This is a genomic window from Enterococcus hulanensis, from assembly GCF_005405485.1.
Classification (GTDB): domain Bacteria; phylum Bacillota; class Bacilli; order Lactobacillales; family Enterococcaceae; genus Enterococcus_A; species Enterococcus_A hulanensis.
Genome location: NZ_BJED01000009.1, coordinates 1 through 57120, shown reverse-complemented (window position 1 = coordinate 57120; position 57120 = coordinate 1). Strand labels below are relative to the sequence as shown.

At 41.0% G+C, this 57120-nt stretch carries 61 protein-coding genes, 4 tRNA genes and 1 other annotated feature (1 of these 66 only partly in view); of the genes, 43 read left to right on the top strand and 22 right to left on the bottom strand.

Going from position 1 to position 57120, the window contains the following annotated elements:
• The 3 genes from thrB to FFR60_RS11335 form a co-directional block, all read left to right on the top strand.
• A protein-coding gene (thrB, locus tag FFR60_RS11345) for a homoserine kinase (RefSeq protein ID WP_088931818.1) crosses the window boundary here: on the top strand, window positions 1-503 show its 3' portion. Its footprint begins 361 nt before the window's first position; 503 of the gene's 864 nt are visible here — the last part of the coding sequence; the start codon falls outside the window, past its left edge; the stop codon is at window positions 501-503.
• Window positions 500-716, top strand: a binding site (T-box leader). Its footprint overlaps the gene before it by 4 nt.
• A 186-nt stretch (window positions 717-902) precedes the next feature.
• Complete coding sequence (locus FFR60_RS11340; protein ID WP_137664253.1) at window positions 903-2174, top strand: O-acetylhomoserine aminocarboxypropyltransferase/cysteine synthase family protein; 1272 nt, start codon at window positions 903-905, stop codon at window positions 2172-2174.
• A 3-nt stretch (window positions 2175-2177) separates the two neighbouring features.
• Entirely contained in the window at window positions 2178-3107 is a 930-nt protein-coding gene (locus FFR60_RS11335) for a homoserine O-succinyltransferase (RefSeq protein ID WP_137664252.1), read from the top strand.
• 2 nt (window positions 3108-3109) lie between these two features.
• Here FFR60_RS11335 and FFR60_RS11330 read toward each other — a convergent pair whose 3' ends face one another.
• Window positions 3110-3964 (bottom strand): pyruvate, water dikinase regulatory protein, encoded by an 855-nt coding sequence (locus FFR60_RS11330; RefSeq protein WP_088931821.1) that lies wholly within the window; start codon window positions 3962-3964, stop codon window positions 3110-3112.
• 86 nt (window positions 3965-4050) lie between these two features.
• Between FFR60_RS11330 and FFR60_RS11325 the strand changes: the two genes are divergently transcribed.
• The 9 genes from FFR60_RS11325 to recO all read left to right on the top strand — a co-directional run bounded on the left by FFR60_RS11325 (window position 4051) and on the right by recO (window position 11383).
• Window positions 4051-4488, top strand: coding sequence for a Fur family transcriptional regulator (locus tag FFR60_RS11325; RefSeq protein WP_088931822.1), 438 nt, complete (start codon window positions 4051-4053; stop codon window positions 4486-4488).
• A 138-nt stretch (window positions 4489-4626) separates the two neighbouring features.
• The gene (gene rpsU, locus FFR60_RS11320; RefSeq protein ID WP_002356740.1) at window positions 4627-4803 is read left to right on the top strand and encodes a 30S ribosomal protein S21; all 177 of its coding nucleotides are present in this window, start codon (window positions 4627-4629) and stop codon (window positions 4801-4803) included.
• A gap of 21 nt (window positions 4804-4824) precedes the next feature.
• Window positions 4825-5271 carry a GatB/YqeY domain-containing protein gene (locus FFR60_RS11315; protein ID WP_088931823.1) on the top strand — a complete coding sequence of 149 codons (447 nt, stop codon included), beginning with the start codon at window positions 4825-4827 and terminating at the stop codon, window positions 5269-5271.
• 214 nt (window positions 5272-5485) lie between these two features.
• Window positions 5486-6406, top strand: a complete 921-nt coding sequence (locus FFR60_RS11310; RefSeq protein WP_171004923.1) for a PhoH family protein — start codon at window positions 5486-5488, stop codon at window positions 6404-6406.
• Between the two features lie 15 nt (window positions 6407-6421).
• Window positions 6422-8626, top strand: a complete 2205-nt coding sequence (locus FFR60_RS11305) for an HD family phosphohydrolase (protein WP_088931824.1) — start codon at window positions 6422-6424, stop codon at window positions 8624-8626.
• Window positions 8626-9099: an rRNA maturation RNase YbeY gene (ybeY, locus tag FFR60_RS11300; protein ID WP_137664251.1), complete on the top strand. Its 474-nt coding sequence runs from the start codon at window positions 8626-8628 to the stop codon at window positions 9097-9099. Before FFR60_RS11305 ends, ybeY begins: the two co-directional genes overlap by 1 nt.
• Window positions 9077-9481 (top strand): diacylglycerol kinase family protein, encoded by a 405-nt coding sequence (locus tag FFR60_RS11295; RefSeq protein ID WP_088931826.1) that lies wholly within the window; start codon window positions 9077-9079, stop codon window positions 9479-9481. Before ybeY ends, FFR60_RS11295 begins: the two co-directional genes overlap by 23 nt.
• Before the next feature lie 28 nt (window positions 9482-9509).
• Window positions 9510-10409 (top strand): GTPase Era, encoded by a 900-nt coding sequence (gene era, locus FFR60_RS11290; RefSeq protein WP_088931827.1) that lies wholly within the window; start codon window positions 9510-9512, stop codon window positions 10407-10409.
• A 194-nt stretch (window positions 10410-10603) separates the two neighbouring features.
• Window positions 10604-11383 carry a DNA repair protein RecO gene (gene recO / locus FFR60_RS11285; protein WP_137664250.1) on the top strand — a complete coding sequence of 260 codons (780 nt, stop codon included), beginning with the start codon at window positions 10604-10606 and terminating at the stop codon, window positions 11381-11383.
• Between the two features lie 27 nt (window positions 11384-11410).
• Here the strand turns inward: recO and FFR60_RS11280 are convergent, their stop codons facing one another.
• Window positions 11411-11785 (bottom strand): hypothetical protein, encoded by a 375-nt coding sequence (locus FFR60_RS11280; RefSeq protein WP_137664249.1) that lies wholly within the window; start codon window positions 11783-11785, stop codon window positions 11411-11413.
• 2 nt (window positions 11786-11787) lie between these two features.
• Window positions 11788-12189, bottom strand: coding sequence for a hypothetical protein (locus FFR60_RS11275; protein WP_137664248.1), 402 nt, complete (start codon window positions 12187-12189; stop codon window positions 11788-11790).
• A 324-nt stretch (window positions 12190-12513) separates the two neighbouring features.
• Between FFR60_RS11275 and hisG the strand changes: the two genes are divergently transcribed.
• The 11 genes from hisG to glyS all read left to right on the top strand — a co-directional run bounded on the left by hisG (window position 12514) and on the right by glyS (window position 24968).
• Window positions 12514-14073: an ATP phosphoribosyltransferase gene (gene hisG, locus FFR60_RS11270; RefSeq protein ID WP_137664247.1), complete on the top strand. Its 1560-nt coding sequence runs from the start codon at window positions 12514-12516 to the stop codon at window positions 14071-14073.
• A complete protein-coding gene (hisD, locus tag FFR60_RS11265; protein WP_137664246.1) occupies window positions 14070-15350 on the top strand; it encodes a histidinol dehydrogenase in 1281 nt (426 codons plus the stop codon). The genes hisG and hisD overlap by 4 nt, the downstream gene beginning before the upstream one ends.
• Window positions 15347-16405, top strand: coding sequence for a histidinol-phosphate transaminase (hisC, locus tag FFR60_RS11260; RefSeq protein ID WP_137664245.1), 1059 nt, complete (start codon window positions 15347-15349; stop codon window positions 16403-16405). The genes hisD and hisC overlap by 4 nt, the downstream gene beginning before the upstream one ends.
• A complete protein-coding gene (gene hisB / locus FFR60_RS11255) occupies window positions 16402-16995 on the top strand; it encodes an imidazoleglycerol-phosphate dehydratase HisB (protein ID WP_137664244.1) in 594 nt (197 codons plus the stop codon). Before hisC ends, hisB begins: the two co-directional genes overlap by 4 nt.
• An 88-nt stretch (window positions 16996-17083) precedes the next feature.
• Window positions 17084-17710: an imidazole glycerol phosphate synthase subunit HisH gene (gene hisH, locus FFR60_RS11250; RefSeq protein WP_137664243.1), complete on the top strand. Its 627-nt coding sequence runs from the start codon at window positions 17084-17086 to the stop codon at window positions 17708-17710.
• A complete protein-coding gene (gene hisA / locus FFR60_RS11245; RefSeq protein ID WP_137664242.1) occupies window positions 17707-18426 on the top strand; it encodes a 1-(5-phosphoribosyl)-5-[(5-phosphoribosylamino)methylideneamino]imidazole-4-carboxamide isomerase in 720 nt (239 codons plus the stop codon). Before hisH ends, hisA begins: the two co-directional genes overlap by 4 nt.
• The gene (hisF, locus tag FFR60_RS11240) at window positions 18423-19181 is read left to right on the top strand and encodes an imidazole glycerol phosphate synthase subunit HisF (RefSeq protein ID WP_137664241.1); all 759 of its coding nucleotides are present in this window, start codon (window positions 18423-18425) and stop codon (window positions 19179-19181) included. The genes hisA and hisF overlap by 4 nt, the downstream gene beginning before the upstream one ends.
• 71 nt (window positions 19182-19252) lie before the next feature.
• Window positions 19253-19885, top strand: a complete 633-nt coding sequence (gene hisIE / locus FFR60_RS11235; protein ID WP_137664240.1) for a bifunctional phosphoribosyl-AMP cyclohydrolase/phosphoribosyl-ATP diphosphatase HisIE — start codon at window positions 19253-19255, stop codon at window positions 19883-19885.
• Window positions 19886-19945: 60 nt separating this feature from the next.
• A complete protein-coding gene (locus tag FFR60_RS11230; protein WP_137664239.1) occupies window positions 19946-20773 on the top strand; it encodes a histidinol-phosphatase in 828 nt (275 codons plus the stop codon).
• A 1227-nt stretch (window positions 20774-22000) separates the two neighbouring features.
• Window positions 22001-22888: a glycine--tRNA ligase subunit alpha gene (gene glyQ / locus FFR60_RS11225; RefSeq protein ID WP_088931839.1), complete on the top strand. Its 888-nt coding sequence runs from the start codon at window positions 22001-22003 to the stop codon at window positions 22886-22888.
• 1 nt (window position 22889) lies between these two features.
• Window positions 22890-24968: a glycine--tRNA ligase subunit beta gene (glyS, locus tag FFR60_RS11220; protein WP_137664238.1), complete on the top strand. Its 2079-nt coding sequence runs from the start codon at window positions 22890-22892 to the stop codon at window positions 24966-24968.
• 35 nt (window positions 24969-25003) lie between these two features.
• Here glyS and FFR60_RS11215 read toward each other — a convergent pair whose 3' ends face one another.
• The 4 genes from FFR60_RS11215 to FFR60_RS11200 form a co-directional block, all read right to left on the bottom strand.
• The gene (locus FFR60_RS11215) at window positions 25004-25945 is read right to left on the bottom strand and encodes an AEC family transporter (protein WP_137664237.1); all 942 of its coding nucleotides are present in this window, start codon (window positions 25943-25945) and stop codon (window positions 25004-25006) included.
• A 42-nt stretch (window positions 25946-25987) separates the two neighbouring features.
• A complete protein-coding gene (locus FFR60_RS11210; RefSeq protein ID WP_137664236.1) occupies window positions 25988-27940 on the bottom strand; it encodes a fructose-1,6-bisphosphatase in 1953 nt (650 codons plus the stop codon).
• Window positions 27941-28027: 87 nt separating this feature from the next.
• Entirely contained in the window at window positions 28028-28840 is an 813-nt protein-coding gene (locus FFR60_RS11205) for a pyruvate, water dikinase regulatory protein (RefSeq protein WP_088931843.1), read from the bottom strand.
• Window positions 28841-28851: 11 nt separating this feature from the next.
• Window positions 28852-29481 (bottom strand): CBS domain-containing protein, encoded by a 630-nt coding sequence (locus FFR60_RS11200; protein WP_088931844.1) that lies wholly within the window; start codon window positions 29479-29481, stop codon window positions 28852-28854.
• Window positions 29482-29721: 240 nt separating this feature from the next.
• On the opposite strand from FFR60_RS11200, the gene FFR60_RS11195 reads away from it, so the two are divergent.
• From FFR60_RS11195 to FFR60_RS11150, 10 genes are all read left to right on the top strand, one after another.
• Window positions 29722-29793, top strand: a tRNA-Glu gene (locus FFR60_RS11195).
• Window positions 29794-29937: 144 nt separating this feature from the next.
• A complete protein-coding gene (locus tag FFR60_RS11190; RefSeq protein ID WP_137664235.1) occupies window positions 29938-30990 on the top strand; it encodes a 1-aminocyclopropane-1-carboxylate deaminase/D-cysteine desulfhydrase in 1053 nt (350 codons plus the stop codon).
• 30 nt (window positions 30991-31020) lie between these two features.
• The gene (locus FFR60_RS11185) at window positions 31021-31818 is read left to right on the top strand and encodes a MerR family transcriptional regulator (RefSeq protein WP_137664234.1); all 798 of its coding nucleotides are present in this window, start codon (window positions 31021-31023) and stop codon (window positions 31816-31818) included.
• Window positions 31819-31886: 68 nt separating this feature from the next.
• Window positions 31887-32690, top strand: a complete 804-nt coding sequence (locus tag FFR60_RS11180) for a CPBP family intramembrane glutamic endopeptidase (protein WP_137664233.1) — start codon at window positions 31887-31889, stop codon at window positions 32688-32690.
• A gap of 339 nt (window positions 32691-33029) precedes the next feature.
• Complete coding sequence (locus FFR60_RS11175; RefSeq protein WP_137664232.1) at window positions 33030-33233, top strand: hypothetical protein; 204 nt, start codon at window positions 33030-33032, stop codon at window positions 33231-33233.
• Window positions 33234-33362: 129 nt separating this feature from the next.
• Window positions 33363-33740: a hypothetical protein gene (locus tag FFR60_RS11170; protein WP_137664231.1), complete on the top strand. Its 378-nt coding sequence runs from the start codon at window positions 33363-33365 to the stop codon at window positions 33738-33740.
• A 487-nt stretch (window positions 33741-34227) separates the two neighbouring features.
• The gene (locus FFR60_RS11165) at window positions 34228-34701 is read left to right on the top strand and encodes a hypothetical protein (protein ID WP_137664230.1); all 474 of its coding nucleotides are present in this window, start codon (window positions 34228-34230) and stop codon (window positions 34699-34701) included.
• A gap of 3 nt (window positions 34702-34704) precedes the next feature.
• Window positions 34705-35922, top strand: coding sequence for an efflux RND transporter periplasmic adaptor subunit (locus tag FFR60_RS11160; RefSeq protein ID WP_137664229.1), 1218 nt, complete (start codon window positions 34705-34707; stop codon window positions 35920-35922).
• Window positions 35923-36609: an ABC transporter ATP-binding protein gene (locus FFR60_RS11155; RefSeq protein ID WP_088931850.1), complete on the top strand. Its 687-nt coding sequence runs from the start codon at window positions 35923-35925 to the stop codon at window positions 36607-36609.
• The gene (locus FFR60_RS11150) at window positions 36606-37805 is read left to right on the top strand and encodes an ABC transporter permease (RefSeq protein WP_137664228.1); all 1200 of its coding nucleotides are present in this window, start codon (window positions 36606-36608) and stop codon (window positions 37803-37805) included. Before FFR60_RS11155 ends, FFR60_RS11150 begins: the two co-directional genes overlap by 4 nt.
• Before the next feature lie 103 nt (window positions 37806-37908).
• Here the strand turns inward: FFR60_RS11150 and FFR60_RS11145 are convergent, their stop codons facing one another.
• A complete protein-coding gene (locus tag FFR60_RS11145) occupies window positions 37909-38304 on the bottom strand; it encodes a type II toxin-antitoxin system HicB family antitoxin (protein WP_307723316.1) in 396 nt (131 codons plus the stop codon).
• A 964-nt stretch (window positions 38305-39268) separates the two neighbouring features.
• Between FFR60_RS11145 and FFR60_RS11140 the strand changes: the two genes are divergently transcribed.
• Window positions 39269-40759 carry a hypothetical protein gene (locus FFR60_RS11140; RefSeq protein WP_249354993.1) on the top strand — a complete coding sequence of 497 codons (1491 nt, stop codon included), beginning with the start codon at window positions 39269-39271 and terminating at the stop codon, window positions 40757-40759.
• 617 nt (window positions 40760-41376) lie between these two features.
• Here the strand turns inward: FFR60_RS11140 and yidC are convergent.
• Both yidC and FFR60_RS11130 read right to left on the bottom strand, forming a co-directional pair.
• Window positions 41377-42315 (bottom strand): membrane protein insertase YidC, encoded by a 939-nt coding sequence (gene yidC, locus FFR60_RS11135; protein ID WP_088931853.1) that lies wholly within the window; start codon window positions 42313-42315, stop codon window positions 41377-41379.
• Between the two features lie 105 nt (window positions 42316-42420).
• Window positions 42421-42693, bottom strand: coding sequence for an acylphosphatase (locus FFR60_RS11130; RefSeq protein WP_088931854.1), 273 nt, complete (start codon window positions 42691-42693; stop codon window positions 42421-42423).
• A gap of 134 nt (window positions 42694-42827) precedes the next feature.
• On the opposite strand from FFR60_RS11130, the gene FFR60_RS11125 reads away from it, so the two are divergent.
• The 4 genes from FFR60_RS11125 to efp all read left to right on the top strand — a co-directional run bounded on the left by FFR60_RS11125 (window position 42828) and on the right by efp (window position 45623).
• Window positions 42828-43589, top strand: coding sequence for a TrmH family RNA methyltransferase (locus FFR60_RS11125; protein ID WP_171004920.1), 762 nt, complete (start codon window positions 42828-42830; stop codon window positions 43587-43589).
• Between the two features lie 130 nt (window positions 43590-43719).
• Window positions 43720-44217, top strand: a complete 498-nt coding sequence (locus FFR60_RS11120; protein ID WP_088931856.1) for an HD domain-containing protein — start codon at window positions 43720-43722, stop codon at window positions 44215-44217.
• Window positions 44218-44253: 36 nt separating this feature from the next.
• Complete coding sequence (locus tag FFR60_RS11115; protein ID WP_137664224.1) at window positions 44254-44919, top strand: YczE/YyaS/YitT family protein; 666 nt, start codon at window positions 44254-44256, stop codon at window positions 44917-44919.
• A gap of 140 nt (window positions 44920-45059) precedes the next feature.
• Entirely contained in the window at window positions 45060-45623 is a 564-nt protein-coding gene (gene efp, locus FFR60_RS11110) for an elongation factor P (protein WP_088931858.1), read from the top strand.
• Here the strand turns inward: efp and FFR60_RS11105 are convergent, their stop codons facing one another.
• The 6 genes from FFR60_RS11105 to FFR60_RS11080 all read right to left on the bottom strand — a co-directional run bounded on the left by FFR60_RS11105 (window position 45624) and on the right by FFR60_RS11080 (window position 47619).
• The gene (locus tag FFR60_RS11105; protein WP_137664223.1) at window positions 45624-45812 is read right to left on the bottom strand and encodes a hypothetical protein; all 189 of its coding nucleotides are present in this window, start codon (window positions 45810-45812) and stop codon (window positions 45624-45626) included.
• Window positions 45813-45878: 66 nt separating this feature from the next.
• Entirely contained in the window at window positions 45879-46253 is a 375-nt protein-coding gene (locus FFR60_RS11100) for a DUF1801 domain-containing protein (protein WP_137664222.1), read from the bottom strand.
• Window positions 46254-46456: 203 nt separating this feature from the next.
• A complete protein-coding gene (locus tag FFR60_RS11095; protein WP_137664221.1) occupies window positions 46457-47230 on the bottom strand; it encodes a CPBP family intramembrane glutamic endopeptidase in 774 nt (257 codons plus the stop codon).
• Window positions 47231-47354: 124 nt separating this feature from the next.
• Window positions 47355-47442 (bottom strand) — tRNA-Ser (locus FFR60_RS11090).
• 3 nt (window positions 47443-47445) lie between these two features.
• Window positions 47446-47535 (bottom strand) — tRNA-Ser (locus FFR60_RS11085).
• A gap of 11 nt (window positions 47536-47546) precedes the next feature.
• A tRNA-Asp gene (locus tag FFR60_RS11080) sits at window positions 47547-47619 on the bottom strand.
• A gap of 472 nt (window positions 47620-48091) precedes the next feature.
• Between FFR60_RS11080 and FFR60_RS11075 the strand changes: the two genes are divergently transcribed.
• From FFR60_RS11075 to FFR60_RS11065, 3 genes are all read left to right on the top strand, one after another.
• Window positions 48092-49609, top strand: coding sequence for an AcpB/EbpR/MafR family transcriptional regulator (locus FFR60_RS11075; RefSeq protein ID WP_137664220.1), 1518 nt, complete (start codon window positions 48092-48094; stop codon window positions 49607-49609).
• A gap of 451 nt (window positions 49610-50060) precedes the next feature.
• Window positions 50061-50510, top strand: a complete 450-nt coding sequence (locus tag FFR60_RS11070; RefSeq protein ID WP_137664219.1) for a hypothetical protein — start codon at window positions 50061-50063, stop codon at window positions 50508-50510.
• A gap of 289 nt (window positions 50511-50799) precedes the next feature.
• Complete coding sequence (locus FFR60_RS11065) at window positions 50800-51444, top strand: PsbP-related protein (protein WP_137664218.1); 645 nt, start codon at window positions 50800-50802, stop codon at window positions 51442-51444.
• A gap of 302 nt (window positions 51445-51746) precedes the next feature.
• Here FFR60_RS11065 and FFR60_RS11060 read toward each other — a convergent pair whose 3' ends face one another.
• Window positions 51747-52139: a Spx/MgsR family RNA polymerase-binding regulatory protein gene (locus FFR60_RS11060; protein WP_171004919.1), complete on the bottom strand. Its 393-nt coding sequence runs from the start codon at window positions 52137-52139 to the stop codon at window positions 51747-51749.
• A 270-nt stretch (window positions 52140-52409) separates the two neighbouring features.
• Here FFR60_RS11060 and FFR60_RS11055 point away from each other — a divergent pair, with 270 nt between their 5' ends.
• A complete protein-coding gene (locus FFR60_RS11055) occupies window positions 52410-53012 on the top strand; it encodes a TetR/AcrR family transcriptional regulator (RefSeq protein WP_137664216.1) in 603 nt (200 codons plus the stop codon).
• 280 nt (window positions 53013-53292) lie between these two features.
• A complete protein-coding gene (locus tag FFR60_RS11050) occupies window positions 53293-54660 on the top strand; it encodes an ATP-binding protein (RefSeq protein ID WP_137664215.1) in 1368 nt (455 codons plus the stop codon).
• A 322-nt stretch (window positions 54661-54982) separates the two neighbouring features.
• Here FFR60_RS11050 and FFR60_RS23090 read toward each other — a convergent pair whose 3' ends face one another.
• The 5 genes from FFR60_RS23090 to FFR60_RS11025 all read right to left on the bottom strand — a co-directional run bounded on the left by FFR60_RS23090 (window position 54983) and on the right by FFR60_RS11025 (window position 56991).
• Window positions 54983-55075 (bottom strand): type I toxin-antitoxin system Fst family toxin, encoded by a 93-nt coding sequence (locus FFR60_RS23090; protein WP_137664214.1) that lies wholly within the window; start codon window positions 55073-55075, stop codon window positions 54983-54985.
• Window positions 55076-55154: 79 nt separating this feature from the next.
• On the bottom strand, window positions 55155-56003 hold the full coding sequence (locus FFR60_RS11040) for a DUF2922 family protein (protein ID WP_137664213.1): 849 nt from the start codon (window positions 56001-56003) through the stop codon (window positions 55155-55157).
• A 40-nt stretch (window positions 56004-56043) separates the two neighbouring features.
• Entirely contained in the window at window positions 56044-56469 is a 426-nt protein-coding gene (locus FFR60_RS11035) for a hypothetical protein (RefSeq protein ID WP_137664212.1), read from the bottom strand.
• 100 nt (window positions 56470-56569) lie between these two features.
• A complete protein-coding gene (locus FFR60_RS11030) occupies window positions 56570-56767 on the bottom strand; it encodes a DUF2922 family protein (RefSeq protein WP_137664211.1) in 198 nt (65 codons plus the stop codon).
• A gap of 20 nt (window positions 56768-56787) precedes the next feature.
• Complete coding sequence (locus FFR60_RS11025) at window positions 56788-56991, bottom strand: DUF1659 domain-containing protein (protein WP_137664210.1); 204 nt, start codon at window positions 56989-56991, stop codon at window positions 56788-56790.
• Between the last annotated feature and the right edge of the window lie 129 nt (window positions 56992-57120).

Here is a 57120-nt window from a genome sequence, read left to right as displayed (position 1 = left end):
ATCCAGACAATGTTGCGCCAGCAATTTGCGGCGACTTCGTGGTTGCGAGCTATAACAACAATGAAGTCAATTTTGTGAAGCATACATTTCCCGATTGTGATGTGATTGCTTTTATTCCCAATCATGAGCTATTGACGACAGAAAGCCGCGCTGTATTACCGAAGGAGCTGTCTTATCGCGATGCGGTCAAAGCCAGTTCAATTGGGAATGTGATGATTGCGGCAATTCTCAATGGTAATTTGCCTTTAGCTGGAAAAATGATGGAACGAGACATCCTGCATGAGAGTCACCGTCAGCATCTTGTTCCTCATTTGAAAAAAATTCGTGAGTTTTGTAAAGCTTATGGCGGCTACGGCAGCTTTTTAAGTGGTGCAGGACCGACTGTTTTAGTCTTAACACCGCCAGAAAATACAGAAAAGCTGGTCACAGCCTTGAAGGCTTTTGACCATGAAGCATTGATTGATGTGCTTTCAGTCGAAAAAGAAGGCGTACAAATATTTTAATTGCGTAGAAGAGAAGAGTAAGATTCATTAGACTCCACAGAGAGCTTCAGTAGCTGAAAAGAAGCAGCAGTGATGAATCAGAAGATGGTCTCAGAGCGATTGTCGTTTAGACACGGGAATGCCCGTTACAGCAGCTCGTAGCAATACGGCAAAAGATCAGTTCTGTGAAGGACTGATAAACTAAGGTGGTACCACGGAACTCCCGTCCTTTCAGATATGAAAAGACGGGAGTTTTTTGTCAGTTCTGCTTTTTTCAATGACCTTGGTTTGAGAGGCGATCATTGATTTCTATGGATAGATTAAACAAGTAATTTAGCAAAAGGATATGTGTAATAAAAATCATGTTCATTTTAAGCTTCATTTATTGACTATATTAATCAAAACTAGGAGGAAAAAAATATGGAATTTGAAACAAAATGTTTACATGCTGGTTATCAGCCGGAAAATGGAGGACCACGGGTATTGCCGATCGTTCAAAGTACGACCTATGCCTATGACTCAACAGATGAAATTGGAAAATTATTTGATTTGGAAGCGGCAGGCTATTTTTATACTCGTTTGGCAAATCCGACTACTGGTGCTGTAGAAGAAAAGATCGCGGCATTGGAAGGCGGTGTGGGGGCGTTATGCACGTCTTCAGGTCAAGCGGCAACTTTCTATGCTGTATTGAACATCTTAGAAGCGGGCGATCATCTGATTTCATCCAGCTATATTTATGGCGGGACGTATAATTTATTTGCTCATACTTTCAGAAAAATGGGGATCGAAGTAACCTTTATCGATCAAGATGCTGCAAAAGAAGAAATACTTAAAGCAGCAAAACCAAACACCAAAGCAATTTTCGGCGAAACAATCGCCAATCCAGCAGTAAAAGTATTGGACCAAGAAAAATTCTCAGCGGTAGCAAAAGAACTTGATATTCCATTTATCATTGATAACACCTTTGCCACACCCTATTTTTGTCGACCAATCGAATTCGGAGCGGACATTGTCGTTCACAGTACAACTAAGTATTTGGATGGGCATGCCGTTCAAACAGGCGGCGTAATCGTTGACTGCGGCACCTTTGATTGGAACAACGGGAAATTTCCGCAGCTTTCAGAGCCCGATGAAACGTATCATGGAATTGTTTATACCGAAAAATTCGGTCAAGCTGCTTATATCACCAAAGCTCGTGTTCAATTGATGCGCGATTTAGGAGCGACACCTTCACCGCAAAATTCTTTCTTGCTGAATCTTGGCATGGAGACACTGCCTGTTCGGATGGATCGCCATTATCAAAATGCGATGACGGTAGCGAAATTCTTAACAGAGCAAAAAGCGATCAAAAATGTTTATTATCCTGGTTTGGAAAATGATGAGAATTATGCGCTGGCACAAAAATATGTACCCAATGGCTTGTGTGGGGTAATTTCTGTTGAATTTGCAGATGGAAAAGAAACAGCCGCAAAATGGTTGGATGCTTTAGAGCTTGTTTCACTAGAGGTTCATGTGGCCGATATTCGGACGTGTGCGCTGCATCCTGCAACTTCGACTCATCGTCAATTGACCGACGAAGAATTGCAGCAGGCAGGAATCTCGCCAGGCCTTGTTCGTTTGTCGTGTGGGATTGAAAATGTGAAGGATATTCTGGCTGACCTGCAGCTAGCTTTTGACAAATTGGAGGGATAACTCATGCCGATTCGTTTAGAGCCTGATTTTCCGGCGAAATCCGTCTTGGAGTCCGAAGACATTTTTGCGATTGACAATTCTCGGGCAGAGCAACAAGATATTCGTCCATTAAAATTATTGATCTTAAATTTGATGCCGAATAAAATTGATACAGAGATTCATCTGCTGCGCTTGATCAGTCAAAGTCCGTTGCAGATTGATGTGGATTTTTTGAAGGTTGCTAGTCATGAGCATAAGAATACGAGTAAGAATCACTTAGATAAATTCTATTTGGATTTTTCACAGGTAAGAGATACTTGTTACGATGGGTTGATCATCACTGGGGCACCTGTAGAGCAGCTGGCCTTTGAAGAAGTCGATTATTGGCCGGAATTAGTAGAGATCATGGATTGGAGTCAGTCATCAGTTACCTCAGTTGTGCATATTTGTTGGGGAGCGCAAGCGGGCTTGTATCATCATTTTGGCATCGATAAGGTTCCATTCAAAGAAAAGCTGTTTGGAATCTACAAGCAGGATATCGAACATCATTTTCGACTGTTTAGAGGCTTCGATGATCGTTTTTGGATGCCTCAGTCTCGCTACACTGGAATTAATGAAGAACAGGTACGCCAGAAAAAAATCAAAGTGATTGCAAAAGATGAAAAGGAACGGTCTGCTATCTTAATCTCTGAGGATGAACATGATGTCTTTTTAATGGGACACTTTGAATATGCGACTGATACATTGGAAAAAGAATATTTGCGTGATCATGATCGGGGAATCGCTACGGCTAAACCGGAGAATTATTATGAAGACGGGAAAATCTATAATTATTGGCGGGCCCAAGCCCATCTGTTTTACCATAATTGGTTGAATGACGTTTATCAAATAACGCCTTATCGGTTAGAACGGATACGTGAATTGCAAAAAGAAAGAAGGCTGAGATCAATTTGATCTCAGCTTTCTTCTTCCATAAAGTAATAACTGTGGTCTTCCAGATCCAAAGCACTCATGATCATCGCAGCTGTTTCTTCGATTGACAGTGTTGCGACGTTGATGATCTCACAACCTAACTTATGATATAAGTCATTAGCAAATTTCAGTTCTGCTTGGATTTTATCACGGTCTGAATAGGCTGTTTCAGGATTTAATCCGTAGGCTCTCATCCGCTCTTTGCGGATACCGATCAAAACTTCTGGATCATTCGTCAAGCCGACGATTTTTTTAGGATCGATCTCAAATAATTGTTTCGGAATGTGTGCTTGTGGAATCAACGGCAAGTTGGCAACTTTTAAGTTCTTGTTGGCTAAGTATAAGCTCAATGGTGTTTTGGAGGTTCTGGAAACACCCAGCAAGACAATATCCGCCTCCAAGAAGCCGCGAGGATCTTTTCCATCGTCATACTTAACCGCAAATTCCATTGCTTTGATCCGTTTGAAATAATTCTCGTTTAAATGATGCAATGCACCACGTTCGCCTGTAGGTTCAAGATGTGCGCGTCTGCCAATCTCGCTAACGACAGGATTTAATAGGTCCATTGTGAACAGGTCTTCGTTGTCACAAAATTCTTTAGCGATTTTCGCTAACTTAGGGTTGATCAATGTATAAATGATCATGCCGTTTTCGCTCTTGGCGTCGTTTAAGGCTTTCATCAATAGTTCTTCCGTGTGTACGAAGGTCCGGCGGAAGAGACAGAATTCTACCGTAGGATACTGCGCCATCGAGGCTTGCGCCAATTTAGAAGCAGTTTCTCCAGCAGAATCGGAAATGATGAAAATAGTGACTAACTCATTCTGTTTTTCGCTATCCATAAAGTAAATCTCCCTTGCAATCAGTAATAATTTATTATACCATACTGTTTATTCGGAATCATTACACTTTGAAATGAGGGGATAACATGACGCAGACGACTTTATTAGAAAAAGCCTTGGCGAAAGTCAAAGAAAATGGCTTTAAATATACAAAAAAACGTGAAACGCTATTAGATTACTTGATCAAGTGCAATCGTTACGTTGCGGCCCGGGAAGTCTATAATTATTTAAATGACCAATTTCCTGGATTGAGCTACGACACTGTATACCGTAATCTGAGAGAATTTTGCGAAATTGGTTTGATTGAAGACACCGAACTGCAAGGAGAAATGAAATTCCGTTTTAGCTGCAGTGAGAATTTTGAACATCATCACCATTTTATTTGTACGGTTTGTGGAATGACGAAGGAAATCCATATGTGTCCAATGAACTTCTTTAAAGAACAACTGGATGGTTGTGAAATCGAGGGTCACCGTTTTGAATTGTACGGCCGCTGTGAGAAATGCCAAAAACTTCATGAATAAATTAAGAATTAAAATTCTTCAGTACCTTGACTCAAAATAGACCATTGGATATAATAACTTATGGACGGTCTTGTTGTTTGGAAGTACATTTCAATAACAAAAACGGTTACATTTCAAGCCCGGAGGGAGGGAATTTATATGTCAAAAACAGTGGTTCGTAAAAATGAATCTCTTGACGATGCTCTTCGTCGCTTCAAACGTTCCGTTTCAAAAGCAGGGACTCTGCAAGAATCTCGCAAACGTGAATTTTATGAGAAACCAAGTGTGAAACGTAAGAAAAAATCAGAAGCAGCTAGAAAACGTAAGAAATTCTAGTCTGTCAACGGAGTGATTCTATTGTCACTACTTACTACCTTGAATGAAGACATGAAGCAAGCGATGCGAGCAAAAGATAAAGAGACTTTGCAAGTGATCCGGATGCTTAAAGCTTCGATTCAAAATGAGCAGATTAAAAAAGGTCAGGATTTGAATGACGAAGAAGAATTGACTGTATTATCTCGCGAGATGAAACAACGTCGTGATTCTCTAACCGAGTTTGAAAAAGCTGATCGCACCGATTTGGCTGATAAGGTCAAAAAGGAAATCGTAATTGTCGAAAAATATTTGCCGGCTCAACTTTCCGAAGATGAGATCCGCGCAATCGTTACAGAAGCAATTGCAGCAACAGGAGCGACTTCACCAAAGGAATTTGGTAAAGTAATGGGCGCAGTGATGCCGAAAGTCAAAGGTAAAGCCGATGGCAATCAGGTCAATGCGGTCGTCAAAGAGCTTCTAAACAATTAAGCAATAACGAAAGCCGAGAGATTTTTCTCTCGGCTTTTTTTTGACTCAAATAAACTCTTTCTTATGTTCTTTTTATCTAAAGTTTAGACAATTTTTCTTTTATTTAGAGTGTGGTATTATAAGAAGGAATGATTTATGAAGGGATGAGCGCTTGTTGAACAGCAACGATTTTGAGTCGTTAGAAATAAAGCTTGATGGCAAAGATGACATCAGTATGCTTTTAGGTACCCACGATAAACATGTAAAATTTTTAGAAGAGAATACCGAGACGACAATCAATACTCGCGGTGAGACGATCCAGATCATTGGACCGAAAGAAGAAGCTAAACTAGTGGGAGATATTATCCGGACACTGCAGATTTTGATTGATCGCGGGATCAAGGTGGCTACGCCGGATGTAATGACTGCATTGCGCTTAGGCCGAGAGAACCACTTAGATGAGTTTGTTATGATGTATGAAGAAGAATTGTTAAAGGATCGAAACGGCAAACCGATCCGGCCTAAAAATATTGGGCAAAGCCGGTACATAGCAGCGATTCGTAAGTCTGATGTAGTGTTTGGGGTTGGACCAGCCGGAACTGGGAAAACATATTTAGCGATCGTGATGGCCATTGCTGCGTTGAAAAAAGGCGAAGTACAACGCATTATTTTGACGCGCCCAGCAGTCGAAGCTGGTGAAAGCTTAGGCTTCTTACCAGGGGATTTGAAGGAAAAGGTTGATCCTTATTTGCGGCCGATGTACGATGCTTTGCATCAGATTTTTGGAGTGGAGCATACGAACCGTTTGTTGGAACGCGGAGTAATTGAAATTGCACCGCTTGCTTACATGCGGGGACGTACGTTGGATGATGCCTTTGTCATTTTAGATGAGGCTCAAAATACGACGATTTCACAAATGAAGATGTTTTTGACGCGTCTTGGCTTTAATTCCAAAATGATCGTCAATGGGGATACTTCTCAGGTGGACCTGCCGAGAGGACAAGTCAGCGGATTAATCCACGCGGAGAGAACGTTGCAAGGAATCAAGAAGATTCGCTTCGTGAACTTTGAAGCGGGAGATGTAGTAAGACATCCCGTTGTAGCAGAGATCATTGAAGCGTACGAACACGAGAACCTACGACATCAAGAAAAGTAGTCAGGAGGGAATTGGATGTTAAATCGACCCATCAATAACTTGCTGAAGAAGTTAGGTTCAAAATTTATACCGATTATTTTAGGTGTCTTTTCGCTTGTTTTGGTTTTGACGATGCTTTCTAGTGTCATCCAAAAAAGTGTGGACTATAAAGAAGGTCAAGTTGCGACCGAAAGTATTCGTGCAAATAAAACGATTGAAAATAAGGCTGAGACAACTCAAAAGCGGCAGCTTGCTGCAGAGGCAGTCACGCCTGAATATACGTATCAAGCCGATTTGGCACAAACACAGCATGATCGAATCAGCCAATTGATCACATTGATCCAAAAGGCTAATAACGATTTAGATAAAAATTATCAAACAAAAGTTTCTCAAGCCAAAGATGGTGAAAAAGTTCCTCAGCCGACAGTTGATGAGCGTGTTGCGGCAGTTAAAAAGAATTTTGAAGGTTTAGATCAAGATGCAGTGACTTTTTATCAGCAATTGCCTGAAGACTTTTATCAAGCGGCGGTTCAATTAAACGCAACAGAATTGACAAAAGTTGGAACTGAAAGTTTGAAATTATTAGATGAGCAGATGGTTAAGCGGATTCGACAAAGCGATCTGGCTGAATACAAGCAGCAGGCTGTTGATAAGATTCAAGGCTTAGGGTTATCTGAAGAGTCTAATCAAGTGATGCGTTACTTATTAGAAGTCGGAATCGTTATCAATGATTCCTTAAATCAAAAGCGGACAGATGAACTAAAAGAACAAGCTAGTGACTCTGTACAGCCAATAATGATATATCAAGGGGAAGTAATTGTTCGTGAAGGCAGTCAAATCGACGCTAATGCGATCAATAAGCTGAAATTGTTGGGGTTGACCAGCTCGAGCACGTCGATCTTTCCTATGATAGCGATGATTCTGGCGGCGGTTTTACAAGGTGTATTATTGTGGTTTTATAGTCGGCAGTTTGAAGTTGAGTTCCAGCGTGTGCGTTTCATACTATTTTATAGTGCAACGATGACGATTGGTGTCTTCATTATGAAAATAATGCAGGCGTTTCAAGGGACGTCTTCGAATAATTTAGCACTATTCTTTCCAGCGGCCTTTATGCCGTTGATCCTGACCGTTTTTGTTAATCGAAGAGCTGGAGCATTATCGGCTGTTTTCCAAACAGTCTTTGCTTTGTTCATTTATTATAATGCGATTGGGACAAACATGCTGCCAGTCATTTTGATGACGTATCTTTTTTCTGGCACGTTAGCGGTAATGGTTAAGCAAAAACGGCTATCCGATCAGGTGAAACAAGCGATGCTGTGGATCGTGGCGTTTCCGATTGCTTGGTCCTTTATCTTAAGTATTTACCAAGGAATGTCCTTTACCGATTCGCAAACATGGGGGCTGCTGCTTGGCGCTTTTGCGGCAAGTATCCTATCATTTATTATGGGAATGGGGCTTCAACCTTATATTGAAATTTTAGTTACAGATAGCGGTGTGATTACGTTAAATGAACTAAGTAATCCAAACCATCCGCTATTGAAGGAATTACTTGAAAAGGCACCCGGAACGTATCATCACTCGATGATGGTGGCTAATTTGAGTGCCAACGCTGTAGCGGAAATTGGCGGTCGTTCGTTATTAACTCGAGTAGCATGCTACTATCACGATATCGGTAAGATCCGTCATGCGAATTTCTTTGTGGAAAATCTGCCGACTGGTGCAGAAAATCCGCATAACTTTTTACTGCCAGAAGATAGTAAACAAATCATCTTCGGTCACGTTATCGAAGGTGCGAAGATTTTGAAGGAATATAAAATGCCTCAGATGGTGATCGATATTTGTTATCAGCATCATGGCACAACATTGATGAAATTCTTCTATTTTAAGGCAAAGGAACGCAATCCTGAAACGACGGAAGCGGAATTCCGCTATCCCGGACCTAAACCTCAGACCCGTGAAGCTGGTGTTGTGAACATCGCGGACAGCTGTGAAGCGGCAGTTAGGGCGATGGATCATCCTTCACTCGATAAGATTACTGAATTTGTTCATAATTTGATCGAAGAACGGATCAACGATGGTCAGCTAGATGATTCTGGATTGACCTTAAAAGAAATTCGAATCGTTGAAAAATCATTGATCAGCGGCTTGAGCTCGACCTTCCATTCACGGATCAAATATCCACGAATGCAGTCAGAGGCGGAAAAGATGAAAGAAGAGCAAGAGAAAAAAGGGGAAGAGTAATGGATATTACTTTTATTGACGAAACAGAGCAAGTCTCTGATGAAAAAATACAAGAAATCGATGGTGTCCTGCAATTTGCTGCCGATTATTTAGAACTGCCAAAGGATACAGAGATGTCTGTCACTTTTATGGACAATGCGGCGATCCAAGTCATTAACCGCGACTATCGCGGCAAAGACGCACCGACCGATGTAATCAGTTTTGCATTGGAAGAAGAAGGTGAGGATGAGGTTCCGATTATTATGGACGAGGAAGATCCGATGCCGCGCAATCTCGGCGATATTATGATCTCAACGGAACGTGCTCGTGAACAAGCAGAAGAATACGGGCATAGTTTTGATCGCGAATTAGGTTTTCTAGCCGTACATGGCTTTTTGCATATCAATGGGTACGACCATATGACACCTGAGGATGAAAAAGAGATGTTTGGTCTACAGAAAGAGATATTAGATGCCTATGGACTTAAAAGATAAAACAGAAAAAAATAAACATTTTATCACGTCTTTAGAATTTGCAATTCAAGGAATTAAGACGGTCTTTCAAGAGGAACGCAATATGCGTGCTCATGTGGTCTTTGGCCTGATGGCGATTCTTGTGGCGTTCTTATTGGGGGTATCCGTACTTGAATGGCTTTGGATTTTTCTAGCAGTCTTTTTAGTCTGGATCGTGGAAATTATCAATACGGTATTTGAAAATGTAGTTGATATGGTAACGGACTGCCATTTTCACCCAATCGGAAAAAAAATCAAAGATATGGCTGCCGGTGCAGTCCTAGTAACTTCGGTGTTTGCCGTTATCGTTGGTGTGATTATCTTTTTACCAAAAATTATTGAGCTTTTTCTTTTAGGAAAATGAGTGCTTAAGATTCAGAAAGGAATTTTTCATGTCAGAACATAAATCAGGATTTGTGGCAATTGTTGGTCGACCAAATGTTGGGAAATCAACGCTGCTAAATCGCATCGTGGGGCAAAAAATCGCCATTATGAGTGATAAAGCACAAACCACTAGAAATAAAATTCAGGGTGTTTATACGACACCAGAAGCCCAAATTGTCTTTATCGACACACCAGGGATTCATAAACCAAAGCATCGTTTAGGCGATTATATGGTGGAGATGGCTTACAGTGCATTAAGAGAAGTTGATTCGATTATTTTCATGATCAGCGCGGATCAAAAGCGCGGACGCGGTGATGACTTTATCTTAGAACGTTTAAGCAAACAAGAAGTCCCAGTCTACTTAGTAATCAACAAGATTGATACAATCCATCCCGATGAACTTTTGGCGATCATCGATGATTATCGTACGATTATGGAATTTAAAGAGATCATCCCAATCTCAGCGACTGAAGGCAATAATGTCGAGCATTTATTAGAAGTCTTAGTCGATCAAATGGATGAGGGACCACAATACTTCCCCGACGATCAAATTACGGATCATCCGGAATACTTTATCGTATCTGAATTGATTCGGGAAAAAGTCTTGAGCTTAACACGTGACGAAGTACCGCATTCTGTAGCTGTTGTAACGGAATCAATGAAGCGGGATGAAAATGACAAGGTTCATATCCAAGCAACGATTATTGTGGAACGGACAAGTCAAAAAGGCATTATCATCGGTAAAGGCGGTAAGATGCTGAAAAATATCGGCACCCAAGCCCGCAAAGATATCGAGACGCTTTTAGCGGATAAAGTTTATTTAGAGCTTTGGGTCAAGGTTCAAAAAGACTGGCGCGATAAACAAACGTATCTGCAGGATTACGGCTACCGCAAAGATGACTATTAGAAAAGAAACAAAGCTTCGCGATTCTTTCGTGAAGCTTTTTGTTAACAAGAGTTAGCTGCCAGTCGAACTTTTCGCTGAATTAAAGAGTGAGAAGTAGAATAAAAAGCAGTTATTGAACAAACACTATAGTTCGATGGGATTGTACGAAAAATGTAATCCTTAATAATGAGCTAGCTACATAGGAGGTGAGCTGCTTGGCACAAATTGGTGAAACAAAAGGAATCATCTTGTTTAGTCGAGATTATAAAGAAAAAGACAAGTTAATCAAAATCTTTACCGAATCTGCTGGTAAGGTGATGTTTTTTGCTAAGGGTATTCATCGGGCAAATAATCCATTACAGACAGCAGTTCAGCCATTTACCGAAGCGGTCTTTATCGGGAATTTAAAAACGGATGGTCTATCATTTTTGAATAGTGCAAAAGAAATTCATCCTTTGCGAAAACTTCAAGAGGATATTTTTTTGAATGCATATGGTTCTTATATTTTAGGATTGACTGATGCGGCGATCGAAGACCATGTGTATGATCCTGCTTTGTATGGATTTACGCGCGAGGCATTGCAGCGAATGAATGAGGGTGCCGATGGTGAAACGATCATGAATATCTTCGAAGTCCAGATTATGCAGCGCTTTGGTGTTTCACTGAATTGGCAGGCGTGTGGTGTATGCGGAAAGAAAACAGGGGCCTTTGATTTTTCATCGAAGTATAATGGCATTCTGTGTGAAGAGCATTGGCATTTGGATGAGCACCGCTATCATGCTGATCCACGGGCAATCTATTTTCTTCGGATGTTTAACAGCATTACTTATGAGAATATCAACACGATCAATTTGAAGCCTGAAACGAAAAAGGCGATCCGTCAAACGTTGGATCAATTGTATGAGGAATATATTGGTCTGCATCTAAAGAGTAAGAAGTTCATTGATCAAATGGGTGAATGGCAAGATGTGTTAAAACCAAGAGACAAAGAATAAACTGCAAAACCTTATCGGTGCTGTAGTTTATTTTTTTGTCTTTAATTTTTTACAAATGAACTGCCAGATAAGACTGCCGATGAAGGATAGGAACAGATAAATAAAGAGCATTTGCCCATTGATAGGGTTCTTGGAAATGACCACAGAAGCAAATGTACCAACAATAAAAAAGTAAGAGAAATAAAAAAGTCCTCGTGTCGTTGTGCTCAATCGAGTCTTAGATTCAATAGAGTAAGAAGTCAGTAGGAATAATAAAATATTGGCGATATTGAAGAAGGTTTCGAGTGACCAGCCGTCTGAATAGATGTCACGACCCCAATTAAACAAAAGGGAGCCGATCGCTATGATTAGAGCCAATAGAAGGTTATCGATTTTTGGATGATTAGGGCTTCGTTGATCCATTATTAGTGTTCTCCGATTCTTTTAGAAGTAAAGCTGCGGGCTAATATCCATGATATTCCACCTAAAAGGATAGAAAAAAAAGTCAGTAAGAGGAACGAAGTATAATCTACGATACTCTTTTCAATAAAGCTTGGAATCACTAAGTAAATAAAGGTGAAGAGAAAACAGAGTAAAAATTGTTGACCTGTTTTTTTAGAAAGTACAGAAGCAAGGTAACCAATAAACAGCGTACAAAATAGACTTAAAGTATCCTCAAAATTCGCCAGTATAGGTTGTTGTCTATATACATTAATAACTATTCGTGCAACGAGGATAATGGCAAACAGAAATAGTACATAAAAAAGAGGTTTTTTACTCAGAAATAAAACAAATTCACGGTTGATTCTTTTCAGTTTTTTTAACATCTTACTCTCCTCTGCGTAGTGATTTCCTAGTTGATCGTTAACTGTATCTAAAAGTATAGCAGAATTCTGTTCTAAAAATTTTTAAGAATCAGGGGAGATGGGGGATTTTTTTCTTTTCTGACTTTTACCAAAAAAGTGTATTCTTTCACAGATTACCATTGCATATTTATGATAAAATGATTAATATGTTTAGAAAACACTAATTTATTTTTCATTAAATTAATTAGAGAAGTTCCTGCTTTGAAGGTTCGCGCAACTGGCTGAATAGGAGCAGTTTTTAATTCTTTTTTGAAAAATAGTGATATTAAAACGAGGAGTGATAGTGTGGAAGAATTATGGGAAGTACTGAGACCCGAAGAACAGATCGAATTGAAGTTAAGAAAGTTGTATACTCAGCATCATTTTCACCCTTATCACTTAAATAACTTTGAAGAATATGGCAATTATCAGCAAAGCTATAATTTTTTGCGGAGTTCTTCCATTATTACTTTTACAGGAAATGATGGACGCACAATGGCATTGAAACCGGATGTGACGTTGTCGATCGCTAAAAATACGCCGGCTGGAGAAGCGCGGAAAGTTTATTATGTAGAAGATGTGTATCGTCATGATCGTCAAGCGGGCGAGTATCAAAAAATCTATCAAATCGGTTTAGAGATCATTGATGAGATCACATGGGAAGATCAACTGGAAGTGTTGAAGCTGGCTTGGGAGAGTTTGGCTCAGGTTGGTGAAGGAACTTTGGATCTTTCGCATATGGGAATTTTAAACGGTATTTGTGATCGTTTTCCAGAAGAGGATCGCCAAAAAGTTTTGGACTGTTTGCGGGATAAGAGTTCTCATGGGATGGATGAGCTTACCGCTAAGGCGGGGTTGTCACAGGAAGAGTCGGAAAACTTAGCAAAATTGGTTCGGTTATCCGGTGATTTTGAGACGAAGTATCAGCGGGCAAAAGTTTTGTTGGCTGATTATCCGAAGGCACAAGCGGGGTTAGAAGAATTAAAACAGCTGTATAAAGCATTGCAGGAAGAAAATCTATCTGAAAAAATTCGTCTGCGTCTTGATTTTTCAATTGTAAATGATGCGGATTACTATAGTGGGCTTTTATTCCAAGGCTTCATTAAGGAAGCACGGGAGACGATTCTTTATGGCGGACGCTATGATCGCTTAATGAGTCGCCAAGGAAAGGATCAAGGAGCGATCGGTTTCGGGATGAAGCTGAATCACGTTGGTCAAAAGCTTCCAGTTGATTCAGAAAGTTTGGAATACTTGAATGTTGCTTTGCCTAAAGGACGGATGGGTGACGCGGTTTATGAGTTATTCACTAAAGCTGGTGTAGCAGCGGAAGGTGTTTTTGAAGAAAATCGCAAGCTGATTTTTTGTGATGAAGAAAATAAGCTGCGCTTCTTCTTAGTGAAGCCTAGTGATGTAGCGATCTACGTGGAGCACGGTGCTGCTGATATCGGTGTGGTAGGTAAAGATATTTTATTGGAGAGCAAAGCTGAAGTCATTGAATTTCTTGATTTGCATATGGGTGAATGTCGTTTAGCAGTGGCGGCTCACAATGATTTTGAAGAGGATTTTTCTCGACCACTACGAGTATCGACAAAATATCCGCAAATCACCCGCGAGTTTTATGAAGGTTTGGGTCGTTCGGTAGAATTGATCCATTTGCATGGTTCCATCGAATTGGCCCCTTTGTTAGGCTTGTCGGATGTGATCGTCGATATTGTCGAAACAGGCACTACCTTAAAAGAAAATGATTTGAAGGTAATTCAAGACATCGCGCCGTCTTCGGCCCGCTTGATTATCAATCATGCAACGTGGCGCTTTAAACAAGAGCGAATTCAAAAGGTGATCGAGAAGGTGAGGAAGCAGCTATGAGAGTTTATTCAACCAAAAAGGATCAATTAGCCGATATTTTAGCACGAAAGTATTCTGAGACCGCGGATGTTTCTGCTGTTGTAACCAAAATTATTGAGCGCGTACAAACAGATGGTGATCAGGCGCTTTATCAATTAATAGAAGAAATCGATCATGTCAAGCTGGATTCCTTAGCGGTCAGCCAGACTGAAATCGATGCAGCATTGAAGGCTGTCGCACCAGAATTGTTAACAGTAATCGAGCAGGCGAAGGAAAATATTTTGGCCTTTCACCAAAAACAAGTTCGTCAGGGATTTGTTTCCACTGAGGAAAGCGGCGTTGTAACGGGGCAGCGGATTATTCCTTTAGCTCGAGTGGGTGTTTATGTACCCGGCGGAACCGCGGCCTATCCTAGTACGGTCTTGATGGATGTGCTGCCAGCCAAAATCGCTGGAGTCAAAAAAATCGTCATGATCACACCAACGGACAGTGAAGGAAATGTTCCTGCTGCGATCTTAGCTGCGGCTTCGATTGCTGGAGTGGATGAGATTTATAAAGTTGGCGGAGCTCACGGAGTTGCCGCACTTGCATACGGAACAGAGACGATTCCTAAAGTAGATAAAATCGTAGGACCGGGAAATATTTATGTAGCGACTGCTAAAAAGATGGTCTACGGAACAGTGGATATCGACATGATCGCAGGGCCAAGCGATGTTCTGATCGTGGCGGATCACAGTGCCAATCCGCGCTGGATCGCTGCTGATCTGCTGGCACAGGCAGAGCATGATAAATTAGCTCAAGCCACTCTTGTGACAACAGAGGAATCCTTGATTGAAAAAGTTCAGGCAGAAGTAGCACAGCAATTAGCCGAGTTGCCGCGAGAAGAAATTGCGGCAGCCGCTATCGAAAACAATGGCAAAATTATTTTGGTTAAAGATTTAGCCGAGGCCATCTCAATCGCTAACCAAATTGCACCGGAGCATCTTGAACTATCGGTTGCAGAGCCGTTTGCTTTATTAGGAAAAGTTGAAAATGCCGGCAGTGTCTTTTTGGGGCATCATACACCAGAAGTTTTAGGAGATTATTTTGCAGGACCGAACCATACCTTGCCGACAGAAGGCACAGCCCGCTTCTATTCACCGCTGTCTGTGGATGATTTTATTAAGAAGAGCAGTTACCTCTATTACACAGAAGAAGCGATGAAAGCAGTAGGTCCCGCAGTGGAGCTCTTTGCGGAGACAGAAGATCTGATGGGACACGCGCGGTCAATGAAAGTACGAAGAGGTGAAGATGCATGACATTTTTAAATCAAAAATATCAGGATTTGACTCCTTATACACCAGGCGAACAAGTGGATGAACAGGAATACATCAAATTAAATACCAATGAAAGTCCTTATCCGCCAGCACCGGGCGTGGAGGCAGCAGTGGCGGAAGCTTCGAAAAAATTGAATCGATATTCGGATATTGCCGTTGAGGTTGTGGCAAAGCCTTTAGCTCAATATTTAGGAGTGAAGCAAGACCAGCTGTTTCTAGGCAATGGCAGCGATGAAGTATTATCGTACGTTTTTCAAGGCTTTACGGAAAAAGGCATCGCGTTTCCTGATGTGACTTATGGCTTTTATCAAGTCTATAGCGGACTCTATCAAGTCGATGCAACAGTTGTTCCATTGAAAGAAGATTTTTCACTGGAATTAGCGAAGTATGAGGAATTAAAGGGCACGGTGATTTTTGCAAATCCTAATGCACCGACAGGAATCTATCTGCCGCAAGAAGAAATTTGCGACTTTTTAAAACGTCATCCCGACCGCTTAGTGGTAGTGGATGAGGCGTATATCGATTTTGGCGGAAAATCAATGGTCTCTTTGATCGATCAATATAAAAATTTATTAGTCGTCGGCACCTTTTCAAAATCCCGCCAATTGGCCGGGGCACGTTTAGGCTTTGGTGTCGGAAATACTGAATTGATCGCGGATTTGAACCGTTTGCGTTTTAGTCTGAATCCATACAACGTCAATAGCTTGACGCAAGCAGCAGGCGGCGCTGTGCTGCAGGAGCAGGAGTATGTGGATCAAAAGATTCAAGAGACGATCAATGTCCGAGAATGGAGCAAGCAGGAGCTGACTAAGCTAGGGTTTGAGCAAACGGACAGCCAAGGAAATTTCTTATTCGCGAAGCATCCGAAAATAGCTGGGGAAAAATTATTCACGGCTTTAAGGGAAAAGAAAATTTTGGCACGCTGGTTTAACCAGCCCCGAACGAAGGATTATTTACGAATCACTGTAGGGACACAGGAACAAATGGAACAATTAGTGGCTGCTCTGAAAACTATATTAGAAGAGGTGGAAGCATGAGAAAAGCGGAAGTGACACGCAATACATCCGAAACAAAGATTCAGCTGAGTTTGACAGTCGATGGGACAGGACAACAAACGATCAAGACCGGAGTAGGCTTTTTAGATCACATGCTGGAGCTTTTCGTTCGCCATGGACGTTTTGATATTGATTTGGTTTGTGATGGAGATATTGAGGTGGATGCTCATCATACTACTGAGGACATCGCGATTGCCATCGGTCGGGCCTTTTCTGACTGTTTAGGTGATCGTCGGGGAATCAAACGTTATGGCAGCTTTTTATTACCGATGGATGAAGCGCTGGTCATGACGGCTATCGATATCAGCGGCCGCGGTATGGCGGTGGTTGAGCTGGATATTCCCACGGAAAAAATCGGACAGCAGTTTGATACTGAATTAGTGGAGGAGTTTTTCATTGCCTTTGCTCGTGAGTTAGGGGCTACGATTCATTTACACCAAATCGCTGGTAAAAATAGTCACCATATTGTGGAAGCCTGCTTCAAAGGCTTTGGCCGTGCATTAGGTGAAGCGGTGGCGATCAATCAGCTTGCTCCAGACGAGATTCCATCAACAAAAGGCACGATAAATTAGGTTGGTTCTGCTTTTGTAATGAGAATCAATTTTATTTTTCCTTAGAAAAATAATTACTATAAAACGAAGTAGATGGAGGAGGTCAGCTATGCTAGCAATTATTGATTATGGTGTCGGGAATCTATTCAGCTTGTCGCGCTCGCTGGAATATCTCGGCGTGGAATGCCAAGTTACACGCTCGTTAGATGAGTTGAAGTCCGCGGACCGGATTATCTTACCGGGCGTCGGGGCGTTTGGCGACGCACGAAAAAAGCTGGAGGAATTATCACTAGTCGAACCGATTCAGGAGTTGGCGGCTTCCGGCAAACCCTTTTTAGGAATTTGTTTAGGAATGCAGCTCCTATTTGATAAAAGCGAGGAATTCGGTGATCATCCCGGACTTGGGCTGGTTCCCGGGCGAATCGTTTCGATGCGGGAAGCCTTCGATCAAGCGAATATTGATCTAAAAGTCCCGCAGATCGGCTGGAATAAGTTAGACGTGAAAAAAACAGGTAGTCCGTTGGTAAAATCATTAGGTGAAAATGATTTTGTTTATTATGTCCACAGTTACTACGCGACGGATTGTCAGGAACACTTAGTTGCAGACAGCGAATATGGGATCTCAATTCCAGGCATTGTGCAAAATAAAAATGTTTTTGGGACTCAGTTCCATCCAGAAAAAAGCGGCGAGGTTGGCTTGAACATCTTAAAAGCATTTACGGAGGTGCCGGTATGAAAATTTTTCCCGCAATCGACTTGTTAGACCAGAAAGTGGTTCGGCTGTATCAGGGCGATTATGATCAAAAAGAAGTATTTGGCGACGATCCTGTGGCTTTTGCGCAATCCTTTGAAAAAGCGGGCGCGAAGTATTTGCATCTCGTAGACCTAGATGGTGCCAAGGCTGGCAAGCTGCACTATTTTGGAATTGCCAAAAAAATCGTTGAGAATACGAATCTATTTGTAGAAGTTGGCGGCGGTATTCGTGATGAGGAAACCATCGAGCATTGCTTATCAGCAGGTGTCGATCGTGTGATTCTTGGTACGATCGCTCAAAAGGACCCCGACTTCACACAAGCCATGCTGAAAAAATATGGCAGCAAGATCGCCATTGGTGTCGATGCCAAGGATGAAAAAGTCGCAGTAGAAGGCTGGCTGGAAAAAACTGAGACGGATGCGTTTGAATTTTGTCAGCAATTAGCTGCTTGGGGCGCGAAAACAATCATCTTTACTGAAATTTCCCGTGATGGGACCGGCGAAGGCATCAATTTACCGTTGTATCAAAAGCTGAATCAACTAGACGTTGAGATCGTGGCATCTGGCGGCGTGGCAACGTTGGAAGATATCGAAGGGTTAAAAGAATTAGGTATTTCCGGTGCGATTGTCGGCAAATCATTATACAGCGGCAGCTTGAAACTGGAAGATGTTCTGACAGCTGGAGGTGACGACCAATGATCGCAAAACGAATCGTTCCTTGTTTAGATGTTCGTGATGGACGCGTGGTTAAGGGTGTGAATTTTGCTGGTCTGAAAGATGTCAATGATCCGGTGACTTTGGCTCGTTTTTACAATGAGCAGGGTGCAGATGAATTGGTCTTTTATGATATTACGGCATCGGCGGAAGAACGCGGCTTGTTTACTGATATTTTGAAGGGGGTTGCCTCAGAGGTGTTTATCCCTTTGACGGTCGGCGGCGGCATCAATGAAGTTTCTGATTTTGAACGAGTTTTGAATTGCGGCGCGGATAAAGTCAGTGTAAATTCCGGCGCGATTCGCCGTCCTCAGCTGATCGAAGAAGGGGCGAAGCGCTATGGCAGTCAGTGTGTTGTTTTGTCAGTAGATATTCGTCGTGTTGGTGAAGAGTGGCATGTTTTTGCCAAAGGCGGGCGTGAAGATACCGGCTTAGAAGCACTGGACTGGATTCGTCAGGGAGAACAATTAGGCGCTGGCGAGCTTGTTATCAACAGTATGGATACCGATGGTGTGAAGCAAGGCTTTGATTTGGAGTTGTTAAAAGCTGTCAGTGAGATCACGACACTGCCGATCGTGGCATCTGGCGGTGCTGGAAAAAGTGAAGATTTCATTGATTTGTTCCAACTGCCGAAAATCGAAGCAGGATTAGCGGCATCGATCTTCCATTATGGGGAAGTAAAGATACCGGATCTGAAAAAACAATTGATGGCGGCAGATATTCCTGTCCGTATCGTATAGGATTCAGTTTTTCTTTACGCTTTAGCGTGATTAGAAAAATGGTTCCATTATTATGAATAAGAAGGTGCAGCATGACAAAGTTGAAATTTGACGATCAGGGATTGATCCCGGTGATCGTACAGGATGCCGAAACCAATGAAGTTCTGACATTGGCATATATGAATCAAGAAAGTTATGAATTGACTTTGAAGGATCAATTGATGACCTTCTATTCTCGCAGCCGCAAGGAATTATGGCGTAAAGGCGAAACTAGCGGGAATTATCAACATCTTGTGTCATTAAAATTGGATTGTGATCAGGATGCGTTAGTTGCGAAGGTAAAAAAAGATGGTCCGGCTTGCCACACTGGTGCGGAAAGTTGCTTTAACGAAACTTTATTCGGAGAAGATGCGCAAGCAACAATCGATACCTTATATGAATTGGTTAAGGGACGCAAAGAAGCACCGCAAGAAGGCAGCTATACGAGCTATCTATTTGAAAAAGGTGTCGAAAAAATCTTGAAGAAGGTCGGCGAAGAATCGACTGAAGTAGTGATCGGTGCTATGAAGGAAGATCGCAGTGAAACCGTTTATGAAATTTCTGATTTAGCGTATCATGTTCTTGTATTGATGGTGGAGATGGGGATCGATTTGGCCGAAGTACGCCAAGAACTAGCGAACCGTCATGTGGTCGATAAAAAAGTGAAGCAAGAACGGATGCAATAAGAAGAGTCGATTTATTTTTAGAAAAATGATCACCCTGAAACGAATTAGGAGGAATCAGCGATGTTTTATTCAAATGCCCACACTCACAGCACATGGTGCGATGGAAAAGATACCTTGGAAGATATGGCGCAAGCAGCGATTGATCTAGGATTTACGGATTTGGGTTTTACCTGTCATTCACCAGCACTTTTTGATCCTAGTTGTCCTGGGGTGAAAAATGAAGTAGCTTATCAAGCGGCTTTGCGGGAATTAAAGGAAAAATTAGCAGGGCAATTAAACATCAGCATAGGACTTGAGTGGGATTATTACAGTGCCGATCCGATTGACGGCTATGATTATACTGTAGGCTCAGTTCATTATTTTCCGCCGCGTCAAGGCATTTTTCGCAGTGTCGATGAAAGTCCGGAAAGTCTAATGAAGACTTTGGATGAGTGGTATCAGGGAGATAAGCTGCAGATGGTACGCGATTTTTATGATACAGTGGTGCGGCACATTCATCAGAATCATTCAAAGATCGTCGGTCATTTTGACTTGATCACGAAATTTAATGAAAAAAATCCTTGGTTGGATGAAGACAGCGGAGAATATCAGGCGATCGCTTTGAAGGCGCTGAATGATGTTGTCGATATTATTCAAACCTATGATGGCATGGTGGAGATCAATACTGGCGCGATTTCTCGTAACTGGCGTACGACGCCTTATCCGAATCCATTTTTGCTGAAGCAGTTGAAGAAGCGGGACTGTCCAGTGATCATTACAAGTGATAGTCATGAGACGACCACGCTGACCTGTCATTTTCCAGAGACCGTTGAATTATTAAAATCTCTCGGTTTTACAGAAACGATGCAATTGAAGGATGGTATTTTTCAGCCGATTCCTTTTAGCTAGCTCATTTTTAAGGAGTTTATTTTTCCAAAAGCAGAAAAATAAATCCATTTTCGTACGCATACGATTCCGCTAAACGACTTATCTGTAAGATTGATCTAATGTATTAATCAAACATCTTATACTATAAAAACTGTGAAAAGCGTAACTCGTATAACAGAAAGATTTGACAAAAGGGGTTCGGTGTCGCTATTATAGAACCAAGTTGAATAGGTGCGATGATCAAATTTAGAAATTTGTGGAAATCACAGCGAGTTTGGGCCGGTGGAAGCCAAGCAGGGAAACAAATTTTGTTGGCGTTTGTGAGCACGTTTAGTTAAAGCTGCCAAGCAATTGCTTGGAAGTAGGGTGGAACCGCGTTGATACGTCCCTATGCCGATTATTCTTTTCGGCATGGGGACGTTTTTTTGTCAGTCCAACTTTTCGCAGTTTTGTTTGAGATGAGAAGGGTAAAAATTTTTTTCTTTACTTCGGGACAAGCGGTTTAGTTGGATGATATGTCGACGAAGATAAGGATAAATTTTGCAAAAAATTTATAATCCTTAAGTTCTTAAGTCGACTGCGAGTTCTGCTCCATACTTTCAGTGCGGGTTAGTGGAATCGTATGCGAAACGACGATGGAGATATTTTTCAAGTTTTTTTGAAAAATGTGTCCTTAATGCCAAGATAGCTGTCAGTCCAACTTTTCGCAGTTTTGTTTAAGATGAGAAGGTTAAAAAGGAATTTTTTCTTTACTTCGGGACAAGCTGTTTAGTTGGATGATATGTCGACGATGATAAGGATAAATTTTGCAAAAAATTTATGATCCTTAAGTTTTTAAGTCGACTGCGAGTTCTGCTCCATACTTTCAGTGCGGGTTAGTGGAATCGTATGCGTGGTGAGGATCGGGTTCATTTTTCACGTTTTTCGAAAAATGAATACCTTTGAATGAGTTAGCTGTCAGTCCAACTTTTCGCAGTTTCGTATCAGCTGAGAAGTTTAATAGATTTTTTGTATTGAACATTGTGACAAATGGTTTAGTTGGATGATATGTCGACGAAGATAAGGATAAATTTTGCAAAAAATTTATGATCCTTAAGTTCTTAAGTCGACTGCGAGTTCTGCTCCTTATTTTCAGTTTGATTAGTGGAATCGCCTCAAAATGTGCTAGCTGCCCTGCAAGCTTCCAGTTTTACTTAGTTATGAAGGACACCAGTAAAAAATTACATAAAAACAACAGGAGGAAAAAGAATGAGCAAATTAACTGTGCAAGAAATGATTTTGACGTTACAAAAATTTTGGTCAGATAATGGCTGTCTGCTGATGCAGGCGTATGATACGGAAAAAGGAGCGGGAACGATGAGTCCGTATACTTTTTTACGAGCAATCGGACCGGAACCATGGAGTGCCGCTTACGTGGAGCCTTCACGTCGTCCGGCTGATGGACGTTACGGTGAAAATCCAAACCGTCTGTATCAACATCATCAGTTCCAAGTGGTGATGAAGCCTTCACCAAAAAACATCCAGGAATTGTATTTAGACAGCTTGCGTTTATTGGGAATTGATCCATTAGAGCACGACATTCGTTTCGTAGAGGACAACTGGGAAAATCCTTCAATGGGTTGTGCCGGTGTTGGTTGGGAAGTTTGGCTAGATGGGATGGAGATCACCCAGTTCACGTATTTCCAACAGGTCGGCGGATTGCAATGTCATCCAGTAACTTCTGAATTAACTTACGGATTGGAACGCTTGGCTTCCTATATCCAAGAAGTGGACAGTGTCTACGATTTGGAATGGAGTGCCGGTGTTAAATACGGTGAAATCTTCAAACAGCCGGAATATGAACATTCAAAATATTCCTTTGAAGAAAGCGATCAAGCAATGCTGCTAGACAATTTTGAAAAATTTGAAAAAGAAGCGAAGCGCTGTATCGATGAGAATCTCGTGCATCCAGCGTATGATTATATTTTAAAATGCAGCCATACGTTTAATTTACTAGACGCACGCGGGGCTGTTTCAGTAACAGAACGTGCCGGCTACTTGGCGCGAATCCGCAACATGGCTCGCTCTGTTGCGAAAATTTTCGTAGCTGAACGGGAAAAACTAGGCTTCCCATTATTGAATCAGGAGGGCAAATAAGATGGCGAAAAATCTACTATTAGAAATCGGTTTAGAAGAAATGCCAGCCCACGTGGTTTGGCCAAGTATCAAACAATTAGAAGAAAAAGTCTCAAAATTTTTAGCAGAAAACAGCTTAACCTTCGAATCAATCGAAACCTTCTCAACACCTCGTCGGTTAGCGATTCGGGTGACCAATATTCCAGATCGCCAAGATGACGTCCAAGAAGAAGTTAAAGGTCCAGCGAAGAAAATCGCATTGGACGCTGAAGGCAACTGGAGTAAAGCGGCGGAAGGATTTGTTCGCGGACAAGGCCTAACAACAGACGCGATTACTTTCCGTGAGCTAAATGGTGTGGAATATGTGTATGTGACAAAATACATTCATGGAAAAGAAAGCAAGGAAGTTTTAACCGGACTGTTAGATGTAGTGAAGAGCATGAACTTCCCAACTATGATGCATTGGGGCAACACGATGTTCGAATACATTCGTCCGATTCACTGGATTGTTGCTTTGCTGGATGAAGAAGTGATTCCATTTGAATTGTTGGATGTTACGACTGGCCGGACAACAGAGGGGCATCGTTTCCTAGGCGACCAAGTTGAACTAGCTGATCCAAGTGAATACGAAGCGAAGCTGGAAGAACAATTCGTGATCGCGGATGCTCATAAACGTCAACAAATGATCAAGGAGCAAATCGCAGAAATCGCTGAAAAAAATAGCTGGGTGATCGAGCTTGATCCTGATTTACTAGAGGAAGTAACGAATTTAGTGGAATATCCGACGGCGTTTGTCGGTGATTTTGAAGAACGCTTTTTATCCATCCCAGAAGAAGTCTTGGTTACTTCTATGAAGGAACACCAACGCTACTTTGAAGTACGCAACCAAGCAGGCAGGCTGCTGCCGCACTTTATCTCTGTTCGTAACGGAAACAGCGTGAAGCTGGATAATGTCGTTAAAGGAAACCAAAAAGTTTTAGCGGCACGTTTAGAAGATGGCGAGTTCTTCTTTGAAGAAGATAAGAAATTATCGATCGAAGACTGCGTTGAAAAACTAAAAAATGTTACCTTCCATGAAAAAATCGGCAGCATGTATAAAAAAATGCAGCGGGTTGGCTTGATCAGTCAAGTGATTGGCGGACAAGTGGAATTGAGTGACGAAGAACTCGCTGACTTGAAACGTGCGTCTGAAATCTACAAATTTGATTTAGTGACGAACATGGTCGGGGAATTTCCTGAATTGCAAGGAATCATGGGTGAAAAATATGCCCTATTGAAAGGTGAAAAACCCGCTGTTGCTACAGCGATCCGTGAGCATTACCTGCCGATCTCATCTGAGGGTGAATTGCCTAAAACAGCGATTGGTGCTGTTCTAGCGATTGCCGACAAGATTGACAGCGTACTAGGCTTCTTCGCGGTAGGCATGATCCCAAGCGGCTCAAATGACCCTTACGCATTGCGTCGTCAAACTTACGGGATCGTACGAATCGTCGAAGCACAAGGCTGGACCTTCCCATTCACCGACATGCAAGGAGCGATCGTGGATGCAATCAACGAGGATGTCTTAGATTACGGGATTCATTTCAATCGCGACCAAAAAGAATTTATCGAATTCTTCAAAGGCCGGATGCGACAACGTCTGCAAATGTACAATGTCCGTCACGATATCATCGATGCGGTATTGGATTCTCACCAAGGTGATTTGGTCAAAGTCTTCAAGACAGCGCAAATCTTTGATCAGCATTTGACCGATGACCACTTTAAAGAAGCGATGGAAGCATTGACTCGTGTCATCAACTTGACGAAGAAGATGGACCCAACAACGATCAACTTCAAAGTCGATCCTAAGCTGTTTGAAAACGACAGCGAAAAGGAATTATACGCTGCAGCCAAAGAAGCTGAAGATGAATTTGCGAACCAAAGCATGGCCGAGAATTATCAAACCTTGACGAATCTGCGTCCAATAATCGAACGTTACTTCAATGAAACGATGATCATGGTAGACGATGAAAAAGTTCGTGATAACCGTTTGAATCAATTGGCGATCATTGCGCGGATGGCGAATGCTTTAGCAAGTATTGATAAGATCATTACAAAATAGAAGAAAGCCTTCGAGTGCAATCCACTCGAAGGCTTTTATAGTATCAATTTCAATAATAGCGGAATATAGGCGAGATAAAGCAGAACAGAATAGCCTAATGATGAAGCGGCAAATTGCTGATCGGCATCATAAGAACGAGCCAAGATCGGCACAGAGTTTTGGACTGGCATGGCAGCTTGAATAATGAAAACGGAAAGCATCAAGGGCGGTACGCTGATCCATTGACCTAAGAGCCAAACGATTAAAGGCGAAATAACATAACGTCCCACGATCACACCGATAATATCTTTGTTCAGTGTCAGATTTTTGATCCCGACATTGTAAACAATGATGCCGATCACAAACATTGATAGCGGGGTGGTCAAATTCGCGAGGTAGTCTAAGAAGGTCGCGATTGAATTGGGAACATTGAAATTTATCAGCACAGCACACAAGCCAATCAAAAAGCCCAGCAGTGCCGGAGAAAAAATCTTCTTCAAGATCGGAACTAGGTGAAAGTTGACTGTCGCCTGTTCGATCTGAGGATTGTCGCGAGCGATGAAGTAAATACCCAGTGTCCAAAAGATTGTCGTATTGACGATGTAATAGAGCAGGACATAAGGAACCGCCTGTTCACCAAAAATCGCCAAGTTGATGGGCAACCCGATAAAGATTGTATTGGAGCAGGTAAACATCGTTGAGAAGATCCCTTTACGAGTAGGTGTGATTCGAAAGACGCGCCGATAAATAAAGCTGATCGCAAAAGTCAGCAGGATCGACAGGAGCGGGATCACCATTCCGCCAACGAGATGGAGAAATTCCGAGCGGGAGAAATTTTTAGTGATCGTCAAAAACATGTTGCAGGGCAAGGCGATCTGTAAGACCAGCTTGGAAAAAGCATCGCCGATTTGGTTTGAGAACCATTGCTTATATGTTAAAAAGTAGCCGATGAACATCAAAACAAAAATAAAAAAGATATTAATATATGCGGAAACCATTTTTTCACCTCGCATCCACTATACAGAAAAACACGGGCAGCATCAATCACTGATGTTTCCCGTGTTGTCATTTTTATCTTGATAATTCAATAAGCCGGTCAAGTTTTCGATCTGTTCTTCGAGACTATCGCCGACCGTCGTGTCCTTGATGAGGATGCGTTTCAAGTCTTTGTCGATCACTCGTTTCAAGGATGTTTCATCCGCTTGTTTTGCTAATAGATTTTCGACGGATTCAAATGGATCGTGGGTGACGAGCTGGAATCCGTAAGAATTGTTCAGCAGCGAGTAACCAGCGATTCCGGTTGTTTTTTGGTAGGCCTTTGATAGCCCGCCGTCGATCACGAATAGCATGCCTTCACCTTTGATGGGTGATTCGCCGCTTTTGACCTTCACCGGAGTGTGTCCATTGATGATGCGGGAGTTTGGCGAATACAAAGCAAATTCCTCTAAGATCATCTGACAAGTCTCATGGGTGTCGCGAAATTGATAGTAAGGATTTTTGATTTCTTTATGAGTCTTTTTATCCGCAATGAAATAGCGCTCGAAAGTGGTCATGGCACTTTTGCCAAACTGGGGTGAAACTTTGCCCGTCCAGCAATACCAGATCCAATCTGCCGCAGAACTATCCTTTGTCTGACTTTGACAGCCGGAACGAATCTGTTCTTCAAAAAAGTTCAACAGATCTTTTCCGCCATAATCTTTTCCATCAACGTTAAGAGGAAGGAAGCTCCCATCAGCCTTTAACGGCAGACATCCATGAAAAAGCAGATGCTGATTATAAACCAGATACATCGAGCCTTTATCTAAAAGCAGCTGCATATGCTCCTGCATTTTAGCTGATTGCTGGAAGGAGGTCAGTAATGTATCCACCACATATTCTTCCTGCTCGGTCAGTTTATGGACATCCTTTTGCAAGGTTTGGAAGCAGCTTCCCTGTAAGGGATATTCTTTTCCCGCTAATTGAATCGTTTCTTTATCGAAATCAATCTTTTCAAGCAGCAAACGATCCTCCATTTGGAAGTCGGGATGCCGTTTGATCAATTGACCTTCTAATTTAAACTGAATAATCGACAAAGCCTGATGCACTTTTTCTAAGCTGTCTAAGCTTTCGATCGAATAGCTTTCACTGCTGCTTTTTTCCTTCGGTGTAAAGATCGGATTTTTCTGATAGTGTTCCTCCGCGTACATAAACAAAGGACGCAGGTTCAACGCATAGGCTTGTTCAATCTCGTATAGATAATTATAACGCGCGGCGATCCGCAGTAGCGTCATCAGACAGGCACGAGAGCCTGCGTAAGCGCCCATCCATAGAATGTCGTGATTTCCCCACTGAATATCAACAGAAGGGTGCTGGCACAGTTTATCCATGATTTTATCCGCTTCTGGTCCACGATCATAGATATCGCCGACGACATGCAAGTGATCCACGACTAAACGCTGGATACTTTGACATAAAGCAATGATAAAGGGTCTGCCTTGTTCTAAATCCAGCAGGTGTGCCAAGATTTGGTCGAAGTAGGCGGCCTTATCAGAATAATTTGTGTCAGTATACATCAGCTCTTCAATGATATACATGTATTGCTTCGGCAAGGCTTTCCGAACTTTTGAACGGGTGTACTTAGTCGAGCAAAAAGCCAGCAGCTCTAACAGCTGACGAATCTTCTTTCGATACCAAGAACGGTCGCGGTAATCATAAAAGACCTTATCCTCCAGCGCTTCTCGCGGATAGGCCACCAGAATCGTTAATTTGTCCTTTTCATGCTCCGTCAAACGGTCACCGAAGAGCAAGCTGATCTTTTCCTTAATATTCCCAGCACCAGTACGTAAAATGTGATCAAAGGCGGTGAACTCCCCATGAATATCACTGATGTAAAGTTCGGTTCCTTTGGGCAGATGCATGATAGCTTCTAAGTTAATCAACTCGGTCATGACCGCCTCCTTGGTACTAAATTCTTTTTCCAACATTTGATAATATTTTTCACGGGTCGATAGCATAAATCTGCTCCTTATTCATAATAATGATGGAATCTTTCTGCCGTGTATCCTTTTGCCCAATAAAAACCGATAGGAAAAGGACAACTTTTATAAGAAGTTGTCCAAATGTTCGCAAATCAATGTTGCGGATTCTTCGATCGATTTATTGGTGACATCTAGTGTGAAGGCGCCCAACTCATCGTAAACCCCTAGAGCATAATCTAGCTCCTCTTTGATGCGGTCGATATCTGAGTAGCGGGAATTTTCAGCTAAGCCTAATGAATTCAAGCGGCTCATTCGAATTTTTTTCTGAACTTCCGGTTCGATGACTAAACCAACGATCTTATCTTTTGGTACCGCTTTGATTTGTTCCGGCAACGGTACTTCTGGAATCAATGGCAGGTTGGCTACCTTGATGCGGTTATTCGCTAAATACATGCTTAGAGGCGTCTTTGAAGTACGAGAGATTCCCAATAAGACAAGATCCGCTTCTAAAAAGCCTTTCGCATCCTTTCCGTCATCGTATTTCACAGCAAATTCAATCGCTGCAACACGGTCAAAATATTCTTGGTTCAGTTTGTGTACGACACCTGCTTGCTGCAATGGAGCGACACCGGTTTTTTGGTGAACGATATCCATGAACTGACTCATTAAATTAATGTATTGCAGACCTGTGCGTTCAGCGAAGTCTTCGACGATCTGGGTCAGGTTGTCACTGACTAAGGTCGTTACCACAACGGCGCTGTCTTTTAAGGCATCGCTAAGAATACCTGTCAGTTCATCTTCATCTTTAGTAAATGGGAAACGATAAGACAAATCAAAATTCACAGTAGGAAATTGAGCTGCTGCGGCATTAACTAATTTCAGCGAGGTCTCGCCGACAGAATCAGAAATCATGTATAATGGGACACTTTTTTTCATTTTTTTCGCTCCTATCGATTGGTTTCAGTTTGTTTTGCTTGCTGCATAATATAATTGAAGATCCGTGATTTCGTGATTTTTCCGATCACTTTTTTCGAATCGTCTTCACTGACTACCGGCAGCGAATCCACTTGATAATCCAGTAAGACCGCGCCAGCTTCTAAGATCGTGTAATCCTTCGTGCAGGTTTGCAGGTGAGGTGCACGGGTCATCACGACTGCGACTGGAGTGTTTTGCAGGTTGCTGTTTAATGATGCTCGCAATAAATCTTTCCGAGACAGCAGTCCAACGAGATGCTGCTCTTTGTCCGTTACATAAATCGAGCCGACATCATACATGAACATATTGGTGATCGCATCATGAATAGAGGTGTCTTGCGGTGTCAGCAGGGGTGACAGCATAATCTCTTCGACTTTTACAGAAAAGATTTTATCGAACAGAAATTGTTCGATGCCCACACCTGTATAGGTGTAGCCAACTTTAGGACTCGCTTCTAAAATACCTGCCATTGTTAAGAAGGAGAGGTCGGTTCGTAAAGTAGCATGTGAAATCCCCAAATGATCGGCGATCTTTTCGCCGCTCAGCGGTTGATCGCGTTTGACGATCTCGATGATTTTCTCTTGCCTTTGTGATAGATTCATAGGTCCTCCTAGTAATGCATTCGTTTTTCTTTGAGAAAAAATGAATTATTTTTTATTCCTGAGCTATTCAAGCTCACCGAAAAGCGATGACTTGAATACACAACCTATTATACACGTAATAAGCATATAAACAACATGAATGGGTAAATAAACACATATTTAATAATTTGCAGAAATAAAGTGCAAATACTTTCTAAAAAAATCGTTTAGCAGTATAATTCTTTCTGTTGAGAAAATCCTAACCCGTTAGTCAAGGGGTCAAGACGCCGCGTTCTCAGCGCGGAGGCACGGGTTCAAATCCCGTACGGGTTATACAATGAAAAATGAGACGCTCTATTAGCAGGTTTGCTGATGGGCGTCTTTTTTCGTGTCTAAAAAGACTGAATCAATATGCAACTGTGAAGTTATCTACTATATACTAGGTATATCAAAGAGAAACAAGCTAGGAGGATGGCAATGGAACCAACGAATGTAAAGCAACTGTTGAAAAAGAAACCAAAGGCAAATTTAGGTTTTTATCCGACACCTTTTTATCGACTGGAGAATCTGTCTAAAAAGCTCGGCATCGATCTGTTTATCAAACGAGAGGATTTTTCAGGGCAAAGCTTATTTGGCGGAAACAAGATCAGAAAACTCGAGTATCTGATCGGCGATGCTAAGGAGCAAGGGGCGGAGTATATTTTTACATTTGGTGCGACCCAATCCAATCACGCGTTGCAGACGGTGGAGGCCTGCCGCAAAGAAGGTCTAACGCCTATTCTCTATCTGGTGGCCTATGTTGAACCGGATGAAAATGATCTTCGCAGCAATCTATTGCTGGATAGAATTTTAGGTGCGGAGGTCCACGTCATTTTGAAGAATCCAGGCGAATCAGATGCTGAGGTGGATGCGCGTTCGGTCAAATTAGCGCGCGAACATATGGCTCGTTTAACAGAGAAAGGGCATCGTTGCTACGAGATCCCGATGGGCGGTGCGAGCCCGATCGGAACGACAGGATTTATCGACGGTTTCGTTGAGATCGTGGAACAGGCGAAAGCAGTTGGGCAATCATTTGATTATTTAATCCATGCGACAGGTTCTGGCGGAACGATGGCGGGATTGGTTGCTGGTAAAAAGCTGTTGGATCATCCAATGCGTGTGGTCTCCTTTGATGTGATCGGACATGATGCGAGCTATTTAGAAAACTCTGCGGCACTAGCGAATGAAAGTTTAGAACAGCTGGGTGCTGCTGATCGCTTGACCGCTGATGACTTTGAACATGATAACAACTATTATCTTCCCGGCTATGAGATGCCAAGCGATGCGGCCAATGACGCGATTCGCTTGTTGGCCAGAGAAGAAGGCTTGTTTTTAGATCCAGTTTATTCAGGGAAGGCTTTTGCCGGAATGCTGGACTACATCAAAAAAGGGATCATTCCACAAGGCAGTCCAGTGATTTTCCTGCACACGGGCGGAGCTACCGCGCTATTTGCGGAAAAAGAAATCTTGGGGAATTTGTTGGAGAAATAAATTATAGGAAAGTGTGAAAAGGAGTTAGGGATGGAAGAAAAATATCAAACCAATGATCTATTATCAATTACTGGAATGACGCGCGATACCTTGCGTCATTATGAACAGAAAGGGTTGATCCAACCCGAAAAGGATACCTACAATAATTACCGTCAATTTCGTTTTGCGGATATTTATCGGCTGCTGACGATTGATTTTTACCGAAAACGCGGCTTTTCCATCAATGAGCTGAAAAATCTACAAGAAAACTTTGCAGAGGTGGATTTTTCAAAATTAATGGAAAAAAAGAGTGCCGAAATGGAAGAATTTGTGCGGCACTATTCAGGGATTCTGGCTAGAATCAATAAGCTAGAGGAATTTCACCAACGTTTGCTTCAGCATGAAAATGATTTGTCGTTAGAACGCATGCCTCTTTTTGAGGTTTTAGGATCGTTTAGTGAATTTGATGCTTTCGCTGAATATAGTCAAATTTTGGATCGTTGTTCAAAGGAAGAGGATATTCTTTCTTCTATTATTCGCAGTTTTGAATTTGATGAAACGGGAATTACCCAATCCAGAATGCTGATCGTCAAAGAGGTTGGCGATAATCGGCTTGAGGATGGAAAAGAGTATTTGAACTTCCCTAAATGCATCAATACGATCGTTGCGGAAAGACTGAATGAGGAAGGCAGTGAAGAGATTCCTCAACAAATGTTTGAGAAAATCGCCAACTTTGCCCATAGTAAAAAGCTGGTTCCCGTAGGACAAGCGTTTGTCCTGACTAAAATGATTACTTATCAGGACAACATAGAGCAGGCTGTTTTAGAAATATTTGCTCCGGTAAAATAGTCCCTTGACCTGGGTGTAACCCCCGCCTCTATACTTGAGTCATCAAGCAAATAGAGGAGATTTTTATTATGACAAAAACAGCAAGAAAGTATATTATTCGGACGTATTTGATTTTCTGGGGGATTATCCTTTTGATTGGAGCAGTAATGTTTGCAACTAAAAGCCAACAGCCTTCAACTATTTTACAGATTCTTTCGTCATGGACACCAACGATTGTAGTAGTCGCATTTTGGAAAAAAATTCGTCCGGAAACAAAATTGAGCACGTTCATTAAGGAAAAGTTTTCAACTCCGCTGCAATTAAAGGCAGTAGAAATGGTTGTCGGGATTCATTTGCTTCTTTTGCTGGGTTCGCTGCTTATCATGTCGCATCTATTGAAGCAGCCGCTTCATGAGTTGATTATTTTGACACCAAGCTTTTTATTAATATCGGCGTTGAGTCACGTGGTTCGAGGACCACTAGGGGAAGAATTAGGGTGGCGAGGCTTTCTGTTAGAAGAATTAGGAAAAACACATCAACCATTAACAGCGTCAATCATTCTAGGTTTCGTTTGGTCAGGCTGGCATTTCCCATTGTGGCTGATGTCTGGATACAGTGGAATTGATTTGGTGTATTACATTCTATTTTTCACTTTGTGGTGTGTATCTCAATCGATCATCATGACTTTTCTTTACCAAAAAAATACCAACTTACTGATTCCAATGAGTTTCCATTTCTTTAGTAATTATTTTCTAGGATTGCAAAACAGCGAACTATTGGGCTTACTTAAAATCAATGCGAGTCTTTGCTTCATTGCAGCAGTCTTTTGCGGGGTTCTTTTATATAGAGGAAAGATAAAAGGATATAAGGCTACAATACTAAAAAGTGAATAATATATCTGTGAAATCAGAAGAGAGTGAGACGGTCTATATTAATTTTAGGCTGTCTTTTTTATATTGAATTAGTACGAGTGGTCAATGGAAGAATAATGACTCTACCTGATTTTTTGTAAAGATATCTTTACTTATTAAACTGAGAGTAGTAAGGTTTATGTAAAGATATCTTTACAAAAAAGAAAAGGACGGTGAATCATTATGGAACTACTTGTAAAATGCGTCATAAACTTTATCATTTTTCCGGTTTTTGTTTTAGGTTTAAGCTCGCTTATTCCTGCTTACTATTCAATAAAGAGTTTAGTAAAGAATCACTCGATTAATCCACGAGAGAAAAAAATGCTGATAGAAACAGTGCTGATCAGTGCTGGCATTATCTTAATCTTGATAGCTGTGCGCTGGAGCATGCCTCGCTTATTCCTGCCTGAAATCCTGCAAAATCTTTTCCGGGCTAACCATTACACTATTCTGATGTTCGGCTACACGACTTTTGAAGTCTACAGTGTACTATTTTACTTTCGCATTGATTGGATTTATTTATAAGCTCGGTCAGCTTAATTATGGACTATTGCCCAAGACCTTCTTCATTAGAAAAAACCTCCTGCCAGTATTCATTATCTCAATGTTGCTTACCTTTGTTCCGGTCATAATCGGGATCTGAAAGGAGGAGAAATGATGCTTAGTTTGCTACTATTTATTGTCTTTTTAGGATTGCGTACCTATTCTATTGCAGGGATGATTTTGTTGATTAAAGTAGTGGTGACAGGAGTATATCGCCGTGACCAGTTTGAGAAGAAAAAAGTTACGGATACTTTGGCTATGAGCATGTTGGTCATTCTCATTATAAATTTAGGTCAATTGTTGTTATCCTTCAAATTACCAGTTGATTTTCCTGGATTTATTTCTCCAGGAGGATTTCATAACGGTGGATTGATCACCAATGATCCCTTGCATTTTGATAGTTTTCTGTTTGATTGTTCAATTTTCGGGATATGTTATGGGATTACTGGCGTTCGTCTTGGACAGGCAAAATCGAAAAAAACCTTTTAATTTTTCTGATCTTTTTAGTGATCTTTTTAGCAATCCTTTTTGTGCCATATTTTGCTTATCTGCTGATCAAATAGGATCAATATCCGTATTATTTTTTTCTTAGGTTTAAAAAAAATATGTTTTTTCCGATTGGGTTTTGAAAAAAAGTGAAAATAACTAGCGATCGATTTTTTTATTGAATAGACATTAAAAATGCGTTTGTTTCATTATTTCGTGTTGATTACAGCAGCGCACATCTCATTATTTCTGTCTATCATTCTCATGATTATTTGGCTATAACTTATAAGTTAGGATTGATAGAATAAACGCCTTGAAGCATTACTTTTCATAATCGCAGGCATTTAGGATGGAAATCTTATTTTTTAGGAATATTCTTCAAAAGAGAAGGGATTTAGTAGTATAATGAGGAATAATTTGTGAAATGTTTGCCTAGGGTTGTTGCAATATTTTCATGAATGATTGAAAACATGTTGGATGGAGTGATGAAATGGAAAAACATTTGAAGAAGGCAAAAACGTGGAATATGGTGTTGATTGTATTATCTCTAATTTCTGTAGCCACAGGGATATTTGGTCTGCCAAAATCTTTAAATCCTAAAATGAGCAATTTTGAAGTGTTAGGAGATTATGGTCAGCAGATGTTTGATTATATGAATAATCCGATGACTAAAGTTATCTCTGTCTTATCTTTAGTTATTTCGATTGGTTTAGTGATTCTTTATTTTAAAGCGAATAAGAAACTGGCTGATGAAATTGCACCAACAAAAGTACCTTATTACGTTTATATTGGTTGGAGTACCCTAGGCTTAGCAATCAATTTGATTATGCAGCCTAAAATGGAAGTAGAAGGTGTCAACGTTTCCTTTGTGACCACGATCATCGGTGTTGTGTTCCAGTTTATCTTCCTGATCCCAGCTATTTTAGTTATCGTTCACCTATTTAAAGCAGACCCAGAGGAGTAGCCAATGACAAAAAAGAAAATGACGAAAAAACAAAAGATCCGTTGGAGTATCATTGCGGGAGTTCTCGCGTTAGTGCTGTTTATCGGTGCTTTCGTTTATTCTCAAATGAAGAGCAATAATGTTAAGGATAACAAATTTCAAACAGTCACCTTGAAAAAGTCTGATCCATTGACCTTTAACGGCGTCGTGGAAGCGACTCATACACAGGATTATTTTTTGGATCAAACCCTTGGAAAGATTTCTGAGATCAATGTTCAGGATGGCCAAGAGGTCGATTCAGGAACGCTGCTGCTAAGCTACACCAATACAGAATATCAAGAGCAGGCAGATGAACAAAGCACGAATCTAGATAAACTGAATCTAGCTGTATCAAACGCGCAGGAATCATTGGCGCTCGCGCAAGATAAGCAAGCCAAGGAACAGCAAAAATTGAATGACGCCATTACGAATTACAATAATACCAATGAAAATAGCGAAGAGGGCGCCGCTAAAAAGGAACAATACAAACAAGAACAGACGCAATATGAAAGCAGTTTGGATGCGGCCGCCGATGCGGTAGTTCAAGCAAGACAAGCACTGGAAAGTGCGAATGTCGAGTTAAGCTCGGCTTCACAAAGTGTGAATACGATGCGCGGTAAAGTCAGCTCAACGATCGCCAGTGCAGCAAAGGGAACAGCGTATATCAACGAAAAAGGCAAGAACGATCCGTCAGTGCCAGTCGTAAAAGTCGTCAGCAATGAAATCACGGTCGAAGCAAAAGCCTCCGAATATGATTATCCGCAGGTGCGTCAAGATGCGGCAGTGACGATTAAACCGATCACGACGAATCAAGAGATCGCCGGCACGATCACTCATGTCAATAAATTACCGGATCAATCCAGTGATGCGGCTAGTCAAGCTGGAGCAGCAGGTTCTGCGGCAACGAGCGCAGTGTCTAATTACAGCTTTATCGTGAAACCAACCGAGGATCTGCAATACGGCTACAATGTTCAGGTTGTGCTGCCGCTAGATGAGATTCGAATACCGAAAAAAGCAGTCAGAAAAACCGGTGATACCCAATATGTCTTTGCTTACCGCAAAGGAAAGGTTCGGGAAGTGACTATCCAAGCCGAAGATAAAGGCGATTATTTCATTTTGAAGGATGGTCTCAAGGACGGCGACCGCATTATTTCAAATCCTGACAAATCATTGCGCGATGGTCAGGAATTGGCGGTGGATTAAATGATCGAACTGAAAAATATCAACAAGTATTACCGCAACGATGAAGAAGCGCTGCATGTTTTAAAGGATATCAATCTAAAAGCGGATGCCGGTGAAATGATCGCGGTGATGGGTCCGTCAGGCTCAGGGAAATCCACCTTGATCAACCTGCTGGGGTTTATTGATACGAAATTTGAGGGTGAATATCTATTTGAAGATGAAAATCTGGTTGCTACGACTGATGATCGCTTATCCAAAACGCGGAACGAAATGGTGGGTTTCGTCTTCCAGAATTTCAGCTTGATTGAAAATTATACAGTCTATGAAAATGTGGAGCTGCCGCTGCTTTATAATGGTTACGGCTTCCACCAAACAAAGGAAAAGGTCATGCTGGCCTTGGAAAAGGTCGGAATCGCTGACAAAGCGGAGAAGCATCCGCGCCAGCTTTCCGGCGGACAGCAGCAGCGGGTCGCTATTGCCCGGGCGTTGATCAATCAGCCGAAGTTTATCATCGCGGATGAACCGACGGGAGCATTGGATACGCATACCTCCAATGAAATTATGGAGCTGTTTAAGGAGTTGAATCGTCGTGATCATGCGACGATCTTTCTAGTGACCCATGATCCTGAAGTCGTTCCCTACTGTACACGTCTGGTCAAGATCAGAGACGGTGCGATCACTGAAGATAGGGCGGTGACCGAAGAATGAAGTTCTATGTAAATTGGCGTTCCTCTTTGGGATCAATTTTTAAGAATAAGAAACGCAGTGCCTTGACGATGTTTGGGATCATCATCGGGATTGCGGCAGTAATTGCCATTTTATCGATTGGCCGCGGCTTTGAGCGCGACACGATCGAAAGTCTAACTGCCGAAGAATCGGATAAGCTGGAGGTCGATATTAATTTTATACCCGGCAATGATGCCTTGTATTATTCCAATGTTGACATGATCCAGGCCTCTGATTTTAGTCTGCTGAAAGATGTTGAAGGAGTCGAAGCGGTCTCCTATCCCAAAAACGATTTATCTTATATTTACAAAGAAATCAAGGTAAAGGATAAAACTAAAAATTATCGTGTAGGGGTTGTTTCGAAGGATGGCGATCCTGTCAGTTATGGACGAGCGATCAGTGCTTACGATAATCAAACCCAAAATAAAGTCATTACGATCGATGCTTCATTAGCAAAGGATCTCTATGGCTCTGCTAAAGGTGCAGTGGGTCGCGGCTTCGAACTCGATAAGCAGGTCTTTACGATCATCGGTGTCTTTCCGGCTGGACAAGAAGAAACGATGTTTTCTGAAGGTACGACTAAAATACTGCTGCCGCGTCAAACCTATATTCACTTCTTCGGAAACGAGCAGGATACCAGCGCAGTAGTTCTTACTCTAGCGGATGGCAGCAAGCTGAATAAGGTCGCAGATAAAGCAATCAAGAAGCTGGAATCTGCTGGTGCGATGCGTCAGCAAGGGGAATACCAAGTTTCGAATATGGCGATGATGACCGATGGAATCAGTGAAGTATTAAGCAGTATCACCCTGTTCATCAGTGCAGTCGCGGGGATTTCCCTATTCATCGCAGGTGTCGGCGTCATGAACATGATGTATATCTCAGTGTCGGAACGGACAAAAGAAATCGGGATTCGTCGGGCGTTGGGTGCTACACGCGGGGCGATTCGTATGCAATTTCTATTAGAAGGAATGACCTTGACACTGGTTGGAGGAGTCATTGGCTATCTGTTAGGAATGCTCGTTGCTTATGCGATCGGCAGTGCGATGGATATCTCCGTATCGGTTGACCTGTTCACTGTTTGTCTAGCAGTCGGCGTTTCCAGCGGAATCGGCTTGATCTTCTCAGTCATGCCGGCATCAGAAGCAGCCAAGAAAGATTTGATCGATATTTTGAGGTAAAGGCTGAAATAATCATCATGAACAGTAAAAGAATTCTTAGATACACTGAGCTATCTCAAATTTGAGGTAGCTTTTTTCTGTAGAAAAAGAAGTTTAGCAAAGGCTAAACTTCTAATTTCTCTTTCAGAGCTTCAGTTAGTGTAGCTGAAAAGTTGATTTTTGCTTCGTTGCCCAGATCGTTTAGATAGCTTGGGATAGTCAATGTTTTCTTGATGGGCTTGCTGTTAAATTTTTTGCGATAAAATGCCAGATCGATTTCAATTGGGATCAATAAATCTTCTGGTGCTACAGGGATACTCAGATGATCAGAGGGCACAGGAAAAGCTTCTTTTTCATCCTCAGCATCGAGGAGCCAACCAGCAAGTAAGTCTTTTGCCATATACAGTGCCTCGTGCATATTCTCACCAAACGTGGCGGCATTGTCTAAATCTGGAAACACAACGTTGATCCCATCCTCAGCAAAGCTGAACACGGCATAATAAATTACCAAGTTGATCATTCCTTTTGAATCAGTATAGGAGATAAGGTTTTTAAAATACAATCATTTTAGCACGTGTAATAGCACGTGTGAATGTTGAATCAGTTTATTTCTCCGCTTTTATACTAAAGTTATCAAAAGGGTTATTAGTTAAGTGAATGAACCTTTACTTGAGCTACGAAAAAAACCATCGCCGACCAGCGATGGTTTTCGTTATATAGACAGCACTAATATTAAAGTTTTCGCTGTCTAGCTTCATGAACTAGCTTTTCTACACAACGGTGTGACCCAGCCAGTTGCTACTAAATTAGCATTAAGCAGAACGAGCATATCGCGAGTAAGAAAATTTTGTTAAGTCTGAGAAGCGCCAAGTTGGAATAATCGCCATCAGTTCCTAAAGATCGCTGTGTTTCTTGACAACTTATCAAAATTTTAGTCTTATTGCTGTGAGACACAGCGATCGGTTTTTGGAGCTGATATGGAATAGTACCTACTTGGTGCTCAGCTAACTCCTAGCTAAGAAATCATTTTTTTAAAATCATGAAAAATGAATCTGATTATCGTTGCGCATACCATTCCACTAATCACGCTAGTCATCTCTCAGTTGATGTGGATAAATTCTTGACAGAATTTATCTGTATTTTCGATGATATACCATTTTTCTAATCACGCTAAAGCGTGGAGAAAAACTGGCAAAGCTGAGCGAGTTCGTGAAGCCTTTCTTAATTCTTCATTTTGAGGTAGACGCTTGCATTCTTTATGATTGCGCTTGGACAAATAATTACTTACAATTATGGAAAGATTAGTAATGTTTAGAAATAATTAGTAATAAATGATATGAAAATGTTTGCTATGCAGTTTGAGTGAATCATTGCTTAATCAAGTAAATTCAATACAGATTGAGTTTAAAGTTCGAATACCGTTTGTAGCAAAATTTTTCTTGTCCATCAAAATAAAAAAGAGGATTTAAAAAGGGGTGTCTCAGGTGAAAGAGAGTGTTAAACATATTTCTACAAGAAAAGAGCTGTATGATGAGATTTGGAGCATTTCTGCAGCTGGAGTTGCTAGGAAGTATGATATTCCTTATAAACAGTTTTTAGAACAAGTTAAAGAAGCGGATATTCCCATCCCAACTTCAGGCTATTGGGCAAAATTGTGGAGTGGAAAATCAGTAGATGTTATTGAGTTGGCTGGTAATCCCAATGAGCAAATAATCCTGAGTGAAAGCGAAACGGATTCAGATCAAAACCGCAATAAAACACATAAGGATTATAATCGTACTCAACTATACAAGGAAGTTTGGGAAAGACCAATAAAAGATGTCGCAAAGAAATATCACGTTTCAGATAAGACAATTCGTAAAGTGTGTGAATCTTTAGGAATTCCCACTCCGCCAATAGGTTATTGGTCAAAGGTTCGTTCAGGAACAAAGGTTAAGCGTCCCCCTCTACTAAAAGGAAATTATCCGAATGAAATTTCAGGTAAGAGAAATAAAGAATTGTCTTTTCCAGAAAAAGTAGCATCCAAGGGAAAACGAATAGACATTTTGAATGATCAGGAGTTTAAAAAAGTTCTTACGATTGCTGATCAAATTGAATTAACTGATCATGATGAAAGGATTAACCCTATAGTAATCCGGCAACAAGCAATAATTACCAACTGGCAAAAAGCCTACGCCGAAAATCTTAGTGAAGGGTTGGGAAAATATGAGCTTGGTGATCCACCGATGGATGCTGACAAACTTTCAGAAGAAGGAGTTGCAAGAAGGAGCAGGATTGTAGATACCTTAATGAGGGCGTTAAGTTCTGAAGACCTTGTTACAAGCTCTGAGGAATCTTTTTTTTTAATAAAAGGAGCGGATGTGAGATATTCTTTTTCAGAGGCTAAAGATAAGGTACCTCATGTCCTTTCAGATAAAGAAAAGATGGAAATGTTGAAGTATGAAGAAGAGAAGAAACGCCGACCTTCAGCTTATAAACCGAAAATCAGAAAATATGATTACCATTTCAATGGGAAACTGAGTCTCAAATTATCCAATAACAAATTTTTTAGAGACTCTAAATCGACTAAGATTGAAGATAGGCTAGATGAAATAGTAATTGCCATTTATGAAGCAGCTGATTTTTCCAGAAAGAAGAGTATTAAAGAAGCTGAAGAAAGATTAAAAAAACTAGAAGCACTACAATTACAGGATGAGCAAAGAGACAGATATAATGCTGAAATTGATAATACAAACTTTTTACTAAATGAAGCTGACGATTATGAAAAATCTCGTCGAATTAGAAACTTAATAAGTGCTGCCGAAAAATCAGAAAGTAAAGAAAAGTATTCGGAAGAATGGATCACATGGGCGAAAGCTAAAGCTGATTGGTTCGACCCAACTGTTGCCAAAGAGGATGAGATTTTTGGTATACGTAAGCATACAAAGAATGTACAAGATAAGAAATTAAAAAAGAAAGATGATTTCTGGTATTAGTAAAATGGATAGTCTGCAAAATCTCTAGCACTCGTGAAAATGAACTTGTAATTATTGCTCAAGCACCAATGATCTATATGGGTAGAATAAAGAACTACGATCTGTGAACTGAATATAAGCAATCCCCTTAGTCTCTTTTGAAGTCAAAGAAGGACTATGGGGATTTTACATTTCTATTTCATTTTGAAAAATAATGTATAAGGGTTTCATTTTACTACCAAATTAAGTATCTATTTGTGTAAAAGAAATTGACCTTTGAAAACTGAATAGATTTTGTTAGGAACAGAACATTTCAAATTGAGCCAAAGCTGAACTAACGCGATGACCTGAGGAACAAAGCGATCATTAGTTGTAGCTTACGCGTCTTGCTAACGTGTTGCGATGAAATTTGGAGTGATAATGATACCTCTGGTGATCGGTAGCCATATCTAAATTTATTTTCCACACAGACACGTTGAATAGCTTTTTTCTTAATTTCAATTGGGTAAGCAACTCTAGTTTCCATATAAAAAACACCTCCATATTAAATTCATTTTAACGTGAATTCAACTAGAGATGCTTTTTTATTTTGTTTCAGTTTACTGGGTCAGTTCCAATCGTTGCAAACAGCTTTTTTATTATTTCCGTTTTTGTTTACCGGCATTACGTCCGTTGCCAGTATTGTTGTTCTTGTTTTTATTCTTTGGTTGATTGACTTGTTTCGGTTGGATCGGTTCCGCTTTTTTGATTGGTTTTGTGACCACTTGTTTTGGCGGATTTTTCTTTAATTCCTCTTGAATCTGCGCTTTGATACGAGGACGCATCAAGACGTTAGTGATAAAGGTTTGAAGACAGCTGAAGATACCACCGACTACCCAGTAAAGCGCCACTCCGGCAGGCGAAGTGAATGACATGAAGACGATCATCAATGGAGAGGCGATCATCATACTGCGCATTGTTTTCTTCTGTTCTTCTGGCACACCGATTAATGAGATGTATCCTTGCAGCAGGTAAGCGACACCTACGACGACTACTAAGATATAGCTTGGTTTCGCCAAGTCTATGCCTATGAATGTCGAATGCTGGATACCTTCTGAAAAACGAGCCGTGTAATACAGTGCGGAGAAGATCGGCATCTGGATCAGTAACGGTAAACAACCCATGCCGCCCATCATGCTGACATTGTTTTCTTTGTAGACTGCCTGCATTTCACGCTGTGCTTCCATTTGTTCTTCTTGTGTAGATGCTTGTTTTACTTTTTCTTGCGCCGCATCGATTTGCGGTTTGATCGATTGCATTTTTTCTGATTGAATCAAAGATTTCTTCGATTGGTTGATTCCCAAAGGCATAATGACCAAACGGACAATGATCGTCAAAACGATGATCGCTAAACCGTAAGACCAGTTGAAATTGTTAACCATCCAGTTAAGAAAGTTCTCTAGTGGAACAACCAGCATGCGATAGACTAGACCGGACGTATCAGGGGTCCCATCCTTATCCATTCGTACACAACCCGAAAGGAGTAAAAGAACACCCAAAAGGCCGGAGCCCAAAAGCCAATTTTTAAATTTTGTCATTTATTTCTTCCTCTGCTAATAAAAATTTATACAGGAAATACTATACTAGATAACACAAGGCTTTTCAATCTAATTCGAGAAAAGTAAGGGAACCTTGTCAATTTTTTAATAGACGACATTGAACTTATCATAGTCTTTAATGGCAGGGTCTTCGTATTGTTCAATATGCGAAACTTTGGCAAAGGGATTTTGCGGCTGTTTGACTTTTCCTAGAAATTCGGTGATTTGTTCTTTGGTACCAACGGCTTCGATGGTCACACTGCCATCGTCTTCATTCTTCACCGTACCAGTCAGCCCGATCTCGACGGCCATTTGATACGTGGTATAGCGGAAGCCGACGCCTTGAACACGTCCAGTAACATTTATATGCATCTTCATAAGAAAACCTCCTAATTATTTCTTATATCCATGATAACGATTTTTGCTGGTTGAGACAAGAATTCGCGTGCTATAATAACAGTCGGAGCTAACTCAGAGAAAAAATAATATCTAAATTAAGTGAGGCAAACATCTTGAAAGAGATTCAATCGAGTAAAAATACATTGATCAAAGAAACCAAAAAGCTGCAGCAGAAAAAATACCGCCAGCAAACTCAAAGCTATTTATTGGAAGGCTTTCATTTGATCCAAGAAGCCAAAGCCGCGAGTGTCGTCTTAAAGGAAGTATTTATCAGCCAGCGGGGCTTGAACGAATGGTCCGAATGGATCGAAGCGAACCTAACGGATTACTATCTAGTTTCTGACGAGATCTTGAAGGCTTTAGCCAGTCAGCCGACGCCACAGGGGATGATTGCTGTGGCGGAGATGCCGCAGGAGGAGAGCCGTGATTTTTCCGGTGCTTGGCTATTATTAGATAATGTGCAGGACCCCGGCAATGTCGGTACGATGATCCGGACTGCGGATGCGGCTGGTTTTTCCGGTGTCATCTTAGGACAAGGGAGTGCTGATCTGTATAATCCAAAAACCTTGCGCAGTACACAGGGCAGCCTTTACCATCTATCTGTCCAACATGGCGAGCTGGCAGAGATCATTCCGCAATTCCAACAAGCCGGCAGCCCAGTTTTAGGTACAGCACTTGATAAAGAGGCGAAGGATTATCTAGCTGTGGAGAAAATGACTGATTTTGCCCTAGTCATGGGGAATGAAGGACAAGGCATGTCGCCGGAGTTATTAGCGCTGACGGATCAGAATTTGTACATTACGATCAAGGGTCAAGCTGAGTCGTTAAACGTTGCGATCGCGGCCGGCATCTTAATGTTCCACTTATTTAAGTAAAAATTCACAATTTGGTAACTGTTATTAAGGAACTGTTAAACTTTATTCACAAAGACCTTGGAAGCCTATTCACCACTTTGAATGCGTGTTATAATGGGCGACAGAAACAGAGAAAAGGGGCTTTCTATCCATGGCAGAAAATTGGCGTGACGATGAAGAATACGTTTCTTATATTGAAGATTTATTAGCTACCGACGAAGTACAAAGATTAGCAAATTACACTCAGCATATGAATTCAACACGATTGGAACACTCTATCAGTGTTTCTTATAATAGCTACAAATTAGCAAAACAATTTAACGGCGATGCCAGAGCGACTGCTCGCGCAGGCCTGCTGCATGACTTGTTTTACTATGACTGGCGGACAACGAAGTTCGATGAAGGCTCACATGCTTATATGCATCCACGGATCGCTGTGAAGAATGCGGAGAAGATCACCGATTTGTCTGACCTTGAACGTGATATTATTATCAAACATATGTGGGGTGCAACGATCACACCACCGAAATATAAGGAAGGCTACATCGTAACAATGGTCGACAAATATTGCGCCATTAAAGAAGCCGCCGTGCCTTTAGTAGATAGATTCAATTCCTACAAAGCACGCTTAAAGAAAGAATGGAGTTAATAGAATCCATATTAGGCATCAAACAATTATTGTTTGATGCCTAATTTATGCGCTAAAACAGCTTTTGAAAGTGAGGACCAAGTTATCAAACCGAATATAGCAAAGCAACTATTTTTTGCCATCATGGGCACCTTTATCGCCGCTGTCGGTGTTCGTTTGATCGTTGTCAGCGGACTGGGGGCAGATGCAATCAGTACCTTAGTCTTAGGTATCCTGCAGCATGTGCCGCTGAAGTTTGGTACGGTGAGTATGCTGTTTAACGGGATCATACTGATCATCATCTTTTTCTATGACCGAAAGATGATTGGGATCGGCAGCCTGATCAACAGCTTTGGCTTGGGCTTTTGTCTGAACATCCTAGATTGGGCGGGAATTCTGCATACGATTCCTAGCGGTATGGGTTACTTATCCATCATTGCGGGTTCGATCGTTTTTGGCTTTGGGACAGGTATCTATCTATTAGCCGATGCAGGCTCGGCCGCTTATGAATCCTTGATGATCTTATTGAAACGGGTATTAAAAAGCTCAGTAAAGGTCGCTCGGATCATCTTGGATGCCGCGATTTTTTTGACCGGTTTCTTATTAGGCGGACACATTGGCTGGGGGACGCTGATCGTATTATTATTGATGGGGCCTTCGTTAGAGATGACCCTGAATCAATTACCCAAGCTAAAATTCTTCCGTGTGCAAGAAGTAAAATAAAGTGAGAAATAATTTTCCCTAGTAAGTATAGGGGTTATTTGCTACAATAATAAAGGTTCATTTTATAGTAGAATCATGCATGGACGAATGTTCACGCAGCAGAATTCGAACGTATAAAATAAGAAGAGGAGTGCTTATTAATGATTTCAGCAAGCGATTTACGTGCAGGTATGACTTTCATTCAAGACGGAAAATTGATCAAAGTTTTAGAAGCCAGCCACCACAAACCAGGTAAAGGAAATACGGTTATGCGGATGAAATTACGCGACGTGCGTACAGGTTCAACGTATGATACAACTTTCCGCCCAGAAGAAAAATTCGAAAAAGCGATGATGGAAACAAAAGCTGTTCAATACTTATACAGCCAAGATGATGTTGCAATCTTCATGGATCTTGAAACTTACGAACAATATGAAATCCCAGTTTCAACGATCGAAGCAGAAATGAAATACATCCTTGAAAATATGGAAGTTAAAATTCAGTTTTACGGCGACGAAGTGATCGGATTAACACCTCCGACAACAGTTGTCCTAAAAGTTGCTGAAACACAACCATCAATTAAAGGTGCTACTGTGACAGGTTCTGGTAAACCAGCAACAATGGAAACCGGACTAGTCGTAAACGTTCCTGACTTTATTGAAGAAGGCGAAATGCTGGAAATCAATACACAAGAAGGTACGTACCAAAAACGCGCGAATAAATAATCAAGGAAAACGCCCTGATTGCGAAAATGCAATCAGGGCGTTTTTGTTTACTTCTTCATCGCCTTTGACAATGAAAAAATCAATATTACGATTCCTAAGGTGATTAAAACGCTGAATAAAATAAGAAGGATAATCCCTATTTTCGGAAGAGAATCGAATAACGTTAATAGCTGCTGCATTTGGTTCCACTCCTTGCTTTCTGAGTTGACTATAGTAAAAAGAGCGCTGCTGAATGCTCATGAATTAAAAATCTGATTACTTCAAATGATAGTTGAAGGCTTGATCAATACAGATCTTTAGTACCTCTTCGGGCAACGGCTGATCGAGATCAAGAAGGATCGCTCGATTTTTTGAAAAGCTCAAAGTATCGGAAAACAATGAGCGCCAAGTTTCGATCAAGTTGGTTTGACAATGTACGAAAAAACCAATCTGACTGTCAGAAAACTTATCGATTCTGATTGGTGTTCCCTTCAGTGCTTCAAACGAAAGCTGTCCCCATTTCGCGCTTTCGAGAATTTCGATAGCAGATTCGTCAGCGACCTCATGAATCAGTGCCTGCAATTCTGTCAGCTTTTGCTTTTCTGCTGGCGAATAATTCGGATAAAAAGCCTGAATGTCAGTTTTCTGCATGATGTTTTTCCTCCATTGGTGACTACAGCCATTATAACATGATAGTCCCGTACATTTTAGTAAATATATAACTAGGATCAGTTACATATATATCCTTTTGAAAATATGTGAAAGATAATTAACTACAAAATAACTGCCTGCTAAAAAGCAGGCAGCTACCAACAGAGACTAGTACGATCATTATTTTCTTGATGGACAAGGCATTAAACAAGTAAAAAGCTAATTAAAAACGACAGAAAATCAAAAGTAAAATGAACCGCATAACTAGCCCAGATCGATTTTGTTTTCATATAAGCCATGGTCATGGCTATCCGAGTAAAAGTTAGACCTAAAATCGCATAACCGACATTATAGCCGTAGGTAGAAATATGATACAAACCAAAAATCACCGAAGAAACTACCAAGCCGAATAATAATGCGCGCTTCTTTGACCAACCCCAGTGATACCCCAGCTGAGCAAAAGCTAAAAAGGGCATTAAGGCGAGAAATTCTTCCCCTAAAAGCTGAAAGACATTCTCTAAACGAACCAGCCAAAAGGCTGTCCAAGCTCCGCTATGTGAAGCGGAAAGCACATCTTGCGGATTGGTTTCGCTGCCAAAAAAATGCGAGGCCAAACCGCCGGTAATTGATCCAACAATCCATGTCAAAAAAATAAAGAGTACGATCCACAGCCAAGCTTTACCTTTTAACGGCCGAAAAATTCTGCGCCAATTCCCATTGGTCCCCCAATAAAAACCTAAAAAATTTATGATTAAAAAAAGTATTCCCGGAGAAGCAATTTGGATAGCTTCAAAAAAAGTCGGGTGATAATAATGACTGAGACTAGGGCTTCCGAAAATAGGAATAGCTTGCAATAGGCTGGTGGAAAGCAGGATAAAAGCCAGAATATTCGCGCCAAGAATTTTCAGCCAGCCGCTTGCAGAAATTAGAGCATCATCATCAAATATATATGGATAATTGAACGATTCTTTTTTCATAAAACCACACCTTCCATTGATTGCTCTGATTTTACCACTAAGCGGTTATTTTTCTAGCTAAGATGCTTGGCTTACCAAGCAAACAAAAAAGACTGATGGATTATTTCCATCAGTCAATCATTTACGGAGAAGGAGAGATTTGAACTCTCGCGCCGATTTCTCGACCTACACCCTTAGCAGGGGCGCCTCTTCAGCCACTTGAGTACTTCCCCAAAAGGAGGATAAGGGATTCGAACCCTTGCACGGTATTACCCGCCTGACGGTTTTCAAGACCGTTCCCTTCAGCCGGACTTGGGTAATCCTCCAGTAACACTAACGGTTCCGACGGGATTTGAACCCGCGATCTCCTGCGTGACAGGCAGGCATGTTAACCCCTACACCACGGAACCTTCTTAGCACAAAGAATAGTATACCGAAAGATAACGTCGACTGCAACAAAAAATCAACAAAATAAATAACGTTAGCGTCATCCCTTTATATGCCTAAATACAATGAAATAAATGACGAATATACGGATTAAACAACAAAAACAAGCGGAGGTTACTACGGATCATCTGAAATTTTCAACTCCGACATTTTTTATAATAGTCCAGATAGTAATTTTCGTTTAAATATAACCAAAAAAATTTTCTCTCTGCTAATTCTGATGGAGACAACTATCAACAACCACATTTAGCTAGCCATAAAAAGCAAGTTATCCAGCCATTTTTTGCGATCGGACAAATTATTGTGGTGAAATTAAGAAATATCCTTATACTCAGTATCATTTAGTGGTAATATTTTCTTGAGATAGAGGATTAGAAGAGGAAAAATAAGCGGCAGATGGGGTTAAGATTGAACTATTCTTAGGGAGGAAGGATCATGGACTTTCGATCAGTTTTGGGTATTACGAATAAACGTCGTTTGGCATTGCTGGAAAAATTGTATTATCGTCGCGAAGGCTGGTCAAGTGATCAATTAATGAGTGAGTTGAACTGTTCGTTGCCGATTCTATTAAATGATATTGAACTCATTAATGAAGGGCATCCCAGTTTTCAGATCGTTAAAACAAAGGGCCTTTATTACATAGTTGTAGATAAAAAAGTTAGTTTAGGGAATTTGTATGCCGATTTTTTGAATAGCTGTCCAGAATTTCAAATTATCGAAGAGCTTTTGTATGAAGAGTGCGAAAGCATTACTGGATTAGCCAAAAAATTATATTTAAGTTCATCGAACACGCAGCGCTGCTTAAAAAAGATCGAAAAGGCATTGTTGGATGCGGGGATGGAGCTGTGCTATCGTCCATTGCGGATTGAAGGAAATGAAGGGGAGGTCCGTGATTTTTACTATCATTTTTATAGTGAGCGGCAGAGTGCCTTCGAGAGTACATTACCTAAATTACCGACAGAGCACTACCAGATCATGGAGCTGTATGTCAGTGATTTTGTCACGGAAAACCAAATTCACGAGAAATACGTTTTTCAAAAAAGGCAGGTCTATAATATGTACGTCAGCTTTTGGCGAATAAAAAGAGGCCATGAATTTCCTAAGGACCAATTACGGACTGAAGGAATCAATCTGCCGCAGGGAGAATCGTATAAGGCGCTGGCACAAGCGGTTAATGAGAGATTAGATATGGAGTTGACCCCGGCTGTGCTCCGTGATGCACTTTGGTTAACTTTTTCTGATTCGGTTCTTTTCAGTGTGCCTCATATCAAACTTGCTTTGACTGATAATTCGAAATATCAGCAGCTATTTAACCAGCACTATGAATTGGTGGAAAACTATAATAGGATGCTAGGCTACCGTTTCAGCCGGGATAGCAAAATTAGTTTAGCGATCGTTTTATCAAATGATTTCTATATGCATGATCCTCAAGGTAAATATATTTGTTTCTTAAGGAAAAATCGCGAGGCGTTTTTGAAGGAAGTTTCTAAGGTCTACCGCAGCGGTGTAGAAAAGATCAGAATACTGGTCCAACGATTTGTTCACAAATTTCAGATGTATCAGGAAGAAGACTTTGTCCTGAACTATATGTACCTGCTGATTACAACGGAAGTGGACAGCTTGGATTGGCTGGCAGATCAGGAACCTATGCTAAAAATCCTGCTGCTTTCTGATCTATCACCCACGGAAGAAACCTTTTTAGCAAAACAAATCACCGATAATATCTATGGCAACTTTCGGATTGTCAATTTTGAAAAGCTATCCGGTGGAATACCTGAATTATATCGAGAGCTGGCGAAGTATGATTGCTTGATCACGACCGGTTCTTCGCGAGGCTTACCGGAAGACTATCCAGTCGTCGTCATCGATCCTTTCTTAACATCAGAAAGCAAACGCTGGATACAAGATATGATTAGTGATCTGGGAGAGAAGAAGAGGGCGTCTCGGCGCTGAAAATACATGAATAGTTAAAAGGCGGCAGGCTAGGAATTTTCTTAGCCTGCCGCTTTTTGTCTAAGAACGTACGAAAAAGATTTAATTTTAGTTGAATAGCTGAGCAATGAAAGAGATTTAGCTGTTAACCATTAAAAAATATTATGAAATAGATCGTGCTTTTCCGTTATTTTTAGCTGAAACGGCTGGACTTATTATTTTTAACGCTAAAAATTATTATGGGGTCATATCCCCATAATTTAGGAATTTCTGCTATATAAATCTTTATTGGTGACTAATTTACGAGTTTTTCTCTTTTTACAAGTTATTATATACCCATTATTTTTATAAAATATAAAAATAAGGCATCCTATAGTTGTTCTTTTATTGCTAACTGTCATGGTATGCTTAATGTGTAACAAAGCTTACACTTGTTTTCTAGTAAGAGTAAAGAGAAAAGGAGGAGTATACTATGTCGAAATGGACTGCTAAATTGACTGTTACTAATACAACCGATCAGGATTTAAAGTTAGTATACAAATACGTTAATGCACGAAACGCAATTGTTTCGTTTCCAACGAATATTCCTGCCAAAAGCAAAGCTGCTTATGAAGTGATTACTCCACATGGAGAAGCAGCAGGTCCTGAATTTAAGATCAGCTTAGTTGCACAGGGGACAGATACCCAAAGATCCTTAGGGTCCTTCGATTTTCATGTGGATATTCCTTATTGGTCGCCAAAAAATACGCTTAGCTATCATTGCAATCGTGACTTACTTTGTCAGGTGATTCCCGGCATGATTTACGATCGGGATCAGAACTACAATGGTGAAGTAATTATCAGCGCACTTGAGATAACGGATATGGTCAATAAGAAAGTCTTGAATGAAAAAGTTCAGGCCAACAGCTTTAACGAGTTTTAGTAGATGCTAACGTATAACAATTAATAGCTATGTGGCGGTCTTATTCCAGACTTCAATCGGAGTAAGATCGCCGACTTGCGATCTGGGAACTTGTTTAGAGAATGGCTGTCATACAACTTGGAAATCAACAGTTAGTTTTTAGGGTAAAAAAATAATTTTCTGTGATTAAAGATAATTTCTTTCGAATTTTTATTAGTAATAATAAATGGTATTATTAATCACTTTGAAATTAGTGTAAACTGTAGTTATATTTGGAAAGGCTATCAAAATATAATTATGGAGGGTTACAATGAAAAAATGGATTGTTTTTGTGGTGTTGGGTGCAATTTTAGCAGGGTGCGGATCTGGTGGAGCAAAGGAAGCGAGTATATCGGAGTCAAGTACAGAAAAAAGTACAGAGACAACTTCCTCAACCAAACAGTCGACCGCTAAAACAAAGGCGTCCAGTGTTAAAAAGAAGGTTATATTTAAAGCTGCGGACTTCCAGATTGAGGAAGCAGCCTATCAAATTAAGATTCCAGATAACTGGGAGGTCACATCAGAAGAGGATTTTGATTTTTATGCTAGTGATGAAAATAATCCAGAAGTAATTATGATTTATGGCATGAAAAAAACTGATTTTGAAGGAATCGATGCCTTCAAAAATGCGATGATAGGTCAAATTGTTTCAGACGAGGATGTTCAAATTAAGGAAGAATCTAGAAAGGAAGTCCCGTATCAAACGGCACATTACTCAGGATATTTATACACCATTACAACGGTATCTGACGGAGCGAATGTGGGAATTCAGTATTATTTCTTAGAAACAGAGGCAGACTATGTCGTAGTCAATATTGCAGGACTTCCTTCTTTCTATGATAGAAATGCCGAGACTATCACTGAGATGTTGAATTCTTTTGTGTCAGTGGAACAGATGAACACTCAGAATTTGTAAAAGCAACTAACGGTATCAGCGAAGGATAACGCTGATACCGTTTTTTTGAATGATCTCAAGTGAATCAAAAAAGACTTGGTTATACGATGACATTTAAAAATTTGGCGGATGGGGCATCGCATGCTCAAGCACAAGCTATCAACAAGCCGATCAGCGCGTCCTAATCGGCGTCAATAAAGGCTCACATCAAAAAAGTACAGAAAATGTCTCTTTTCTGTACTCCCAAAACTCTTGAATTAAACACCTCTGGCAGGCTTTGAAAACTGTAAAGCTTGACAGTAGGCCATTTTTGCCAAGCATGATTATCCAAATTGGTAATGCAGGATAGCTTTTAACCGTCTTTCTTTAGGAATCAATGTTTGCACCTGATCTTTACCATAGCCAACGATCATTTGTTTCCCTTTGATCGCAAAGGGCTTTCTGATCAGCCGTGGATTTTTCACCATTAGTCTTACAAGTTCTTTGACTGATAACGAATCAACTGAGTCCTCATCGAGATTCATATCCTTCATTGCTCGATAGCTGAAAAGATCATCGAAGCCATTTTCGGTAAAGCTCATGATATTTAGCAGCTCATCTTCTGATAATGGCTTTGTATCAATATAGCGTTCTTCATAGTCGATTTTTTGTCGTTTAAGCCATTTGATCAATTTGCGACTCGAACTATTGTTTTTCTCTACATAGATTTTTAACAAAATAAATTCCTCCATTTCTACTTTCACTTGTTTACGTTTGAGTGAGACGTCTAACCAAAATAACTTCAGCACCATCTTTTTTATGCTTGGAAGAATTCATTTATAACTAGGAAATTGACTGCTAAGATTCAAAATCTAGCAAGCGGGATTATTCCCGATTTTTCCGTTGATGTTGACAGTGGAAACAAGTTTAATATACCGCTCTTACAATATGTTGTCAACGTAAACATTTTGATTGTTTTTCCTTTTTCTTTGTGATAGGCTTTTTTTATGAAGAATATGAAGAAAACTCACCCTTACCACCACGGAAATTTACGAGTTGAATTATTGCAAGTAGCCCAAAAAATCCTCTTGGAAAAAGGGGTAGAAAAGGTTACGATCCGAGAAATCGCCAGAGAAATCGGTGTTAGTCATGCCGCGCCGCAACGCCATTTTAGAAATCGCCAAGACCTGTTGGATTCACTGGCAGTACAAGGCTTTTCCCAATTGGAAAAAGTGTTGAAGGCAGGCTCTCTTGATAGCGAAATCCCCTTGTTAGAGCGCTTAAATAATGCGGCCTTGAGCTTTGCACATTTTGCTGCAGACAACGCCGCTTTATTTGAGTTGATGAATTCTAGTAAGTGTTGTGATGATAAATTGGGAGTGATGAAAGAAGCCTCAGAGAGTGCATTTTCTCCGATTCTAGAATTGATTATCAGCGGACAGGAGCAAAAGATAATTCAACCTGGCAACCCGCTAAAAATCGGGCTGGTTCTATATGCGACCCTATTAGGTATTACGACCATGGTGAATGGTGAATTGATTGAACGTGATAGACTTGATGATTTTGTACTAGACTCGATGGACCATTTTTTAAAAGGCTATCGGTATTGATTTGTTTACTAGGTGGATAACTGCGATTAACAGTCAGAATATCAGCAGAAGAAAGTGAGTGAAGTTTGGGACGAAGAGATGCACTCTTTGTCCCAAGCTTTTTTTATCATGAATCCGCAAACCGCGGATGTCTGTTTTTTTCCAGTCGTCATGGCTCCCTTCTGTTCATTTAATCTCCCAAAAAATACAATGAGGATATTTCTTTACCTAACCAGATGATTTTACTACTCAAAAGTATAATAATCGTAAGTAGTAAAACAAGAGGCTGCCATGATGTTTCTTGGAAGAGAGAAGGAGCCTTGAAACTCTTGAACGGATGTACCATAAAAAAGGATTTCAAATGGCGATTGTTTACGGTCGGCGGCGGATTGGAAAAACTGCATTATTAAATGAGTTTATCAGAGAGAAGAATGCACTTTATCTACCTGCAGAAGAGGTGAATGACTCGCTAAATTTACAGAAATTCTCAAAATTAGTGGGGGAGAAACTTGGGATCAGAGGGTTTCCAACTGTGGATGATTGGAACAACTTTTTTTCTATTATTAAGGAACAGTTTGGAGATGAGCGTTTGGTACTCGTCATTGATGAGTATCCCTACGCCGTATCAGCGAATAAGTCCCTCAACTCTATTTTGCAGCATGTCATCGATTATGATTTTAAAGAGACAAATATTTTCTTGATTCTCTGCGGATCATCAATGAGTTTTATGGAAAACGAGGTGTTAGGCGAGAAAAGTCCTTTGTTTGGTAGAAGAACAGGCCAACTAAAATTAAGTCCAATGGATTACTATGATTCAGCAAGATTCTATCCTAATGTTAGTGATGAGGACAAGATAAGGTATTATGCATGTATTGGTGGAACCCCTTACTATCTCTCGTTGATTGATCCAGAGTTGTCTTTTGCCGAGAATCTCAGAGAACTCTATTTTGTCATCAATGGTTATCTACTTAATGAAGGTATTCTGCTGATGAAGCAAGAGTTTAGAGAGCCGGCGAATTATAACGCGGTCTTGCAGGCGATTGCTAGTGGTTCAAACACACTTGGTGAGATTGCAGGTTTTACAAAGTTGGAAAGCAGTTTGATCTCAAAGTATCTTGTCACGCTGCAGGAATTGAACTATATTGAGCGCATTACCCCATTTGGCTCCAATCCACTTAAAGGGAAGACAAGCCAATACCATATTACTGAAAACTTCATAGCCTTTTGGTATCGCTATGTCTTTTCAGTTAGGGCAGAAATTGAACGGGGGTTTGGAGAGCACTATGCTGGTTTGGCGCTCAATGATTTGCCTGATTTCATCGGTCCGATATTTGAAGAAGTGACTCGACAATATTTGCGAAGACTCAATGAACGAGGCCGGCTTCCATTTGTTGCTAAGTCATTTGGAAAATGGTGGGGAAAGGACAGAAAAGGCAATGTTCAGGAAATAGATGTGGTCGTTGACTCGATTACAGGCAAAGAGCTGCTTATTGGTGAATGTAAGTGGCGGAACAGCTTTAAAGCAAATAAAACAGTGGACGTTCTGGATGAACGAGCCGCACATTTTGATACTTATACTACATATAAGTACCTGTTCTCAAAATTCCCAGTTAACATCGGAGCAAGACCAGATATTGTCACCATTGCTATTGCTGATTATTTCAAGTGAGGCTAGAGAATGCCTGACAATAACAACACAAGAATTGTGGAGCGTACAAATCTAAATAAGACAATTCTGTTGGTAGACTCAAGGTGTTCTATCCATTTTCTCTTTCGTTACGGTAGATCAGTTTGGAGCAAAAAAAACAATAGCATTAATTACGGAATTATGTTTGTGGGCTTTGCCTTAGCTTGCTATTTTGGTCCAGCAGTGATGCGAAGTGTTCTACAACGCGAAGGCTCTTATCAAAATGTGTCTATTATCGCCGCCATAAACCACTATGAAATACCTGCGAACGTTAGAAGATCGCAGGTATTTCTATTTTCAGTCGTCATGGATCGCGCCCACTTAACCAATGATTGACAAGGGCAACGACCAATCCCACAAAGAGGGGAGCGAGGACATAGCGGATCAGCTCACTCAAATTATCACCTCCTTTCCAGATGGGAGGTCGACGACGTGAATGGGTTACCTACGCATAGTTAGTTAGAGAAGGGCAGAATTTAGTCGCGATCGGCGGGATCATGTGACCGAATCTTCGGTCCTTCTTTGTTTGGGCTGTTCCTTCGACTTAACAGTCGCCGAATGAGTCCAACCTGCTTTTTCTTGTCGATCCGTTTTTCAGGCGGTTCGGCAGGCTCGGTGACAGTTTTTTTCTCTTGAAGTAAGGATTCTGCTTGAAGGAATCGATCCAACTCGGTGACTCGTTCCTTTGTAAAGTCCTGATAACTGTAGCTATTTGGCATTTTGTAAGAACCAGCCGGCTGCTGAGGGACAGGGATTCCTTCTATAGGCAATTGCATCGGAATTACTTTGTTCGTGGACACTTTACTTTCTGTTTTTGACTCAGTCTCTTGTGCTAAAAGTGTGGGTAGTTGTGCAGAATTTAGCCTAACCGCAGGGATACTAGCAGAAAGTTTATTATCTGTTATTGTGCTTTTTTCTTCGATTTGTGGATTATTTTTTATTAATGAAAAGTGGTTAATTTCCGTTTTTTCTGCTAGGTCTTGTGTGGACACTTCTTGCTGCGCCACAGTTGGCAAAGCCATTTCCTCAACTTCTTCACTAGTTTTCTCAACATTCTCAACAGGAAAGCAGACCGGCTTCGCACCACCCGAAGCCTTTCGATCAAAAACAGGTGTGACAGTCTTGTGCACATACTTGGCAGACACCGAAGAATCAAAGAGCTTCACACCATTCGCTTCAAAAATTCCCAAGGTTGCTAAAAGGTCGCAGCACTCTTCAATGGTCTCATCTGATACGCTGGTATCGATATTTCGATAGGTCCAGACATGTTTCCCGCCGATGCTGTTGTTAAACGTTGCGACTAAATTTGTTGTTTTTGTAATCATTTTTCTGCTCCTTTCTCCTCTAATTTTTGCGTAGGTCAAGCTATTGCGTAGATTTTGTTCGATCAAGTGACGGCGGAGACGATTCAGTTGCTTCTTCAGGACGGACAAGTGAAATAAGAGAATGAACAAGTGATGCGGCCTTTTCGCCGAAGCTGCGGACAGAGAACAATTTCAGTGACAAAGTTTTCCATTCAAGGTCTAAAAAATAGTCTTTAAAATAATGAAAGAACCGCTTCATGGTGCGAGTAGCTTTCGTATTCAGAAACAGGAAGCGAACAAGATCCTTTAGAATGTAGGCAAACTCCTGCGCTCCAAGTTGATATCGTACGCGTAAAGTCAAAATGTATTTAATGGTGACAGTGCTGTTTTGTGTAAGTTGATAGAACCATGTGATCCGTTCTTCCAGTGTTTCAGGTTTTAATGAGAATAATTGACGATGATCGAGAGCGAGGTCTTGTACCTTCATTCTGGTTCGCATCCTTTCTAATTTTTTATTAATAGAAGCGAGCGACAAGTTCGCCGCTCCACCTCAAAGTGAGTTAGGCTTTCTTCTTAAAGATTTCCGTTCAAGTCGTTTCGACATAGTTCGCACCATCGACCGTATTGAAAAGCAATGCGCCATCTTTTTCGAACAGCTTCACATTGGATAAACGGTCTAATAAGTCTTCGATCTCCGTTGAGCTTTTGGTCGTTGTAGGATTGTCAAAGCTCCAGGTTTGACTTCTTCCTTCACTGGTTTTGAAATTTGCGACAAGTTTTAACATTCATTTTTCCTCCTATTCGTTTATTTAGAGTAGCGTGTCTGAGTCGTTAAGATCACGCTGTCTGAGTAGCTGTCGTCTGGCGACAATGCAGTCATGATTTCGCCAAGCTCAATGATTTGTTCGCTGGTTGGGTTATCGATGATGTTTTGGAAGCTGATTTTCTTTAACTTTTCTGCTCCTTGGTCAACTAAGACCTGTAGTTTGTTGCTTAATGGTTGGATCATCTGTTTTTCCTCCATGTGATTTTTTGTACCGGCCGGTGACTAAAAGATAAATGATTTCAAAAAAGAATGCGAATTCCAATTTGGCCTTTTGACCCCCAAATTGACACCTTTTTAACGGTGGAATGCGGG

Coding starts and splice junctions, on each gene's coding strand:
- FFR60_RS11095 (WP_137664221.1), bottom strand. CDS start 47,230: ATGAAAAAAGAATCGTTCAATTATCCATATATATTTGATGATGATGCT.
- hisD (WP_137664246.1), top strand. CDS start 14,070: ATGAGAGTTTATTCAACCAAAAAGGATCAATTAGCCGATATTTTAGCA.
- FFR60_RS11310 (WP_171004923.1), top strand. CDS start 5,486: ATGCTTTTAGGTACCCACGATAAACATGTAAAATTTTTAGAAGAGAAT.
- FFR60_RS11200 (WP_088931844.1), bottom strand. CDS start 29,481: ATGAATCTATCACAAAGGCAAGAGAAAATCATCGAGATCGTCAAACGC.
- efp (WP_088931858.1), top strand. CDS start 45,060: ATGATTTCAGCAAGCGATTTACGTGCAGGTATGACTTTCATTCAAGAC.
- hisH (WP_137664243.1), top strand. CDS start 17,084: ATGCTAGCAATTATTGATTATGGTGTCGGGAATCTATTCAGCTTGTCG.
- FFR60_RS11100 (WP_137664222.1), bottom strand. CDS start 46,253: ATGCAGAAAACTGACATTCAGGCTTTTTATCCGAATTATTCGCCAGCA.
- FFR60_RS11025 (WP_137664210.1), bottom strand. CDS start 56,991: ATGATCCAACCATTAAGCAACAAACTACAGGTCTTAGTTGACCAAGGA.
- FFR60_RS11115 (WP_137664224.1), top strand. CDS start 44,254: ATGCCTAATTTATGCGCTAAAACAGCTTTTGAAAGTGAGGACCAAGTT.
- FFR60_RS11215 (WP_137664237.1), bottom strand. CDS start 25,945: ATGGTTTCCGCATATATTAATATCTTTTTTATTTTTGTTTTGATGTTC.
- hisC (WP_137664245.1), top strand. CDS start 15,347: ATGACATTTTTAAATCAAAAATATCAGGATTTGACTCCTTATACACCA.
- FFR60_RS11180 (WP_137664233.1), top strand. CDS start 31,887: ATGACAAAAACAGCAAGAAAGTATATTATTCGGACGTATTTGATTTTC.
- FFR60_RS11065 (WP_137664218.1), top strand. CDS start 50,800: ATGAAAAAATGGATTGTTTTTGTGGTGTTGGGTGCAATTTTAGCAGGG.
- hisIE (WP_137664240.1), top strand. CDS start 19,253: ATGACAAAGTTGAAATTTGACGATCAGGGATTGATCCCGGTGATCGTA.
- glyQ (WP_088931839.1), top strand. CDS start 22,001: ATGAGCAAATTAACTGTGCAAGAAATGATTTTGACGTTACAAAAATTT.
- hisA (WP_137664242.1), top strand. CDS start 17,707: ATGAAAATTTTTCCCGCAATCGACTTGTTAGACCAGAAAGTGGTTCGG.
- FFR60_RS11190 (WP_137664235.1), top strand. CDS start 29,938: ATGGAACCAACGAATGTAAAGCAACTGTTGAAAAAGAAACCAAAGGCA.
- FFR60_RS11185 (WP_137664234.1), top strand. CDS start 31,021: ATGGAAGAAAAATATCAAACCAATGATCTATTATCAATTACTGGAATG.
- FFR60_RS11170 (WP_137664231.1), top strand. CDS start 33,363: ATGATGCTTAGTTTGCTACTATTTATTGTCTTTTTAGGATTGCGTACC.
- rpsU (WP_002356740.1), top strand. CDS start 4,627: ATGTCAAAAACAGTGGTTCGTAAAAATGAATCTCTTGACGATGCTCTT.
- FFR60_RS11230 (WP_137664239.1), top strand. CDS start 19,946: ATGTTTTATTCAAATGCCCACACTCACAGCACATGGTGCGATGGAAAA.
- ybeY (WP_137664251.1), top strand. CDS start 8,626: ATGGATATTACTTTTATTGACGAAACAGAGCAAGTCTCTGATGAAAAA.
- FFR60_RS11205 (WP_088931843.1), bottom strand. CDS start 28,840: ATGAAAAAAAGTGTCCCATTATACATGATTTCTGATTCTGTCGGCGAG.
- FFR60_RS11160 (WP_137664229.1), top strand. CDS start 34,705: ATGACAAAAAAGAAAATGACGAAAAAACAAAAGATCCGTTGGAGTATC.
- FFR60_RS11040 (WP_137664213.1), bottom strand. CDS start 56,003: ATGATTACAAAAACAACAAATTTAGTCGCAACGTTTAACAACAGCATC.
- FFR60_RS11335 (WP_137664252.1), top strand. CDS start 2,178: ATGCCGATTCGTTTAGAGCCTGATTTTCCGGCGAAATCCGTCTTGGAG.
- FFR60_RS11035 (WP_137664212.1), bottom strand. CDS start 56,469: ATGAAGGTACAAGACCTCGCTCTCGATCATCGTCAATTATTCTCATTA.
- FFR60_RS11210 (WP_137664236.1), bottom strand. CDS start 27,940: ATGCTATCGACCCGTGAAAAATATTATCAAATGTTGGAAAAAGAATTT.
- yidC (WP_088931853.1), bottom strand. CDS start 42,315: ATGACAAAATTTAAAAATTGGCTTTTGGGCTCCGGCCTTTTGGGTGTT.
- FFR60_RS11295 (WP_088931826.1), top strand. CDS start 9,077: ATGCCTATGGACTTAAAAGATAAAACAGAAAAAAATAAACATTTTATC.
- FFR60_RS11075 (WP_137664220.1), top strand. CDS start 48,092: ATGGACTTTCGATCAGTTTTGGGTATTACGAATAAACGTCGTTTGGCA.
- FFR60_RS11055 (WP_137664216.1), top strand. CDS start 52,410: ATGAAGAATATGAAGAAAACTCACCCTTACCACCACGGAAATTTACGA.
- FFR60_RS11280 (WP_137664249.1), bottom strand. CDS start 11,785: ATGGATCAACGAAGCCCTAATCATCCAAAAATCGATAACCTTCTATTG.
- FFR60_RS11155 (WP_088931850.1), top strand. CDS start 35,923: ATGATCGAACTGAAAAATATCAACAAGTATTACCGCAACGATGAAGAA.
- FFR60_RS11330 (WP_088931821.1), bottom strand. CDS start 3,964: ATGGATAGCGAAAAACAGAATGAGTTAGTCACTATTTTCATCATTTCC.
- FFR60_RS11070 (WP_137664219.1), top strand. CDS start 50,061: ATGTCGAAATGGACTGCTAAATTGACTGTTACTAATACAACCGATCAG.
- FFR60_RS11175 (WP_137664232.1), top strand. CDS start 33,030: ATGCTGATAGAAACAGTGCTGATCAGTGCTGGCATTATCTTAATCTTG.
- FFR60_RS11275 (WP_137664248.1), bottom strand. CDS start 12,189: ATGTTAAAAAAACTGAAAAGAATCAACCGTGAATTTGTTTTATTTCTG.
- hisF (WP_137664241.1), top strand. CDS start 18,423: ATGATCGCAAAACGAATCGTTCCTTGTTTAGATGTTCGTGATGGACGC.
- FFR60_RS11325 (WP_088931822.1), top strand. CDS start 4,051: ATGACGCAGACGACTTTATTAGAAAAAGCCTTGGCGAAAGTCAAAGAA.
- era (WP_088931827.1), top strand. CDS start 9,510: ATGTCAGAACATAAATCAGGATTTGTGGCAATTGTTGGTCGACCAAAT.
- FFR60_RS11340 (WP_137664253.1), top strand. CDS start 903: ATGGAATTTGAAACAAAATGTTTACATGCTGGTTATCAGCCGGAAAAT.
- glyS (WP_137664238.1), top strand. CDS start 22,890: ATGGCGAAAAATCTACTATTAGAAATCGGTTTAGAAGAAATGCCAGCC.
- FFR60_RS11305 (WP_088931824.1), top strand. CDS start 6,422: ATGTTAAATCGACCCATCAATAACTTGCTGAAGAAGTTAGGTTCAAAA.
- FFR60_RS11030 (WP_137664211.1), bottom strand. CDS start 56,767: ATGTTAAAACTTGTCGCAAATTTCAAAACCAGTGAAGGAAGAAGTCAA.
- FFR60_RS11150 (WP_137664228.1), top strand. CDS start 36,606: ATGAAGTTCTATGTAAATTGGCGTTCCTCTTTGGGATCAATTTTTAAG.
- FFR60_RS11165 (WP_137664230.1), top strand. CDS start 34,228: ATGGAAAAACATTTGAAGAAGGCAAAAACGTGGAATATGGTGTTGATT.
- hisB (WP_137664244.1), top strand. CDS start 16,402: ATGAGAAAAGCGGAAGTGACACGCAATACATCCGAAACAAAGATTCAG.
- FFR60_RS11145 (WP_307723316.1), bottom strand. CDS start 38,304: ATGATCAACTTGGTAATTTATTATGCCGTGTTCAGCTTTGCTGAGGAT.
- FFR60_RS11130 (WP_088931854.1), bottom strand. CDS start 42,693: ATGAAGATGCATATAAATGTTACTGGACGTGTTCAAGGCGTCGGCTTC.
- FFR60_RS11120 (WP_088931856.1), top strand. CDS start 43,720: ATGGCAGAAAATTGGCGTGACGATGAAGAATACGTTTCTTATATTGAA.